The organism is Paraflavitalea devenefica (assembly GCF_011759375.1).
Taxonomy (GTDB): Bacteria; Bacteroidota; Bacteroidia; order Chitinophagales; family Chitinophagaceae; genus Paraflavitalea; species Paraflavitalea devenefica.
The window spans coordinates 1,903,157-1,960,827 of record NZ_JAARML010000001.1 but is presented as its reverse complement, the minus strand read 5'-3'; the positions used below and the strand labels follow the sequence as shown (position 1 = coordinate 1,960,827).

Sequence of the window (57,671 nt, the reverse complement as noted above, 5' to 3'; positions counted from 1 at the left end):
TGGCATGCTAAAAATAATTATCTGTAAGATTTACAGCTTCACATTCAGGGCTATCATGAAATTGGTGCCCGCCATCGGGAAATAAAAGTTCTCCGTGATCAAGGTACTATACTGGTAGCTGTAAGTGTAACCATTGGAGTTGTACCTGCGGTTAAATACATTGTTCACCTGGCCTATCAGGGATATTTCCTTTGGAAGCAGGTTACGCAGGGTATAGATCACCCGGGCATCCTGTACATAATAATCACCCAGGCTGCGTTGCTTGTTGGAGGTATTGTCCAGGTACTGGCGGCCCACATATTTTGCAGGCAGGCTGATCTCCAGGTCTTTTGCAGGAATCAGGCTTACCGTACCACCGGCTATAATGGAAGGAGAAAAAGCAATGTCGGTGTTACCGTGAGGAGTGGCTTTCTGTCCACCATTATCGTAATCATCATAGAACTCTGTAAAATCCTTAATCTGGTTTTTACTCAAGGTCAGGTTGGCTGCCACCCGTAACCATTGCGTGGCCCTTACGCCTGCCTGTAATTCCACGCCCATCCGGTAACTATCTTTTACATTGGTACGGGTATAACCACCTACATCATTGATCTTACCTGTTTGCACCAGTTGGTTTTTATAGAGCATGTAATACAGGTTGCCGCTTACCTCATACCAGCTTCCTTTTTCCGAAACGCCTGCTTCAAAGTCATGCAGTTTCTCGGGTTTGGGCTGCTGCGTAAGACCGGCTTCAAAATCATCCCGGTTGGGCTCTTTATTACCTTGTGCATACGACAGGTAGGCCATGAAACTGCCATCGGTATAAGTAATCCCTGCCTTGGGATTGAAGAAATCAAAGGTATTACGCACCATGAGCGTAGGATTTTTGCGGAAACCGCCAATATTATACAATACACGGCGATACTGAAGATCAGCAAACACCTCCCAGTTGGTGGAGAGCTTATACTGATACTTGGCATAAGCGCTTACGTCTGTTTTATAGGCCTCCAGGTTGTACCAGCGGTAATTGTTGGGAATACCCGCCTGTGCCCAGATGATCTCGCCAAAGTGGTGGCCATCATACCGGTTCCAGCCACCGCCAACAGTAAACTGATCAGTTACACCCTTGTACTGCAGAGAATATACCACCCCGTAGTAATCATTGTCCAGCCACAGCCGCCTGATCAGATCAGTGGAGGTATAGGTATTGCCGCCAGCTTCAAAATCGGGCAGTCCATAATCAGCATAGGCCTCTCCGGGTTTATATTCTTCATAGTATCCCTTTCCTTTGGAAAGGAAGAAAGCGGCATTGGCAGTCAGCCTGGAAGAAAACTGGTGGTTGAGGAATAACTGGTAATGGTCCTGCTGATAATTGTCGGTTTGATTGGCGTAAGTAAAATAATTGTACTTACGTGGATCGGAAGAGAACAGGTTAATAGAGTCCTGTTGTGTGCGGTATAAGGTACCAAGGTTGTTGTAATAATGTTGCAGCAGTGCGTCTTTGTTATTACTCAGTTTGGCTTCCGGCACACCATTCCATGACTGGTATGTTTTCTCCTTGCCCGAAATAATATTGAACCGGACGGATGTTTTTGCCCCCAGGTAAGCGCCGCTGAGGTAGAATGAACGAAGGTCGCTGGAGCCGCGGTCAACAAAACCATCACTACCGATCTTTGACAAGCGGGCATCAATGGTAAAATGATCATTGATCAATCCACTTCCTGCTTTCACGGTATGCTTCCAGGTATTGAATGAGCCATAGCTGTTGTTGATCTCACCGTAAGCTGTGGTATTAGCTTCATTGGTGCTTAAATTAATAGTGGCCCCGAAAGCACCGGCCCCATTGGAAGAGGTGCCTACCCCACGCTGTACCTGTATATTGTTTACAGAAGAAGTAAAGTCGGGCAGGTCTACAAAAAAGCTCCCCTGCGACTCTGCATCGTTGTAGGGGATGCCATTCAGGGTAACATTGATGCGTGCGCCATCTGTACCACGAATACGGATACCGGTATAGCCTACGCCGTTCCCGGCATCTGAACTCACTACTACAGAGGGAGTTTGATTCAGCAGGAAAGGGAGGTCCTGTCCGGTATTCAGTTTTTCAATATCCTTTTTGGAGAGATCGGTTTTTGCAAAGGGGGCTTTTTCCCCGGCCCGGATGGCGCGTACTTCCACGGGCTGCATAAAGAGGTTGAGCCGGGTGAGCTTGATAGCCCGCTCGGCATTGTCGGGCGAAACAGTGGTTTCCACAGCCTGGTATCCAATACTGGTAATACGCAGCGTGTAATGTCCCTGTTTAACCTTTGAAAAAACAAACCGCCCTGCCTCGTTGGTGGTAAGGGTGGCGATGTTGGATAGTTCTACGGTAGCCGATGCTACGGGGCTGCCGGTAGATTCGTCGGTTACCTGGCCCGCAATCTGCTGAGCCGATAACCCATGGGAAATCAATAAGTAGCAAATCCCCAAAAACATTTTTTTCATCTTGCATGAAGATTTTTAGTGAAAAAATGATTTAAGAGAAAATGCTGCGAAAGCGAAGTGTAGACAATAAAGAGGAGCTACCTTCCCTGCGCAGGCATTACCCTGGTCAGGTTCTACGGGTATAATCTCAGCCTTTCACAGCCTTTGCAGGCAGATTGGGAAAAGCACCCCGGGAATCTGAAAAAATCTCTTTGGCCAAAGAGAACGCAAAGATACAGTCAAAAAAACTTTTTTAAAAGAATTGTAACATTCAGGAGCCTCCGGCCGTCACACTTTATATACAGTATACTTATGCACCGGCCTGCAGGCCGGATGCAACATTCAACAATTAACGTAGTCTATTTCTTAAAATGCTAATTATGAAAAAGATCGGATTATTCGTTGCAGGCATTCTTTTTTCCCTGGTGCTGGTAGCCCAAAAGCAGGTTAATGATCCCCTGGCCCAGGAGAGGAAAGTATCAGGCTTTCACGCCATCCGGGTATCAAACGGTATCAAAGTATATTTAAGTCAGGGCAGCTCTGAAGCGGTAGCGGTGAGCGCTTCCAAAGAAGAGTATCGCGACAAGATCGTTACCAAAGTAGAAGATGGTGTACTAAAGATCTATTATGAGCAGGAAACCCTGAAGTTCTGGAAAAATGGTGGTACAAGGGGTAAAAATCCTGTCGCTTATGTATCAGTGGATGATCTAGACGGACTGGATATTAATTCCGGCGCCAGTGTAAGCGTTGAAGGAGGGATCAAAGGAAGTAAACTGGACCTGGACGCTTCCAGCGGCGCTGTTTTCAAAGGAGCGGTAGATTATACTACCCTGGATATAGACCAGAGCAGTGGATCGGTCGTTAAAATTTCAGGTAATGCCAGTTCTTTGAAAATAGATGGCAGCAGTGGTAGTGTTTTCCAGGGGTATGAACTCAGTGTTCAAAACTGTGATGTAGATGTGAGCAGCGGCGCTGGTGCACAGGTCACTATGAACAAAGAAATGTCGGCCGAAGCCAGCAGTGGCGGCTATATTTCTTATAAAGGCTCCGGAGTGATCCGCAACGTTAAAACCAGCAGCGGCGGCTCAGTGTCAAAAAAAGGATAACTTGTGCTGGCATAACATTGAATAAACGAGCAACATGAAAAATATAGGCGTTTTTTTACTGATGCTGCTGCCATTGGCCATGATGGCGCAAAAGCAGGTGATCAATGATGAAAATGCACAACCCCGCAGTATCGGCAGTTTCCATGCCATCAGGGTAAGCAATGCCATTGACCTGTATCTTTCCCAGTCGGATGAAGAGGCCCTGGCAGTAAGCGCTATTAAACCCGAATTCCGGGACCGTATTAAAACAGTGGTGGAAGATGGCGTGTTGAAGATCTCGTATGATGATGATGGAAAATGGTGGAAGGGCAATAAGAAACTGAAGGTGTATGTTTCCTTCAAAACGCTCGACAGGCTTACCGCCACCGGCGCCAGTGATGTGATGGTGACCGGCACTATTAAAGCCAATGAACTGGCTATTTCCATGGGAGGCGCCAGTGATTTTAAAGGCAAGGTGGAAGCCAATTCGCTGGATGTAAACCTGAGCGGCGCCTCTGATGCTTCGATTGAAGGAAAGGTGACAGTATTGAAAGTAGATGCCAATGGCGCCAGTGATTTTAAGGGATATGATCTCCAGGCCGATAACTGTAGTGCAGAAGCCAGTGGTGCCTCGGATATCAAGGTTACGGTAAATAAAGAATTAAATGCCCGCGCTTCCGGCGCCAGCGGTATACATTATAAAGGAGATGGCGTTATCCGTGACCTGAGGAGCAGCGGCGCCAGTAATGTTTCCAAAAGAGGATAACTGACCTTTTTGGTTTTTCACCTATTAGGGTACATAAGCGTTAGGTTTTTTACCTGACGCTTTTTTATTTATATATGATATCTTATTCATAACCCTGAAAATATGATTTGTAAAAAAACTAAATCAATTTTGGCAGGAACCTGAAAAAGCGTACATTTGCAACCCACATCGCGAAGTAGAGCAGCGGTAGCTCGTCGGGCTCATAACCCGAAGGTCGGAGGTTCGATCCCTCCCTTCGCAACTACTGAGAATCAGGGATTAGCAAAACGCTGGTCCCTTTTTTATTGGCCGGGCACAACAATTGAGTCTCCTCGTTTACTCACTTTATACCACGGCTACCTTTCATTACCTTTGCATTCTTTATGAAATCAGGGTTTGTAAGCATATTTGGTCGCCCCAATGCGGGTAAAAGCACACTGTTGAACGCCTTAATGGGCGAAAAGTTGGCTATTGTATCACCTAAGGTGCAAACTACCCGCCACCGCATTAAAGGCATTTTAACCACACCTGAATACCAGATCATTTTTTCCGACACGCCTGGCATTATTGAACCTAAGTACAAACTGCAGGAGAAAATGATGCAGGCGGTACAACAGGCCCAGGAGGATACCGATGTGGCAGTACTGTTGTTGGATGTAAGAGAGAGCATGGAAGAAGTGAACAGTCTCTTTGAATCCATACGACTCAAAGCACCAGCTATTATAGCGATCAACAAATTAGATACAGTTGATGCCACGCAGAAGGAAGCCGTCTTTAATTTCTTCAGGTCCAAAACTTATGCAAAGGAAGTGGTGGGCATTTCCGCCCTGAAAGGATTGCAGGTAGACGAGCTGTTAAAAACGATCGTGAAATACCTGCCGGAAGGCGAGCCTTTCTTTGCAGAGGACGAAATGACGGATCTGCCCACACGGTTCTTTGTGGCAGAGATGATCCGGGAAAAAATATTCTACCTGTTCAAAGACGAAATACCCTATCATACCACCGTCATTGTGCGGGAATTCAAAGAAAAGACAACCCTGGTGAAAATCGTAGCCGATATAGTTGTACAGCGTGAATCACAAAAAGCAATCCTGCTGGGCGAGAGTGGTAAGATGATCAAACACCTGGGAACAGATGCCCGGAAAGATATTGAGGCATTTATAGGGCAAAAGGTATTCCTGGAACTGTTTGTAAAGGTGAAGCCCAAATGGCGGGACAACGATTTCATGCTGAAAGAATACGGTTATCATTAAAAAATAAGTAGCAGATATGGCTGGTTTTACGGTAGCAATTGTAGGTAGACCCAATGTAGGGAAAAGTACTTTTTTTAACCGCTTGCTGGAACAACGCAAAGCAATTGTAGATGACGTGAGTGGCGTAACCCGCGACCGCCAGTATGGTGTTGCTGACTGGAATGGTAAATCATTTAATGTTATTGATACCGGCGGATTTGTACCACAGAGTGAAGATGTTTTTGAGAAGGAGATCCGCAAGCAGGTAATGATTGCCCTGGAAGAAGCCAATGCCCTGATCTTTATGGGCGATGCAGCTACCGGCATTACCGACCTTGATGAAGCGATGGCCGATGTATTGCGCCGTACTTCCAAACCCGTGTTTTTAGCTGTGAATAAGGTAGACAACCCGGACCGGATGCTGGAAGCGACTGAATTTTACGGGTTGGGCTTTGACAATGTATTTTTTATTTCCTCTATGACCGGCAGTGGCAGCGGCGAATTGCTGGATGCTATCACTGCCCTGATACCCCAGGAGCCGGCTACAGAATCGGAAGAAGATCCGGGCGATGATGCAGTACCGAAACCTGAGGTTCCCGCCATCCCCAAGTTTGCCATTATCGGCCAGCCCAATGTTGGTAAATCATCACTACTGAATGCATTGATCGGGCAGGAACGTACGATAGTAAGTGATATTGCCGGCACTACCCGCGACACGATTCACACACACTACAACCTGTTCCAGAAAGAGTTTGTCCTGATTGATACAGCCGGCATACGCCGCAAAACCAAGGTGCATGAAGACCTGGAGTTTTATTCAGTGATCAGGGCTATCAAGGCCATGGATGAGGCCGACGTTTGTTTGTTGCTGCTGGATGCCGAGAAAGGGATTACTGCCCAGGACCTGAATATCTTCAGCCTGGCAGCCCGCAAAGGGAAAGGCATTGTTATCCTGGTGAATAAATGGGACCTGGTAGATAAAGTGACCAATACAGCCAGAGATTATGAAGAAGAACTGAAGAAACGGATAGCCCCTTTTAGTGACGTACCGGTGCTTTTTATTTCTGCCAAAGACAAGCTGCGCATACACAAGGCCATTGAAGTGGCACTGGATGTTTTTGAGAGCAAACAGCGCCGCATACCCACTTCCCAATTGAATGAGGTGATGCTGAAAGCCATAGAATCGTACCATCCCCCCGTAGTACGTGGCAATTCGATTAAGATCAAATTTGTGACCCAGTTGCCTACGCATGTTCCCTCTTTTGCCTTTTTCTGCAATTACCCGGATGAGGTAAAACAGCCTTATAAAAATTACCTGGAGAACCAGTTGAGGCAACATTTTAATTTTAAGGGGGTGCCCGTACGTCTGTTTTTCCGTAAAAAATAGCGCTCGGGGATGACCGATAACCCGAAGTATATCAAAAACTTAATGACAAAGGGCAAAATATTTGCATAATAATAAAAAGATATTACTTTTGCGCCCATCTCATCAAACTCAAAAAAGCAATTCCAAATGAAAAAGTTTTTCGCAATTTTAGCTGTTGCCGGTTTTTTAACTGCTTGTAACGATGGTGGTACTGCTGAAGAAGTAAAAGCTGACTCTACTGCAGCTCCTGCTCCTGCCACTACAACTGACAGCACTGCTACTGCTACTCCTGACTCTTCTGCTCATGCAGCTGACACCTCTAAAGTAGCTACTGATTCTACTAAAAAATAGTAGTCCCCGGCATATATTCACTTATTTGCAAGAAGCTGGCCTCCCTCAACAGGGAGGCTTTTTTATTGATGGCCCATTAGGCTTTTATTGACCTAAGTATATATTTTTTAATTATTTGAGAATCAGGGCGCTAAGAAGTTATGAAGAATTTAAATTATTGAGTATATTGTCCTCTCTTTTATACCCGATTCTACTAAACCTCTGGAATCCATCTTCCTGTGTACCATTTTCGGTAACATTTTTCAAAGCCTTGTAAACTATCAATTGTATGAAGCAACTTTACCTGCTGCTGGCAGTATGCCTGTACTGTTCACTTACCACAAATGCACAAACGAAATTTTGGATTGGGTCATCCGGAGATAACTGGAATGATGCTTCCAACTGGTCCAATACATCCGGGGGATTGCCAGGCGCCGATGTTCCCAATGGAGCTGGATACAACGTTGTTTTTGATCAGGCCACTACTGTAGCCGTAGACATCGCCAATATTACTTTAAACTCATTGTCTGTAACAGCAGCCGGCACTACCCTGCTTTATACAACTGCCGCCAGTACAATTGTACTGAACAGTACCAATGCAGGTGCTCCTGCCTTATTGATTGCAGGAGGCAGTACGTTAGTAGACAGTGCTGCTGCAGGCAGCGGCAATTTCATCGTCCGTTTCGCCAATGGAGCACAAGGAACAGTTAATGGTAACTGGTACTTTACCGGATTAGCCGGAGGAACAGCCTATGCTGATTTTCCTGCTACGTCCGGCCAAGGCAACCTGGTAGAAGTAGCCGGAACTATTAAGCTGGTCAGCAACTCGGGCCACGTTGAATGCAACCAGCCGGAATACCTGCATTTTGGCAATGGAGCTACTTATTGGGTTGCCAGAAATGCCGGTGTGATTCCCAGAGCTGGCTGGCATGCCAACTCCACGATATTGATAACCGGCTCCACTTCTGCTGTCCCCAGCATAGGATTGCCTCCTGCCGGCCAGGGCATTGGTCATTTAGTCATTAACTGTGCTGGCATGACAGTAGCCAATACTTTGCAGCTACCACAGAACCTGGTAATCAACGGAGATTTGCAGGCCATCAGTACCAATAATGTTAACCTAGGCCTGGGCGCCACTACAGGTGCTGTTCCCGTTAATATTACCGTGCAGGGAGACCTTGAAATAGGTGCTACTGCCAACGTAACCCTCGGCGGCGCCAGCCATAGCTACAATTATAATATGCAGGTAAATGGCAATTTTATTCAAACCGGCGGCAGCTTTTACCTGCGCAATAATACAGGAACGGGATTAACCCTGGCCAATACACTGAGCGTAGCCGGCAATATTACCCAAACAGCCGGCACCTTTGGTAGCCTGAACACTTCAGTAAGCACCGCTACCGATCTGTTTGTACTGGAACTGAACGGTACTGCCAATCAGAATATTTCTTTTTCTTCCAACACGATTGACAATGCCACCAACCAGGTAACATTACGACTTAACAATACAGCCGGTGCAACCCTGCTTACACCTTTATCTGTCGGTAAGATCAGTTGGAGCTCCGCCAATAAAGGCGTTCTCACCACTACTACCGCCAATGTATTAACGATCAACAATACTGACATCACCGATACACGGGTAGTAAACAGTCCTTCCAATACCGGTTATATCAATGGGCCCGTAAGAAGGAAGACAGCTACCAATACAGCGGTCAGCTTCCCTACCGGCAAAGGTGGTGTGTTGAGAGCCTGTGAGGTAACCCCTGCAGCCAATACCCTCTCCGAATATGAAAGCGAATATTTTGGCACTGCTTATTCTTCTCTTGCTGTACAGGCGCCACTGACCGGGGTATCTGGCCAGGAATATTGGAATATCGGCAAAATATCGGGCAGTGATGCCGTAATCCGTCTCACCCTCGCAGGCGCCGTTACAGGAGCCGCCGCTACGGATACGCTCGTTGTAGCACATCACAATGGAACTGTGTGGACCGATGTAAGGGGTACGAAGTTAACTCCAGGCAACTCAACCACAGGCAGCGTGGAATCTACCGTGATGACCACTTTCAGTCCGTTTACCTTTGCCTTTACTGCTCAGGCTACCCTGCCCATCCATCTCCTGAGCTTTACAGCCCGTAAAGATGGTGGTGCTGCAAAACTCAACTGGACTATCACAGATAACAGTACACCTAAGCGGTTTGAAGTACTCCGCTCCACCAATGGTACCAATTTCACCCAGATCGGCACCGTAACAGGTATTGAAAGAAAGCTGGTGTATGATTTTACAGACAATGCCTTACCCAACGGCACTGTTTATTACAGGTTGCGGATGATAGACATAGATGAAACTGCCGAACTTACAAAGATCATAGCGGTTATGAATGGTAGCAAAGGTATAGTGATCACTTCCATGATGCCTACATTGGTTATTAACCGCGCCCGCCTCAATATCAGCTCTTCAGAAAAAGGCAATATTCAACTGGTGGTGACTGATATTTATGGCCGCATCGTGAAACAACAGGTGAATGCCCTTACCACTGGCAACCAGGAGATTTGGCTCAACCTGGGCACCCTGCCGGCAGGCACCTACCAGGTTACTGGTTACACTTCAACAGGAGAAAAGACCAGCAGCATCCGGTTCATCAGGCAATAAAATACTGACAGCCATACACGAAAGTCCTTCTGCGCAATCGCAGAAGGATTTTTTTTCGTAGGTATGGGAAGGCTTTGCAGTAGCATAAAAAAACAGCTTATGCCACTAACCAAAGCCTGTCTGTTTATTGCATTTATTGTCAGCAACTTGTACACCATTGCCCAGGTACGTTGGAGTGGCCTTGGCGGAGACGGCCAATGGCTTACTGCCACTAACTGGGTAGGAAATACAGTTCCGGGGAATGGAGACGATGTACTACTTGATAATACAGTGGGCGCCGGCAATTATGTAGTTACCCTGCCTGCCGGCAATAGCACAACCACTGTTCAATCATTAACGATAAGCCCTGCAGCAGGTAATGCCATTGAAGTGGTACTACCTAATAATAACACAGCCTCTCCCGGCTTTACCTGTACAGGGTCAGGTAATGCGCTTGTCATTCATGAGGGAGGCATTTTCAGGAATGCTTCAGGAGCCGGATCAGGTGCTCCCTTAAGCATGGCAGGCGCTGTATGGATAGGGAATGGCGGGCGTTATATTCACAATACACCAAGACCACATGTAAGTATAGTGGCAGCCCTTGCCACCGCTTCCGGTACAGAAACCGGCATATTTGAATTTGACATCAGCAATGGAAGTCCCCTGATAGCATTCCCAGGGAGAACATTTGGCACCCTTGTCTTATCAGCTACCGCTGCCGGTGGCGCTAAAACCTACAATGCCAACGGCGTGAACCATACACTTATCCGTGGTGATTTTATTATAGGGGAAGGAGTTAGTTTTAACCTTGACCTTGATGATACGGTTTTTATTAAAGGCAATTATGAGCAGCAGGGAGGTGTATTTAACCTGGGAAGCAGTGACAATACTGTAGTACAGATCAATAACCACTTTATTCAATCAGGCGGTGTCATCACAGAAGACGATAATGGCCTGCCTGTTATTGAACTAAACGGCAGCAACTCCCAGTCTGTTACCGCTTCGGGCAGCATCAGCAATAGCGTTACTTTCAAAGTCAATAATCCCGCAGGCGTTATGCTGCAAACGCCCCTTTCTTTACCTTATAAACTGGAACTTACACAAGGGAAGGTAACTACTTCCGTCATTAACCTGTTAACGCTGGAAGCTGGTTGTACTATCCAGGCAGATTCCCTATCGTCACTTAGCTTTATCAATGGCCCCTTGCAAAAAAGAGGTTTAGTGGCCGCTGGTCAATTCCTGTTCCCGGTAGGCAAAGGCAACAGCCTTCGCTGGTTATCGCTGACCAATGTTACCGGCAATTATACGGTGGAGTTTTTCAGAGATAATCCCAAACTGATGAGCAATGCCTACCCTGCCATTATACACCATATCTCTTCTATTGAACACTGGGGTATTACTGCCGATGCCCTGCCAGCCCCGCAGGCGCAGGTAAAGCTATCCTTCAACGATCCTAACAGTGGTGGCGTTACAGACCTTTCTGCGCTACGGGTGGTTCAATTAACAGGCGGCGCCTGGACCAATGCCGGCAATACCGGTTATATGGGAACGCCAGGCTCTAATGGATTTGTTACCAGCGACCCGATCAGTTCATTTGGCCCTTCCATCCAATACTTCACCCTCGCCAGCACATCCGCCACTTTAAATCCCTTGCTGTTACGTCAGCGACCGTACACAATTTCCGGCCATACTACTCCAACAGCGTTGTTAGCGCCCTCCCTTACCACCGGCTTTACAAAACTAGTTATTACAGCCAGGAAAGAAGAGCACCTGCACCTGGTGATCACAGGCAATACAGGCAGGGTAATGATGACAATCCCTGTTTACCTGCAGAAAGGTGGCAATGCCATACCACTGAATGTAGCTATGTTGCCGGCAGGCATTTACTCCATCATGATACCTGGTATGAAAGAAATGGGCTTTCCGGTAAGGTTGATCAAGCTATAAAGCAAGAGCGGTGACACTTTTTGAAAAGGTATCACCGCTCTTGTTGGTTCTATTGATCAGTTACCTCTGATTATAATAGTTTAAAGGAATCCAGGAACTTGGTATTGAAGTTTCCTTTGCAGAAGTCTTCGTTCTTCATTAACTGAAGGTGGAAAGGAATGGTCGTTTTTACGCCTTCAATGACGTATTCGTTCAGTGCACGACTCATGGTATTGATGGCCTCCTCCCTGGTACGGGCTACAGCAATGATCTTGGCAATCATGGAATCGTAGTAAGGAGGTATCACATATCCTGCATACACATGTGAATCTATACGGATGCCATGCCCGCCCGGCTGGTTCAGCACGGTGATCTTTCCGGGACTTGGCCTGAAATCATTGTAAGGGTCTTCCGCATTGATACGGCATTCGATGGCATGCATTTGTGGTTCATAGTTCAGTCCGCTGATCGCTTCGCCGGAGGCTATTTTGATCTGCTCTTTGATGAGGTCAAAATTGGTTACCTCTTCTGTTACGCAATGTTCTACCTGGATACGTGTATTCATTTCCATGAAGTAGAAGTTGCGGTGCTTATCTACCAGGAACTCGATAGTGCCTACACTTTCATATCCGATGGCCGAAGCAGCTTTGATAGCAGCCTCACCCATACGCTGGCGCAGCTCAGGCGTCATGAAAGGGGAAGGCGACTCCTCCACCAGTTTCTGGTGACGACGCTGTATAGAGCAGTCCCTTTCGCTCAGGTGGCACACTTTACCGTAACGGTCGCCAGCTACCTGTATCTCGATGTGGCGGGGCTCCTCCACAAACTTCTCCATGTAAATACCGTCATTCTTGAAGGCGGCGCCGGCTTCGGCTTTGGCCGTATTGTAAGCCCGCTCTATTTCTTCTTCATTCCATACTACCCGCATGCCTTTACCACCACCGCCGGCAGTAGCTTTCAGGATGATGGGGTATCCTATTTCTTTGGCCAGGCTTTTGGCCTCATCCAGGCTTTCCAGTAATCCTTCACCGCCCGGCACTACCGGTACACCGGCTTTGATCATTGTTTCCTTGGCAGTGATCTTATCGCCCATAGAACGGATCTGCTCGGGTGTGGGGCCAATGAATTTAATATTATGTTCGCCGCAGATCTCTGCAAAGCGGGCATTTTCTGCCAGAAAACCATAACCCGGATGGATACCATCGGCATTGGTGATCTCGGCAGCAGCCATAATATGGGGAATGTTGAGGTAGGAATCGGAACTGGCTGCACGGCCAATGCAAACGGCTTCGTCTGCAAATTTTACGTGCAGGCTATCTTTATCAGCCGTGGAGTATACCGCCACTGTTTTGATACCCATCTCCCGACAGGTACGGATCACCCGCAGGGCAATCTCTCCACGATTGGCAATTAATATCTTTTTGAACATTGAGTTAATTTGAAATTAAGTATGGCATAACCTGAATTTGAAAATGGCATTCCATTTTCAAATTTTCAAATTGCCACATTCTCATATTAATTAGGTTCTACCAGAAATAACGGCTGATCGTACTCTACAGGCGAAGCATCTTCCACCAGCACTTTTACAATACGGCCTTTTACTTCGCTTTCAATTTCGTTGAAGAGTTTCATGGCTTCTATGATACATACCACTTTACCCGGTAATACTTCATCGCCCGGTTCTACAAAAACAGGCTTACCCGGAGACGGGCTGCGGTAGAAGGTACCGATCATGGGGCTTTTTATGGTTACCAGGTTATCAGCAGCAGGTTCCGCTGCCTTTGGTTTATCTGCAGCAGATTGTACAGCAGGAGAGGAGGCTACCTGAGATTGGGCAACCGCCGGCATACTTATAGGCGCGTGTACAGGGGCAGCAATTACGTGTTGAGCAGGTTCTTCTTTTTGTTTGATGGTTAATTTGAATCCCTTTTCTTCTATGGTCACTTCACCGATGTTGGACTTGTTGATCATTTTGATCAACTCCTGAATTTGTTTAAAATCCATCTGTTTAATTGTTTATGTTGACGGTTAGTTCGGGCAAAACAGGCGGCTAAGATAAGGATTACACATTAAATATACCCAAAACCCCCTTTTAAATGCTAATATCCAATGGAATAAAAAAATGGACAACAGAAACGAAACGTTCCGTTATCCATTTTATATATTTTACAAGGACCAGGCAGTAGCCATCGCCTATTCCTTTACGCGTTCTACATATTCCCCGGTCTTGGTGTTAACCCGGATCAGTTCTCCCTCATTCACGAACAGGGGTACGTTGACTGTAGCGCCGGTCTCTACGGTGGCAGGCTTCAGCGTACGGGTAGCCGTATCGCCTTTCACGCCGGGCTCGGAGTAAGTTACTTTCAATACGATCTTATCGGGCAATTCCACGCTCATGGGTTGCTCGGTCTCTGTATTGATCAGCATGGACACTTCCTGGCCGTCTTTCAGGAACTGCGGAGCATCAATCAATTCTTCGCTCAGCGCAATCTGCTCAAAAGTCTCGGTTTCCATGAAGTTATAACCACTGTCATCTTTGTACAGGAACTGATAATCTTTGCGCTCCACACGTACCGGGTGAATGCTATCGCCTGAGTTCCAGGTCTTTTCAATGCTGCGTTTATTGTCTACACCTTTTAATTTAGCCCAGACTTTAGCGGCCGCACGGGCAGTTTTGTTCTCTCCGAAATCTACGATGGAGTATAAACTGCCGTCCAGTTTGATGATCATGCCACGGCTGATATCTGAAGTAGTTGCCATAAAAAAGCTGATGTTTTTTCGATTACAAATTTACTACGCCTTCCCACAGGCCTCCGACCGGGGGAGCGGGGCAGCAAAACTACGGCAAAATTGTCAGCGGGCAAAAGGGAAGTAATTGATCAAAACAGGGGGCCGAAGCAGCCGCCGGCAGCCAGATCACCCAATAAAAATGCCGGCCTGAAAACAGAACCGGCACTTAAAAGGTTACGGGCGGCAGCCTCGTTAAAAAGGTTCATTTGATTCCTGCCTGGCGTCGATCTTTAATAGGAGTTTATCTGCCTGGGTGGGCGTTCCGGCAGGTATAGGCGCTGCGGTGATCTTGTTATCCCTCTTTTTGGTGGTGATCTTAATCACTCCGTATTTTGCTTTTGGTCCATATTGTTTTACATCCTCCGCGTTTTTTAATACATCCATCCTTTCAATATTTTCCGGTTTCAGTTCATGCAGGCGCACGCTGTCGTATATTTCCCCATCCACTACAAGGACCCCCAGAAATGGTCCGGAACATAGTTGAATATCTTTATTGTCCTTATTGGTATCTATTTTTAAGGTAATGATCTGGGGAGGGATGGTATCTTTTACCGGCGGCAATACAGGCTGTGGAGCAGGTGTTCCTTTTTTGGTAGTGATCAATATGACCCCGTCAGTCCCTTTTTCACCATACAGTGTTATTGCCGATTTCCCTTTCAGCACATCAACACGTTCTATATCGCCGGGGGCCAGGTTGTTTACAACATCCCCGCCTTTGGGTTGCTCAACTCCATCAATGAAATAAAGCACATTCGCCGGGAGCAACGCCCTGTAAGGATTACCGGGCCCATTCAGGCTGGCATCAATAAAATACCTGGCAGAATCGTACCTGGCAGTAATGATCACGGTACGCGCCGGATCTGCCTGAACATGTTCCACTTTTCCTTTGCGCGGTACCGTATCTGTAACCAGCGGCGTGGGCGCTTTCATATCTTCAGCCACCATGGTAATCGTTGTTGCCGGCATTATGGCTGCCAGGGCTTTATGATTAATAGCAGCATTCCTGAAAGCCAGCAACAGGATAGTCACCAGCGGCAGTACAAACAGGAATTTGATCAGGTGTATTTTGGCGCTGCGCATTTTATTCATCATGGCAATTCTTTTTTTAAGGGAAGAGAAATTGAACTGGCTGGCAATCGCAAAGGCAGGAGCCCCTACTACTTTTAATAGCAGGTATTGGTATTGTTTGCGGTCCAGCCCTGCTTCCAGCACTTTATGATCGGCAATAAACTCCAGGTTTTGCCGGATGGCTTTCCGGATAAGCCATACAAAAGGGTTGTACCAGTTTAACATGCAAAGCAGCTCACCCCACAGGATATCCACTGTATGCCGTTGCTTTACATGGATAAATTCATGCCGGATGATCTCTTTTAATTCCTCTTCATTGTGCTGATGCTGGTTAATAAAGATGGAACGGCCGAATGAAAAGGGAATGATGTTTTTATCAACCTGGTAGATCTTTACCGTATCACCCGATAACAACTGCGAAGACCGCCGGATATGCCGGAAGGAGAGGTACTGGACCAGGAGGCGTATCAGCATAATGACGATCCCTGCTATCAGCAGCAACAGGAACAGGGTCCAGCCATCCGGTTGGCCGGAAGGTGTGGCAGGCGCCCCCTGGTAGTTACTTACCAAAGGTATCAGTTGTACCACCTGGTTATTAGTCCAGTCACCCCGTTCCAGAAAGGGCGATATGTTTACAAAAGGGATAAAGAATGCCAGCAGGGAATAACCCAGTAAATACCAGCGGTTCCAGGTATAGAATGTCAGGCGCCTCAACACAAGGGCATAAAAAAGATATACCACAGCAAGGCTGATAGACAGTTTTAGTAAATACTGGGCAATGTATGGCATGACTACTATTTTGCTTGATTCAAGATCTTACTATTGAAAAGACACGCTTCCGCCGTATACGGTAATATAGAAATGGTTCGTATTGTTTTTACCGACGCGGACGGTTAATGTTTTAAAATGATCTCCCGAGAAATTACCTTTCGCTGTACCATTGCTAACGGAACCTTCCAGCGACACCAGCGCACCATCATTATATTTCACGTGACTCAATGTTAAAGTATATCCTTTCTCTTTCAATTCATGGGTGAGCTGCTCCAACTGTTCGCGGGTAGTAGTATTTTTTATTTCCAGCAATTCAGTTGTTTCTTCCACAGGATTGGCTACACCGGCCATGGCAGCAGGCCTGATCTCAATAACATCTGCAGTAGCTATAATTCTTTTAGGGGCAGTAGTGCCCCATGCTACTTCTGCCACGTCCACATTCGGCGCAGCCACCGCAACAGGTGCCCCCTCCCTTACCTCTGCAATAGATGCCCTGCCACTCGCCCTTACAGGAGCCGGCGATGCGGGTACTGAAGCAGGCGCAGCGGGTGATACAACCGGTGCTCCCGGTGCAGCAGGCACAGCCGTTGGCACTGCAACAGGCGCCGTTTCAGGTACAGGGGGCGCAGGAGGAACGGATACACGGCCCGGACGGGGAGCAAGTGGCGGTGGCGGAGGAGGCGCCAGCTCACCATATTCTTCTTCAAATGCTTCCTTTTCGTCGGGCTTATTGAGATCAAATACTTTTGTGGTGCCGTTATCAAATTTTATGTAAACCTTGTTTTCCTTTATCTTTTTAGTGATCTGCTCAATGCCTTTTTCTTTCAGGGTGTTGGGCACCTTAGACCGTTTGGGAGCTGATGCAGGTACTGTATCGGTTATCTTTTTTTCCGAAGCGATGTAATTATTCACAGCCACCTTCCGGAAAGCCAGCAGCACTACTACCAGTAAAGGCAGCATAAACAGGAAGCGCATGAGGTGTACGTTGGCGCTTTTATTTTTGTTCATCATGGCTATACGTTTTTTTAATGATGAGAAATTAAAATTGGATGCAATACTGAAAGGAGCAATCCCTGTTACTTTTAACAGCAGGTATTGATACTGCTTACGATCCAATCCGCTTTGCAATACCTGGTGATCGGCAATGAATTCCAGGTTTTGCCGGATGGCTTTCCGGATAAGCCATGCGAATGGATTGTACCAGTTGAGGACACAGAGTATTTCACCCCACCACAGATCAAATGAATGACGTTGCTTTACGTGAATGAATTCATGGCGTATGATCTCCTGCAGCTCCTGCTCATTGTGCAGGTTACGGTTCACATAAATGGCCGAGCTGGTGGAAAACGGGATGATCTTTTTGTCGATGTGATATAATTTGACGGGACCATCGAACAGCAACATAGCCGATGAGCGCAACCGCCTTAAAGAGAGGAATTGGACCAGCAAACGTCCCAGCATAAACAGGCAGCCCGCTGTAATAACAGCAACATATAGCATCCACCAATCAATCCCTGTATTTCCTGTTGCGGCTATGGCATTACCTTTTTCCATCACTGGTAATGCCGGTATGTAACTAATAACAGTGGCGTTCTGTAAGCCATGCTGCTGCAGCCAATCAAACACATTGATCAGCGGAATAAAGAAGCAAAGCATAGAATACCCCAGCAGGTACCACCGGTTCCAGTTGTAGAAGGTAAGCCTTCTCAACAGCAGCCAGTAAAACAGGTACACAACCGGCAAGGCAATGGATAGTTTGATGATATACTGCATAAGGCTAAGGCTTCTTTCCTTCAATCATATCAATGATCTCCTGCAGCTCTTTCGGGCTCAGTTTATTTTGCTCCACAAAGAAGTTCACCAGCTCTTTGTAGCTGTTATCAAAATAGTTCTTTACCACCCCGCTCATGAAACTTTTCTTATAATCCTCTTCCGACATAGCAGGGGTATACAGGTAAGCATTACCCACCAGCCGGCTGCGGAGCATGTTCTTACGTTCCAGGTTCTTAATAGTGGATGCCAGGGTAGTATACGGCGGCCTGGGCTCCTCCATATGATCAAGGAATACTTTTACATTGCCTTCACCAGCTTTCCACACAGCCATCATGGCTTCCTCTTCCTGGGGTGTTAACTTTTCCATCATTACGACATTTTCGTAAACCTACGACATTATCGTAGACATTCCAATTAATTTGTTCCCTTTTTTGTTAAAAGAAACTTATCATTGACCAGCAAAAGGGCTTAAAAACTATTTTTGCCTCCTATCCCAATCAATGAAAATTGTTGTTCTATGAAGAAATGGCTTCTTGCATTAGTACCGGTTTTATTTGCATTAGTAACTGTAGCCCAATCAGATACAGCTTTTCCCTATAAACGCTTCCCCACCGTTCCACCCATATCACTGTTACAGGCCGACAGCAGCATGCTCACCAAGGCCCAGTTAAAGAAGGACCCTGTGATCGTGATGTTCTTCAGCCCTTCCTGCGATCATTGCCAGCACCAGATCAAGGATATGCTTAAGAGGATGAATGAGTTTAAGCAAACCCAGTTTGTACTGGCCACCTACCAGCCTTTTGAAGAAATGGTCCAATTCATTAAAGAGTATGAGATTGACAAGTACCCCAATATAAAAGTAGGGCGCGACACTAAGTTCACCCTCCCTCCTTTTTACCATATACAAAGCCTCCCCTACCTGGCGCTATACAATAAGAAAGGGAATCTGGTTAACACCTGGCAGGGTAATGTAGCCGTAGATGTGCTGCTAAAAGCCTTACAGTAATTCCGGATTTAGATTGCATCTTCTGCTTCGTTCGCCTACCTTTGCCCCGCCTGCCCGATCCGTCTGGTACGGACAGACAGGATGTTAATCATTGATCAACTCTAAAAATTGTTTTCTGATGAAAGTAACCGTTGTGGGTGCAGGCGCTGTAGGTGCAACCTGTGCCGATAATATTGCCCGTAAAGAACTGGCTACAGAACTGGTATTACTGGATATTAAAGAAGGATTGGCCGAAGGTAAAGCCCAGGACATGATGCAGACCGCTACCCTGCTGGGCTTTGATACCCGTATTACCGGCAGCACCAATGATTATTCCAAAACCGCCGGTTCCGATGTAGTAGTGATCACATCTGGTCTGCCCCGCAAACCCGGTATGACCCGTGAAGAACTGATTGGCACCAATGCCGGCATTGTAAAAGGTGTTTGTGATAATATTCTGAAGTATTCCCCGGATACGATCATCATTGTGATCAGTAATCCTATGGATACCATGACCTACCTGGCGCAAACCGCTACCGGCCTGCCTAAAAACCGCATTATCGGTATGGGTGGCACACTGGACAGTGCCCGTTTCAAATATCAGTTGAGCCAGCACCTCGGTTGCAGCCCTGCCGACCTGAATGCAGTGGTAGTAGGCGGTCACGGCGATACTACCATGATCCCTCTTATCCGTTTTGCTACCTGGAACAGTGTTCCGGTAACCAAATTCCTGAGTGAAGAACAACAGAAACAAATTATAGCCGATACGATGGTGGGTGGCGCTACACTGACCAAACTCATCGGTACTTCTGCCTGGTATGCACCCGGCGCTGCCGGCGCTGCCCTGGTAGAAAGCATTGTACGTGATGAGAAAAAACTGTTCACCTGCTGCGTATCCTTAAATGGTGAATATGGCCAGAAGGATATCTGCCTCGGTGTTCCTGTAACCATTGGCCGCAATGGCTGGGAAAAGATCGTTGATTTCGGTCTTAATGCTGACGAGCAGGCTTTGTTCAATAAGAGCGCAGATGCTGTAAGGAATATGAATGATGTGCTGAAGACATTGTAATAATGCACTTATACATAAGTATACTAAAAAGGGCGCCTTACAGCGCCCTTTTTGATTTATACAAGCTATTTTATAAACCGTATATTCAGGGGATAACGGTACAGTTTGTTTTCACTGGCCCTGATGGTAGCGATTATAATTAATACGACCGCTAAAATGGCCAACACCCAAACCAGCAATATCCCTATGATCGTGATGACCAGCAGGATTACCACAAGGGTACAGGTAATCTGGAAATTCAGGGATTCCTTGGCATGGGCTGCTATAAATTTTGATTCATCTTTCTTGATCAGGTAAATGATCAATGGCGCCCAAAAACCAACTACGAGGCACAATACGTGGCTTAGTATAGCCATCGTACGCTCATCAGACGTTGGTGGAGCTAAGGGCTGCTCTTCGCTGCCCAGGAATGAGTTGGTTTGCTGACTCATGATTGTTGTTTTAAAGTATATAGTATAAGTATGTCTTTCCCTGATTTTATTACAGGTACGGAAATATTATGCTATTAAGTTACTGATAATCTTCGCCATTAAATAAAAATAATTTCGCATGTTTCGAGGGCCGGGCAAAAAGAAAGGGCAACACCATTCATGCTGCCCTTTCCCGTAAGGTCAAAAAACAGGTTATCGTTTTAATAACTTTTGCTGGTACAGGTCCTCTGCCCCCGCCATCAGTTCTATCACATAAGTACCGGCGGCAAGTCCGGAAGGCGCTTGCACAGTAAGGGACTGCGTCCCTTTACTCAATTGCTCAGCAGCGTTGTATACTACCCTGCCATACATATCTGTCAGCCGCATCTGCACCCGCGCTGCCCGCTTCAGGTGAAGCTGGACCACAATCATTTTGTCGAATGGATTGGGGTGTATCCGAGTTACCTGCAGGCTCTTAAGGTTGAGCGGCAGTATCAGGGAATAAGTATACGCTCCCGTTATACTCACTATTTTTAGCCGGTAATACCGGTTGGCTGCAGCCGTATTCACTTCATCAGTAAACTGGTAATTGTTGACACCCGTATTATTGCCTTTGCTGTTTACCTTTCCCAACGCAATAAACCGGCTGCCATCTGTTGAATATTCAATTTCGTAATGGCTTATATTATGTTCATCATTGACACTCCATTGAAGTAAAGATTTTTCATCAATAAGGCTCGCTTTAAATTTTAAATTATTGGCAGGTAATATACCGTGGGCATAAAAGCAGGTAGGGTGCAGGCCACCGCCGCCCTGTGTGGGGTCATTGGTATTGATAAAGATGGTATTGCCATTTATATCAAAGAGCATGACCTTTGACTGGTTACAAACGTAACTATTGGGCTCTGTTTTGACCCGGAAGGTCATTACTACCTTGTGGGTAGCTCCTGGCCTGATAATACCATTAGGCTGTCCCAATGAACTGATCAACCGGCCTCCTGTCACAGCAAAAGGCATTACCCCACCTGCATCCGATACAGGTACTCCGTTAAGCGTTGTTGAGTTAGGAATATAATCCGTAGTGGCCGGAATACCATCATACAGTTTCACGCCGGCAGCATTGAGATTACCGGTATTCATCACTTCAATAATATATTCTACGGTGTCACCGCCTACTACATCAGTACGGCCATTAATATTACGGTAGGTTTTATTAGCGATCAGGGCGGGGGCCAATACCGGGAAACCACAACTTGTGTAGTCACCACTGTTCCATACATTGTTCAGCGAGTCGGTAACAATGGAAGAACCCGACATGGATGCCAGGTTAACATTAAATACATTCCTGTAAGCACCTCCTATGTAAACATTACCGGCCGGATCAACGGCCATTGAATTGGAAGTACCCGGAAAAGGATTGACTGCACCCAGGAAAGTAGCTATCCGGTTATTGGGATTAATTTTATACAATTTACTGGAATTGGCAATCAGGTACAGGTTACCCGATCCATCACCAAAAACGTCCCCACCGCTTTCCGTCAGGATATCATTGAACCCATTATTGGCATCGTTGATCAGGGCACCCAGCCGCACAATCACCGGCACGCCGGTAGCGGGATTAATAGAGAACCGGATGATATCCCTACCATTCTGGGTAATGGCGTATCCAAACCCATCAGAACAGAACGACATCCGGTTAATATTCCATCCACTGGAAAGATTGGTCTCCAACGGATAACCAACAAATCGCCGTGCACACACCGGCGATGCATTCAGGTCAATATAGCTAAGGTCCTGCGGTGCATTGGTATAGTTGTTTACAAAGTAAATGCGATTACTATTCTTATCATAGGCGATCGCCGACGCATAGGTCAACACGGTGCCATTCGTCAGGGCAGCGCCGGTCAGCGCATCAAAGCAAAGTCCGTTGGCCCCATCGTATAGCATAGGACCTGCCGTTCCATTAGTCGTATTCACTGTTTTAATATAGCGGTAAGGCTTATTGGAGGGACTTTGTGGTACACCATTGGTTGTCTCGGCTGTTGATTGATATACTATAGAGCAAAACGGGTCGGGCGTGAGATTGGTAAATACGGTATTGGAACTCTGCGTCATACTGGTACCCTGGCTATTGCATTCCAACATGGCAAAGTTGGAAACGTTTCCTCCATTGGCAGTAACCCTTACCCTGAACTTAATGGTGGCCGGGGCGCCGGGTATTAAGGTACCAGCACCGGCTGCCGGAGATCTGATAAGACCTCCTGTATTGGCATACGGCATACTATCATTTGCATCCGCAACAGCAGCGCCATTAAGTGTAGTGGTCCCTGCTATGTAAGCACAACCTGCCGGTATATGATCATACAGGGTGGCATTGGTAAAATTCCAGGTAGATAAGTTATTTACGATAATCGTATACTCCAGCACATCTCCTTCAGACGCACTGTTACCGTTGCTACTGGTAGTTATATTGGCTACTGATTTACTGAGGTCAACGCTCTGAGCTTCCGATTTTACCATCATGCCCAACACGAGCAGGATTAGTATCAGTACACTCAGAATGATCTTTTTAGTTTTCATTGGGATTGGATTTGCAGTTAAATTATCGAACATCAGATCCGCTACCCCCTTACCGGGAGCAGCGGGTTTTGGAATTATTTCTTTATCATCTTGAACACGGATTCTTCCCCTGTTTGCAGGTTCCTGATCTTTACCAGGTACAACTGTGCAGGCCACTGGCTTACATTGATCTGCCGGTCGGTGATACCTTTATCCGGGTTTACAGGCTGCCGGTATTGTATGCGGCCTGCTATATCAGTGATCGTTAGTAATACCCTGGTTTTGGCGGTTTGATTAAATCTTACATGCAGCATCCGTTCAACAGGATTAGGAAATACATTGACAGTATAAGCGTCGATGCTTTCCAGGGTCACAATCCTGCTATAATCACTCCTGCCCCGTATGTCAACCGCTCTCACCCGGTAGAAATTAACAGCGCCGGGCGCAGGGTCAATAAACCGGTAAGGTGCATTTCCCTTTACTGTACCAATGGTGCTAAAATGCTCCCCATCATCTGAACGTTCTATTTCAAAGCGGTCGTGATCATTATCGGCTACGACCTCCCAGGTGATCCGGGCGCCTTCAGGTACACGCACAGCAGTAATGCTGATGAACTTTACGGCCAGCAATTGCTGGGTAGCTTTCACTACCTCTATGTTATCTATGTAAAAACCATCTTCTGCATTGGAACCATTGGACATGAAGCGGAATCGGAAATTCACGACCGGGTTGCCGAGATAATCGCGGAGATCAATGATCTCCCTGGTCCAGGCTTCCCGTATCCCCGTCAGCGCAGGCTGACTACCCAACGTACCTACCTCTTCTGATACTGTATTGTTACCGCATACAGGCAGGTAACCTGCGCCGGAAGACACCTGTATCTGTAACTTGTCGTAAGCATTCTCTGCCCGGTGCCGCACCCAAAAAGATAAATAGGCGGCTGTGGCATCAGCCAGGTTGAGGCTGGTATTGCAGGTAGCCATAGTAGTAGCAGCCGAAGCGTAATTACCCGAAGGCGATTCACTCAGTGATCTTGTTCCCTGGTAAGCAGCAGTAGTACTGGTGCCCCAGGTGCCGGAGAACGTCCAGTTGGCAGTGGAAGACCACTCCATATTATCAGTAAATAAAGATTGCGGCTGGTATATTTTAGTGACCGTATCGTACAGGTTAATACCTGCAGAACTGATCTGGTACACAAAGCGGACCCTTGTACCGGCCGGCAGCCCGGACGGTAATTCGTAGGTAATGCTTCTTTGTACGGAATCGAAATAGTTAGCTATACTATTGATCGTAACAGACGCCCCAACAGACTGAACATGTTCCAGCGGAAGAAGGGAAACTGTTACAGGAGCATTCGTAAGACCAATACGGCGCAGGCTGAATGTGAAGCTGGCACTTGTGCTGTTAACAGCCATGGTATTCATATCCTGCAGCTCAAAATAAGGACCTGCCATGTAGGCCATCTGGAGGTTGGCAAAAAGCATACTTTTGGCAATGGGAATAATATTTTCAGGATTGGGCCAGAAGCCGAAACCCACATTGCCCGACCCTACTTCCACCGTATAGCCATACGTTTTTTGCTTCGTACCAGTTCCTATATCACCGGTAATATGCCAGTCGCGTGAGTTGCCCACCGCATAATAGCCAACAGTGGCCATGCCATCGCCGGCGAAATAGCCATTGTAGCGGGCCATCAATGCAGAAGCATATTTGTAAAAGTTCACATCGGCTGTGGTAAAGGGGTGGTTAGCCGGCCTTCCATACGGCGTTACATAATAATTGCCATAGGCATGGTGATCTATGGCAATGGTAAAATAACGCGTTTCACTAAAGGCCCTGATAGCCTGTGTTTCGGCTTCAGAAAACTCATTAGGCCCCACGTACGCATCATTGGAAGGGCTGTGCGAGGTACTAATATTCGTACCCGTAACGCCCCAGTCTACATTATAATTCCTGTTAAGATCTACGCCGTATACACCACCGCCATTCACCCGCCGGTTCTTGCGCCACATACCGCCTCCCGAAGGAGCGCTGGTTTCATTGTAGCGATAACCATCCGGGTTAACGCAGGGCATAAAGTAAAGCTCCCGGCTGTCGACCAGTTCTTTTATACGGTTGTCGGCAGCATAATTTTCCACGAGGTATTGCATGAAGAACATAAGGTTCATCATGCTCATGCCTTCGCGGGCGTGGTGAAGACCGGTATAGAACGCTTCAGGCTCCGCTTCATCAAGCGTAACGTTATCCGATATTTTAACAACAATTAATGGTCGTCCTTCCAGCGTAGCAGTGGGCAAAATGATCTTCTGCACAAGGCCGGGATAATGATTCACTAATGAATCAATGCGTTGCTGTATTTCCTGGAAAGTGTAATACCCGCTGTAGGAACCGGGTATAAAACCTGCAGGCACAGTTATATTGGTGAGGTGTGAACCGCAAGGGTTCTCATAATGAAGTTTTCCATTCAGCATAATGGCATCGGCCTGCATATAGAAGTTTTCTTTTTTGGCATTCTTTTGAAAGAAGGCCACTTCATCATCAACCAGCACGGAATAACGTACCCCTGTTTTCTTCAGGCTCGCCAGCGATTCGTGGCTGAGGGTGGTAATGAAAATATTTTGTTCTTTATCCAGTTCGCCATGATCAAATTCAACTCCCTGCGATTCCAGCCAGGCCAATCCTTTTTCAGGGATTGTCAGTTGCACCCTGCTGTAAATTGGCTGGGCGCACAGGGAAGCGGATAAACCAATTAATGGTAAGCTAATCAGGTAGCGAAATGGTTTCATAGGGCTCAGTTTTAGGCAATAGAAGGTCTTTCGCCTGTTACCATGCCTGTAAGGCAGGTATCAGACGGATATACCGCGTTGATGAGCACACTACCGCGTGCTACAACTTATCTGGTATGTAAGGCAAAAAAGACAGCCGGTAAATGGGGTGACTACTGCTGCGGAAACGTTCAGCATGTTTGAGGCGCCCTGGTGGAGAATGTCCATTTGTTTTGGATACAGCGTACATGTGTTTCATAGCACAGGATTTTGTACTGGATTAAATTGATTACAATGGTTAAGCCTTCTCGGCTTTTCAGCGGGGTCATCTGCAGGCTTTACCTGCACTTATAAGTAACATATTCTACCGCGAGGCTCTAGGGTTAGTGGGTATTATCGCGGTTTTTTCTACGGAAGAAGGGTCAGTACAAGAGTAAATAATCTTTTCTGTTTATGCAAGGTAAAAACCCTACCGGAAAGCCCGGTTGTGGATAACTAGGGTTTTATGCATGCCGGGAAATCCTCCTTTTCAATTTTTTTAATTTTCTCTAAATATCTGTAAAACTGCTATTTAGGTATTATACCGGGTGCCGTACCGGCCAGATACTTTACAATATCATTTGGTTTATGTTATAAACTACTTTAGTTTTGGTATACAAAATAGCCATAGATGTTAAAACTTATACCTTTAATCCTGCTGGCACTCACCTGGATCGCGAGTAACGCCCAGACCACCATTACCGGGAAAGTAAAAGATACCAAAGGCCGCCTTATCAACGGCGCCAGTATAGCCATAAAAGACTCTTACGATGGCGGTACTGCCGATTCCACCGGCACTTATAGATTTAAGACCACTGAAAAGGGAGAGCAGACCCTGTTGGTAACCTCTATTGGCTATAAGTTATATGAGCAAAAAGTAAATCTTTCCGGCAGTACGCTTACGGTAAACATTGTATTGAAAGAAGAGCCCAATGAATTAACAGCTGTAGTGATCACTGCCGGAACTTTTGAAGCCAGCGACACGAAAAGGACCACCGTACTGAACCCCATAGATATTGTGACCACCGCCAGCGCCAATGCCGATATTACCAGCGCTATCAGGACCCTTCCCGGCGCCCAGCAGGTGGGTGAAAATGAAGGTTTGTTTGTGCGGGGCGGTACTGCCCAGGAAACCAAGGTGTTTATTGACGGCACCATGGTCAACAATTTTTTCTTCAGCAGCGTACCGGATATCGCCCAGCGTGGCCGCTTCTCCCCTTTTATTTTTAAGGGTACTGTTTTCAGTGCCGGCGGCTATTCTGCCTTATATGGACAAGCCCTGTCCTCTGCCCTGATCCTGGAATCTATTGACCTGCCCGAACAAAGCTCAGCCAGTGTAGGTATTTCCACCGTAGGGCTCAATGCAGGTTACCAGCAACTGGCCAAAAAGAAAAATGCCTCCTGGGGCATTAATTATAATTATGTGAACCTGTTTGCTTACTTCGCTGTCATTAATCAACGGGTAGATAATTTCCAAAACCCTGAATTCCACAATGGCGAATTCAACTTCCGGGTAAAAACTTCCAAAACCGGGATGCTCAAGTTCTATGGCTATTTCAATTATAGCCAGTTGGGGGTGCGCAGACCAGATATTGATTCTGCAGGTCTCAAGAACGCGTTTGGATTGACCAATTTTAATGTATATGCCAACCTTTCGTGGAAAGAGAAGCTGGGTAAGAAATGGCATTTATATATGGGCACTTCCTACAGTGATAACACTGACAAGATCAACAATGAATTACAAAACCTGGCCAATGAGCCCCAGCAAATAGAAGATGATCCTTTCGGTGGCAAGAGTTTCAGGGTTAAAGCGTATGGAAGCCTGGCGCAGATCAAAGCAGTACTGGAAAGAAGGTTGTATGGCCTCAGCGCGATCCGTTTTGGCGGAGAATACCTGTATTTCAAAGACCGGAACGATTTCACGAACCAGTTTGTTCCCAAATCGCTGATCACAACAGATGATCATTTTAAAGCGGCTTTTGCCGAAGCAGACCTGTATATCACAAATGACCTGGCAGCTAAAGTGGGTAGCCGCATAGAGCACTCCTCCCTGCTGGACAAAGCCAATATTGCTCCCCGTGTATCGCTGGCGTATAAAGTAGGCCCTAAATCACAGGCATCGTTGGCCTATGGCGTATTTTACCAAAAGCCCGAAAAGGATTATTACCTGCGGGGCTATACGTACAATGACCTGGTCTATACAAAAGCTACCCATTATATCGCTAACTTCCAGAAGGTAAGCCGGGATTATACGTTGCGTGTAGAAGCATTTTATAAGAAGTATGACGAACTGACCAAAACATTCGCCAGCAAAGGCAGTAATATCATTGACAGCGTGGGTGGCGGTGGTTATGGTGATGCAAAGGGAATTGAGCTTTTCTGGAGAGACCGCAAAACGTTGAAGAATGTTGATTACTGGATCTCTTATTCCTGGCTCGATACGAAAAGGGATTACCTGAATTATCCCCATGCTATTCAGCCCAATTTCGCTGCCAATCATACCGTAAACCTCGTCGTGAAGAAGTTTGTGACCAAACTGAAAACACAGTTCAATGGCTCCTATACTTTCGCTACCGGCAGGCCCTATTACAATATCCGCTACGACAATGGCAGCGCCAAGTTCATCATTGCTGATCAGGGAAAGACGATTCCCTACCACAGCATGAGCTTTAGTGTGAACTACCTGCCGAAGATCGGCAATACGAAGACCAAGAATTTTATCGTGTGGGTATTCTCTGTAAACAATGTGATTGGCAACAACCAAATCTTTGGCTATAATTATTCAGCCAATGGGGCCCGCAAAGAAGCTATTGTGCCTACTGCCAAACGCTTCTTTTTCCTGGGCTGCTTCATGAGCTTTGGTGTTGACAGAACAGAAGATATTATCAACAGTAATTTATAAAACCAATCAGTATAAACAAATCAGTATGAAAAAGACTTTAGCCTCACTAATGTTCTTATTAACTGTGGCAGTAACTGCCCATGCGCAAAGCGAGAAGTATACCAAAGCAATGGAACCCAATGTAGCCGGTATTGATTCCCTGCACACGGCACAGGGCTGGACAGATATGGCCAATACTTTCCAACGTATAGCAGATGCCGAAAAAACTCAATGGCTACCTTATTATTATGCAGCATTGGGCAATGTAATGACCGGTTATATGCAGGGAGAACCCGGCGCACCCGCCGCTGCCGATAAGATTGACCCGCTGGCCAATAAAGCAGAAGAACTACTCAATAAGGCGGAAGCATTGAACAAGGATAACTCAGACATTTACTGCGTAAAAAAGATGATCGCTACCCTCCGCATGATGGCCGACCCCATGAACCGCTACATGACCTACGGACCGCTGGCAGCCGAGGCATTACAAAAGGCCAAATCACTGAACCCGGAAAACCCGCGGGTGTACCTGCTGGAAGGGCAGGATAAATTCTATACGCCTGAGCAGTTTGGCGGCAGCAAAACAGAAGCCAAAACCCTGTTTGAGACATCTATGAAAAAGTATGAAAGCTATAAGCCAGAATCAAGCATTCATCCGCAATGGGGCAAATCCCAGGTGGCTTATTTCCTGGGGCAATTAAAATAGTGCATATCATGTGCATTGTCCACGGCCTGCCTGCAGCAGATTTGCCGTGGACAATTTTATATTTGACTACCATTGGCAGTCATCATTGCCTCGATCATACCAGGATATATGCTCAGGGCACGATACAAAAAAGAAAATGCATAGTTATGGAGGAAAAAAAACTATCCGGAGAAGAGAGCCTGCAATTAATTCAACAAATGATACAGGTAGCCAAAGACGAGCACCGGGAAAAAGGTGATGGCTGGCTTATCTGGGGATGGTTGCTGTTTGTAGCATCTGTGTCGTCTGCTGTATTGAGCTATGCCAAACTGGGCAGGTATATTGGCTGGGTTTGGCTGGGCATGCTGGCCATTGGCCTGATCGTTTACACGATAGGGCACCTGCAAAAGCAGGACAGGAAAAAGGTACAAACGTATGTGCAGGAATTACTCAATAAAATAGAGTCCGGTTTTTTTATCAGCCTGTTTGCCATTGTAGCTGCCGCCTATATTTCTGAAAGCCGTTTTTCCTTCGGCTACTTCTTTATACTGTATGCCTTCTGGATGTTCATTCATGGCAGCGCTATCCGTTTCCGTCCATTGATCATTGGCGCCTGGGTAAACTGGGCGGCGGCGATTGCCATTTTTATGATCCGCGATTATACTTACATCATGATGGTCTCTGCATTGGCAGTGCTGGTAGGTTACCTGATACCAGGTTATATGCTCAGAGCGGGTTACCGGAAAAAGATGCAGTCATCAGACCGAATTGTTGCGTAATGGAATTCAAAGAATTAGATCCTATATTACATTCACAGCTACGGCTGGCCGTTGTTTCACTCCTTATCAGCGTGAAAGAGGCGGAGTTTACGTTTATTAAAGAGAAGACCAATGCCACCGCCGGCAACCTCAGTGTGCAGATCAATAAGCTAAAAGAGGCCGGCTATATAGAAGTGGCCAAACAATTTAAAGACAACTACCCGCAAACTACCTGTAAAATAACCCCCCTCGGCATAAAAGCCTTTGAAGAATACGTCAACAACCTGCAATCCTATCTTGGGGTAAATAAGTCTTGAAAGTATATACAAAAAAAGTCCCCCCATATCCTATAAGGACAGGGGGGATGCTTTCTTACCTCTGTTGAAACCTAACCAATTATTCTTTTATCAGCTTAACGATCATGCGTTCCTTGCTGTTGATAGTCACTTCCAATACATACATACCAGGTTTCAAACCACTGCTGCCATCCATGAGGTAGCTGTTAGAACCTGCTCCTGCCTTTGCCGACTTCCTCATTACTTCTGCACCATTGGCATTCAATACCTTCATCACGATATAAGATTCTTCATTCAGTTGAACATTCACTGCAATATCATTCTTGGCAGGATTGGGGCTCACGCTTACTGTTTTCAGTGCGCGTGTGTTGTATACCCGTACAATCAGCATCTTGGTCACTGACTGTTTTCCATTCAGGTCAAACTGCCTCAGGCGATAGTACAGGTCTTTCTTGCTCACTACATTACGGCCTACTGCATCAATGAACGTGTAGTATTTTTTCACAAAAGAATTGCCTTGTGATTTAAGAGTGCCTACTACTTCCCATTTCTCACCATCCAGGCTTCTTTCTACTTCAAAGCGGTCGTTGCTTTGTTCAAAAGTGGTAACCCAACTAAGCTCTACATCACCACCATCCTTGTACAGGCCTTTGAAGTCAACCAGGCTTACGGGTAAAGTGCTTGAAGTAGCAAAGTTCAGTGTCACCGTTGCTTCTTCAGAACACTGGGGATCATAACCAAAATCGCAGATCCTGTATTTGAAGGTTGTAGAATTACCTGTCCAGCCGGGATTGGGCGTGAAAGTAAAGGAGCCATCTGTATTGAGCACCACATTTCCGTTGACAGAGTTCTGGGTCAGGTAAGCATCAAATGATTCGAAGTTGGGATCGGTGTCATTCATTGTTACCTGACCTGAAGCTGTGCGGTTGACAGCACCGTCGTAGCTGTCATTCACAGCAACGGGGGCTTCATTACAACCACCTGGATAATAAAGCGGAGCATCAATTGTAAGTTTGTCAATAGCCACTCTGGTATCTCCGCCGGAACCCTGAATGTTGAGGTAAACCCTGTAAGGTCCTGAACCCAGGCCATCGAAGTGTTGACTGAAAGAATATGTTTGACCAGCCACGGCAGTGCTGGGAATCTCTATTTTAGCCATATAAGGACCGGCAATGATCAGGTCGGGCGTAGTTAAGTAAATGCTGATCCACCTGCTGGCGCCGGCTGGTAATGCATCACTGATCTTATAATCAAAAGTAATTGTTACAGCACCGGGAATGTCTACTACCTGTGAATAGATACCAGTGTTTTGTGTAGCGGTGGCACTGGTGCTGGAAGTTACCATAGCACCATCACCTTCAATAGCAGGTGTCCAGCCATCATTTACATCTACATTTTTAAAGATCCAGCATTCGCCTTGTAAATGACCTTTTACCTGTGCAGTGGTGATTCCCGGGCGGGAGTTGAAGTTTTCGTTAACCTGAGCTTGCGCCCCAATAGAAGTCAATAGACATGCAGCAACGAGAAGCGTAAAGTTCCGTTTCATTGTGTAAGTTTCAGAGTTTAGAAATTGGTGACACTGATGAAGAGCATTCATCGGGGCATTCAAAGGAAGGAGAATACAGTGATCAAAGTGGTAACGAGTGAGGGCAATAGTATCCCCTCCGAGCTCACATAGCTATTGGAAGAATAATATACTGATAACCGATTACAGGTTATGAATACGCTAACTTGAATGTTGGAAATTGGTGCAAGAGTTGAGTTCGTGGTATCTTGCTGGTAACGGAATTGTCAGAGGATGGGAGGAACGATGAGCAAAAATATAACCGCCTGTTTAATTCTGCAAGTATTTGTAATATTTTTTTTCAATTTTAATGTTACCGGCTACGTTAGATCGTTCAGCCTGCTTTTTTTGTTAATTGCTAACAATATCAGTTGTAATTTGTAGGTAATTAGTATATGTCTGTCATTATACAGGTCAAACACCTCAGCAAGCATTATAAAGAGCTCAAAGCGGTCAATGACATCTCATTCACTGTAAACCAGGGAGATGTATATGGTTTCCTGGGACAGAACGGCGCCGGAAAATCCACCACCATCCGCATGTTGCTCACACTGATAGAGCCCACTGCCGGCAGTATTGAACTGTTTGGTATGGACCTTAAAAAACACCGCCGGGAGATCCTGCAGCAGGTAGGCGCTGTTATTGAACGGCCTGACCTGTATAAATACCTCTCCGCTTATGAGAACCTTTCCCTCTTTGCCAGGATGAGCGGCATCAAAGCGAACAGGAAAAAGCTGATGGACCAACTGCAACGGGTAGGCCTGCACCAACGGGCGGACAGTAAAGTAAAAACATTTTCACAGGGTATGAAGCAGCGGCTGGGCATTGCAGTGGCCTTAGTACACGATCCGCAGCTCATTATTCTCGATGAGCCTACAAATGGACTTGACCCGCAAGGGATAGCAGATATACGCCAGTTAATTATACAACTTAGTAAAGAGCAGGGTAAAACAGTCCTTGTATCATCGCACCTGCTTTATGAAATAGAAATGACTGCCAACCGGATGATCATAATTGACAAAGGAGAGAAGATAGCAGAAGGCAGTGTAAAGGAGTTATTCGATCCCTCCCGGATGTTGATACAGGTGAGTGTTACCAATATTGAACCTGTATTGGCGCAACTGGACAACAGCGCCTGGAAATCCTATATTAAAAGCCAGGAGAAGAATAATATACTCTTTCAGATGGATGAACAGCAGGTACCCTTATTAACAGCCGACCTGGTACGCATGGGAGCAGCCATTACCTCATTAGAACCTCAACATTCCCTGGAAGCCTACTTCCTGGCCTTAACAACCGCCAATCATCGTCATGTGGACACTTTTACAAATTGAGCTATTCAAGATATTCAAGCGGCCGCGCACTTATATTTCCTTTGCAGCCATTGCCGCTATTGTATTACTGATACAACTGGCGCTGTATGTGGATGCCGACACGTATATTGACCTGCTGCTGCAATCCATCCGGTCTGATTTCACGATTGATGGCAAGATTGCCAACGGTTACTTCGTTTGCTACTTCATTTTACAAACCCTGCTGATCCATGTACCCTTACTGATTGCCCTCATCGGCGGGGATATGATAGCGGGTGAAGCCAATATGGGTACCCTGCGCCTGCTGGCCAGTAAGCCCATCAGCCGCAGCTCCTTACTGTTGTCTAAGTTCATAGCCACTACTGCCTATACGTTATTATTGCTTGTGTGGATGGCTTTTCTTTCCCTGCTGTTATCTATATTCATTTTTGGCGTGGGCGATCTGATGGTATTTAAAAGCGCAGAAATTATACAGCATAAACAGGTTGATGTGTTGTGGCGCTATTTTGCTGCTTTTGGGTTCGCAGCGATTGCTATGACTACTGTGGCGGCCTTGTCTTTCTTCCTGTCTTTATTCGCGGAAAATTCTATCGGCCCCATTGTGGCTACGATGAGCATTGTGATCGTTTTCACGATCCTCACCACGATGGACCTTCCTTTGTTCAATCTCCTGAAACCCTACCTGTTCACCTCCCACATGCTGGGCTGGAAAGGGTTCTTTGATAATCCCGTCAATTATGGCAGTGTATTTAAATCGGCGGGCATCCTGCTGCTGCATATCGTGGGCTTTGTAGGCGCCACGATCTTCCTGTTCAGGAAGAAAGATGTGTTATCATAATGTATTAAGCCGTAGCCAGTTTCCTCCGCCTGCTTACTCCCAACTCTTTGAGGCTGATCATGCGGCTCTGGTCCTGGTCCCATACTTTCAGACGCAGGCAGGCAAAGATCTCTTTGGGATGCAGGGAAGTTGTTTTGGCGGCTTGTAGTTCCGGGAAATGCGCCATTACTTCGGGCAGGCGATAGAAAGGTATTTTGGCATTGAGGTGGTGAATGTGGTGGTAACCAATATTGGCCGTAAACCAGGCCATCACCGGGTTCATGACCATATAACTGGAGGATTCAAGCGCTGCTTTATCATAGGCCCAATCCTGGTTGCTGCAGAAAGTAACGCCGGGGAAGTTGTGCTGCGCATAGAACAGGTAAGAACCCAGGGCAAAGGCGATCAGGAAAGGCAGGAAGAACAATAAGAACCAGGCTTGCCAGCCAACAAAGATGAAAATACATACGGCAGCAGCAATATGCAGTACCAACGCGATCAACGCATCAAAGTGTTTGCGCGGGCTGCTTAAAAAAGAACTTACACACATACCCAGCAGGAACATGGTAAAGTAGCCCAGCCCGATGGTCAATGGATGCCGGATAGCGAGGTAACCTACGCGCTCCCCTGCCGACATACTCAGGTATTTCTGCCTGGTGGCAATGGGGAATGAACCTATGCTCGCGCTGAATAGTTTGGAGTTATGCTTATGGTGATGATCATGTGAGCGTTTCCAGATGCTGGTAGGCGCCAGCATGTAAATACCAAACACTGTCATAATAGCATCGGCTGCCACCGATTTGTGCAGGATGGTATGATGCTGATGATCGTGGTAAATCACAAACATACGTACCAGCAACAGGCCGGCCACTACACTGCAAACAATGTTTACCGCCAGCCAGGGCAACAATACCGTTCCTGCCAGCGCCAGCACAACCAGGGCAAGCGTGGTTAATGTATGGAACCAGCTTTTACTCCTCACCTCTTTAGCAAAAGGTTTAGTGGCTAAAATGAGCTCTTTACCACAGCGCATAGGCATATTTTGATTTACTTTACGAATATTACTAATTGTTTGAACGCTTATGTTTCCACCGGCGATGCGTCCATAGCCAGGTGTCGGGTTGTTCGATAATAGCTGCTTCCAGTCTTTTCGTGTGAGCCTCCGTAATTTCACCTTCGCGGAGGGAAGTATAAGGCGGCATCTTCAATAGGTCTGCGCTTAACGTATAATAGCCTCTCTTTATTTTTTGCACCGATACATATACAATAGGATAATTCATCTTCTGCGCGATCTTCTCCGTGCCGGGAAACACAGGAGTGTCCTGGTTAAGAAAACTCATCCAATAAGCTTTATCAGGAGCAGGTGTTTGATCGGCAATAAAAGCGGTAGCTGTTAAATGACTTCTGTTTTGCACCATATCCCTGAAGGTATCCTTCATGGCTATCAGCTTAGTACCAAAACGTGTGCGCATTTTAATGATCAACTTGTTAAAGTATGGATTGCCCAGGGGGTGATAGATCACGTACAACTGGTGCTTACACCTCATACTGAAGGTGTTGCCTGCCCATTCCCAATTGCCTTTATGCCCCATGACAATGATGATAGATTTATTTTCCGCTGCCAAACCATTAAAGAGGGCTTCGGCAGCAGGGTCCATACTACAATGTTTTAACATCTTTGCAGGACTTATTGTCAGTGTCTTGAATGTTTCGAGAAACAGGTCGCAGAAATAGCGGTAAAACCGTTTTTGGATAGCTTTAAGCTCCGTTTCGGCTTTGTCAGGGAAAGAGTTACGCAGGTTGGTAAATACTACTTTTTTACGGTAGCCAATTACATAGTATAAAAGCAGGTAGAATCCATCCGACAGGAGGTACAGGCCGCGAAAGGGCAACAGTGAGAGGAGGTAAATAAAGGGTAGGGCTATATAATAGCTCAATCTGGCCAAGGTCGTTGGTTATTGTTTTAAAGGTTTGCGCTAAAGATAACTGATTAATTCGCTCAAAAGCAGGAAAATGGTATTAAAATGCTGTGATTGGTGCCATTACGGCCCCGATAAGTGTAATATATACCCTCATAAACAAAAAAATCCTGCTGATGTCAGCAGGATTTATCCATTAAGTGTAACTAATTAAAACCCATATTTGGTTACCCCTGGCGTGGCTATGGGGTAATAACCATCGGCATCGGGCAATACAGGCGGCGCAGCGCTCCAGTCATATTGTTTTGGCTGCAGGTTAATGCCTGAATTAATGGCCTTATCCCATTCTATCACCTGCCCGGTATAGGTAGCCATACGGCCAAGTATGGAAGTCATGGTACTCTTGGCGCCATTCTCTCCGTCAGCAAATTTGAATTCACCTTTTGAGATGGCTTCAAACAGCTCATCGTGCTCGGTTTGATAAGGATTATTCTCCTTTTGCTGGTCAAACTGATACAGCACTTTTCCCTTGGCTCCTACAATATTTGCGGCGCCTGCCCGGATGATCCCTTTTGTACCGATCAGTAATTCATCTACTTTACTCATGGTGCCCGGAATATGGCGGCATTGGCTGTTGAGGATAGAGCCATCAGCATAATGGAACTCTACATAATGGTGGTCAAATATCTCCCCATTGTCTTTTCCTTTACGCACCTGGCGGCCGCCCATACCCTGCGCTTTTACAGGGTAGGACCCTTTAAACCAGTTAATCACGTCAATATTATGGATATGCTGTTCTGCAATATGATCGCCGCAGAGCCATACGAAGTAGTACCAGTTACGCATCTGGTATTCCATTTCGGTTTGACCGGGCTGGCGTTTCTTTACCCATACACCGTCATTATTCCACCAGGCCTGGGCTGAAGTAATGTCGCCGATCAGGTCTTTCCTTTTAAACAGTTCGCGGTAGCTGTTTTGGTAGTGACGTTGCAGGCCCACCACCACATTCAGCTTTTTAGCTTTCGCCTGCTCAGCCGCGGCCAGTACTTTTTGCACGCCTGCCGGATCGGTAGCTACCGGCTTTTCCATGAAAACGTGCTTACCCTGCTTAATGGCTTCTTCAAAGTGAATGGGCCTGAAGCCGGGAGGGGTGGTCAATATCACCACATCAGCCAGGGGAATGGCTTTGAGGTATGCATCGAAGCCTACAAACTTCCTTTCTGCAGGCACGTCAACACGGTCCTTTACTAATTTTTCGCCTGATTTAGAATCAGCGGTCAGTGATCTATAACTTTTTTCTATGCGGTCGCTAAAAGCATCGGCCATCGCTACCAGCTTTACATTTTGTTTGGTGAGCAGGGCCTGCATAGCAGCACCGGTACCGCGGTCACCACAACCTATCAGGGCTACTTTAATTACATCATCGGCGCCGGAAAAATAATTGGCTTTGGAAAAAAGGGGCGCGGCGATCAATCCGCCGGCAATCAGCGAGGACTGTTTCACAAAATCGCGCCGGGAAGGCTGGTTGGGTGCATCTTTACGCATGGTTGTTAATTTTATAATTGGAGCAATCAGTTACCAAGATATTTACTATAAAATGCTTCTGCCTCTTCTGCAGTAGGCGCTTTCAGCGGCCTTACCAGGCGGAAGCCTACCGACATGGCGTCTGTAAGCCACCACTTGCTTTTCGGTATCTGCGGGTCGCGCTTATTCCAGGAGGGGTCCGATTTACCACGGCTGGCGCAACGCAATGCTTCCGGCTTGTCTACATAGCCACCGCCACGCACTGTTTTAGGGTACACATTCTCTGAAGTGGGGGCAGGACCTGCGGCCCCATCGGCCAGGTTTGCAAAGTATTTTTCATCATAGGCGTCCAGCGTCCATTCGGCCACATTGCCCAGCATATCATACAATCCCCAGGCATTGGGCTTCTTCTGCCCTACTTTCTGGTACTTGTTCTTACTATTGACGTTAAACCAGGCATAATCCTTCAGTTGTTTCGCATCATTTCCAAAATAATAGGCCGTATTGCTGCCCGCCCGGCAGGCATATTCCCACTCCGCTTCTGTAGGCAGGCGGTAGAATACACCGGTCTTTTTATACAGCCAGCGGCAATACATGAGGGCCGTACGCTGCGACATGCTGTTGACCGGGAAGCCACCCTGCTTGCCCATGCCCCAGCTCAGGTCAATGTACTGCGGGGTAGGCCTTGTTACCGCATCCACTTCCGAATTACGGCTGGTATTTTCATCATTAAAGAACAACAGGAATTCATCATAGGTCACCTCATACCGCCCCATCCAGAAAGCAGCCAGTTTAACATTTTTTTGTGGTCCTTCATCCGCCTGGCGACCCGGTTCTTTATCGGTACTACCCATGGCAAACTGTCCTTCCGGCACAGGCATCATCTTAAAAGTGATGGCAGTACCGGGAATGGTTGTTTCATAAGGTTCAAAACTGTTCGACTGTTGAGCTACTACTACTGAACTTGCCATAGAGGCCGGAAAAAGAAATAACACCACTCGTTTCACGCGTATATGTTTAGATGCTCGAAAGATAAGAAAATAATTCGTACGCTCCCCCTCCAAACCATACTGATCAGGTAGGGGAAACCGATTGCATAAAAATAATTTCTCCGCAACAATATATTGAGCTTAAATTTATCCAAACACTCAGAACATGAAACGGAGACAATTTATGCGCAATTCCCTGCTCACCGGGGCCTCCCTGGCAGCATCTGCTACCCTATTGGGTAAGTCGGATGAAAAGCAGGAAACCCTAACTACTGCTGAAAAAACATTTAACCTTGATTATGCTTTTCATGACGGCATGTTTAAGAACCACGGCGGCAACGATTTTATTGAACAGATAAAGTTTGCACACAGCATGGGCTTCCGGAGCATTGAAGATAATGGTATGATGAGCCGGCCCGCAGAACAACAAAAGAAGATAGGCGAAACGCTTGCATCACTCGGCATGCGCATGGGCGTTTTTGTTATTACCTCCGATAGCTGGCACTGGAAGATGTCACTGACCACCGGCAAACAGGAATGGATAGATAAGATGATCAAGGATTGTAAGGAGGCCATTGAGGTAGCCAAGCGCTGTGGCGCCAAATGGATGACCGTGGTGCCGGGCAATTATGACCGAAGCCTTTCCTTCGAATACCAGACCGCCAATGTGATCAACGCCTTGCGCAAAGCGAGCGCCATCCTGGAACCCCATGGCCTGGTGATGGTACTGGAAGCATTAAGCGATAATCCCGATCTGTTCCTGCGCCACTCCGATCAAACGTATATGATCTGCCAGGCAGTGAACAGCCCCAGTTGTAAATTCCTCTTTGACATGTACCACATGCAGCGCAACGAGGGGGATATTATCAATAATCTCAATAGGTCATGGAGTGAGATCGGCTATTTACAAATAGGCGATAACCCCGGCCGCAAGGAACCTACCACCGGCGAAATGAATTACAAGAATATCTTCAAGCATATTCATGCCAAAGGCTTTACAGGCATCCTCGGTATGGAACATGGCAACGCCAAACCCGGTAAAGAAGGAGAAGTGGCGTTGATTAAGGCGTACAGGGAATCGGATAGTTTTCTTTAATCCGCAGAGTCCCCTACGGGAGACTCCGCGGAGAAACTCAAAGGTGTGTTTTGTTGAAATCGTTAAAGTCTGTACAGATGGGTGGTTTCAGCAGGGCACACCTTAATTTTGCAGTCTATGCAGGCAATTATAAAAACACTAATCGGGATCAGCATTTGTATCCTTTCCGCGCTGCACACTACCGCGCAGGAAGCAGATGCTGTTATTAAGAAGGTAAAAGACAAGCTGGCCACCGTGAAAGATTACCAGGCCGATGGCGTGATGAAGACAGATGTGTCGTTCATGAAGATACCGGAATCGAAGGTGGTTATTTATTATAAGAACCCCGATAAGTTCCGGATCAAAAAGCAGGATGGTATTGCCATTGTACCCAAAGGCGGCGCCAATGTAAACCTAGGCAACCTGTTCACCAATGATAATTACACGGCTGTACCGGCCGGCAAAGGAACTGTAGCCGGCATCGCCGTCAGCATTATCAAGCTCCTGCCCCTCGATGAAAAGAGTGATATCGTGGTAGCTACTTTATATATTGATGAAAAGCAATCCCTGATCCGCAAGGCCATTATGACCACCCGGAGCAATGGCACGTATGAAATGGAGATGAGCTATGGCAAGTTTGCCAACTGGGGACTGCCCGATAAGGTGGTATTCAGTTTCAGCACGAAAGATTATAAGCTTCCCAAAGGGCTGGCCTTTGACTACGATACCGGCGAAAAGCCCCAGGCGGCCGCGGCTTCCGATAAAGACCAGAAAGGAAAGCTGGAGATTACGTATTCCAATTACACCGTGAATAAGGGGATAGCGGATAGTTTTTTTAAGTAGGCGGTTACTCGTCTGTTTCTTCCATCTCAATCTTTTCATCCACGGCATTGGCCAGGATAACAGAGGTCATTTTCTTCAGCGGGTTCTTACGGTATTCCGCATATCCCATCCGTTGATTGATGATATCAATACATTCATAGATCGCCGTGAGGAATGAGGCATGATCTGCTTTGTTCTTACCGGCAATATCAAACGCTGTACCGTGGTCGGGAGAAGTCCTGATGCCCGGTAAGCCGGCTGTATAGTTCACCCCTTCGCCCAGCGCCAGTGATTTAAAAGGTATCAGTCCCTGATCATGGTACATGGCCAGCACCGCATCAAAGCGGGTATAATGCCGGCGCGCAAAGAAAGCATCTGCACTATAGGGGCCCATCACCAGCATGGAACGTTTTGCTTCCTTGACAGCGGGCTTAATGATCTCGTCTTCTTCCTTACCAATCAGCCCTTCATCACCGGCATGGGGGTTCAATCCCAGTACCGCGATCTTTGGCTTGTCAATGCCAAAATCCTTGATCAGCGACTGGTTGAGGATATTAAGCTTTGATAAGATGCGTTCGCGGGTTACCAATTGGGCGGCTTCTTTCAGGGGTACATGTTCTGTGAGCAGTCCCACCCGGAAGTCACCAGCCACCATGAGCATCACCACGTCCTGCACACCAAACATGTGCTTCAGGTAAGGAGTATGACCGGTAAAGTTGAACTCGGCCGACTGGGTATTCTTTTTATGTATGGGGGCTGTTACCAGTCCCTGTATCTTATTTTCTTTTAATGCCTGTACCGCAGTGGTCAATGAACGTATGGCATATTTACCGGCGGTATCGGTAAGCTGACCAGGGGTGATGCCCACCTCTTCCTCCCAGCAGTTGAAGATGTTCACCTGCTTGGGCGTAATGCGGCTCAACTCCTTAATACTTTGGTAGTTGAAGTTGAGATCGGGTATGCCCTTGCGGTAAAAGTTAATGATCTTGTTGGAAGCAAAAATAACAGGGGTGCACATTTCGAGGATACGGTGATCGGAAAAAGTCTTAATAATCAATTCCGTACCGATGCCATTCAAATCGCCGATAGTGATACCGATAACCGGTTTTTGTTGCGGTGCATTCATATTTCCTGGTTCTGGCGGCTAAAGTACGAAGAATAAGTGAGTGGTGAATGGTGAGTAGTGAATGGGGCTTTTGCCCGGCAACTTACCCTTTCAGGCTTCCTGCCTTTCCCACTTGCTACTCGCCACTTACCACTAGCCATTTACACTCCTCCCCACTTCCCACTTCCCATTCCCCATTTCCCACCTAACTTTGTCCCATGTACACACTCAAGAAATCACTGGGCCAGCATTTTTTAAAAGATGAGAACATCAGCCGCAAGATCGTGGAGGCTGTACAGGAACATCCCTTCCGGCAATTGCTGGAAGTAGGGCCGGGTGGCGGGGCGCTCACCAAATACCTGGTTGCCCTGCCGGATATTGATTTCAAGTGTGTGGAGCTGGATGATGAAAAGGTAGCCTGGCTCCTGCAGCAATACCCCACCCTGCAGGGAAAGATCATTCACCAAAGCATCCTGGATATTGACGCTCCTTTTGAAGGCCCGTTTACCGTGGTGGGCAATTTTCCCTATAATATATCTTCCCAGATCCTGTTCAAGCTGCTGGAATGGAAGGAAAACCTGGAATCCATGACGGGCATGTTCCAGAAGGAAGTAGCCCAGCGGGTGGCGGCCCGGGAGGGCAGTAAAGTGTATGGGGTAACGAGCGTGCTGGTGCAGGCCTTTTTTAAAGTGGAATACCTGTTTGAGGTAGACGAAAAAGCATTTAATCCACCACCCAAGGTTAAAAGTGCGGTCATCCGCCTGTTGCCACTGACCACGCCGGTAACTATGAAAAGTGAGCGGGCGTTGTTTGTATTGGTCAAAACGGCTTTCAACCAGCGCCGGAAAACATTGCGCAATGCGGTGAAAAGCCTGTTCAGCGCGGAGGTGCTGCAGGATGATATTTTTAATAAGCGGGCGGAACAGTTGTCGGTGCAGGACTTTGCGGCGCTTACATTCCGGATGAACTAACAGGTGCGTCCCCTAACGGGTCCGCGGGTTACGACATACAATTCTTCTACAAAGCTTTTGCTCCTATGGAGCAAGAGAGACGGAAGCCCTTCGACAGCGTGACAAACTTTTTTAGACCAGGGTGAGCCGCCCTTTGACAAGCTGACAATCAGAGTACCTTCTCCATTATATAATGAGGGATGGAAACTTCTTCAAACTGGTCGCCGTTGATGGCATAGCCCAGTTTTTCATAGAACCCGGTGGCCGTTTGCCGGGCATGCATGGTGATCTTACGGAAGCCGCGGTCGCGGGCAATGTTTTCGGCAAACTGCATAAGGGCCCGGCCAATACCTTTCCCCTGCACATTGTTTAATACCGCCATCTGGCGTAACCGAACGGTAGCGGGATCTATGGTGATGAGCATGCAGCAGCCCAGCATTTTTTCCTCTTCGAAGGCGCCGATCAGTATCTCATCCTTCTCTTTTTCCAGTTCTTCGGGGGTAAAGCTAAGACCCAATGGTTTGCGCAGAATATCATTCCGCAACTGAACCATTTGCTGGTATTCTTTGGTGCCGTGATCAATGATTTTAAGAGCCATGCAAGCGTATTTGGGTGGTGTTTCGGTCGCTGCAATATAAGGATTTACCCTTTAACAGCAGACTACATATATTAAAAAATAAACTGATAACAGGTTTTAAGGGGGCCGCGGGGCATTGAGTTTACGGGAACTCATGCCGGATAGTACTACAAATCATTGAAACTAAAAAATATCTGCAGCATAATTAAAAACCAGTGATTTATTGTCATTATGCCAAAATCTATATTTTTGCAGCCGTAACTAAACTTTACAAAAATGTCAGACATTGCAACCAGAGTAAAAAAGATCATAGTTGATAAGTTAGGTGTTGAAGAAGCAGAGGTTACCAATGAGGCTTCTTTCACTAATGATTTAGGTGCCGATTCACTGGACACCGTAGAACTGATCATGGAGTTTGAAAAAGAATTCAATATTTCCATTCCTGATGAGCAAGCTGAAACCATCACTACTGTTGGTCAGGCTATCGCTTATTTAGAAGAGCATGCTAAGTAATCTGGACCCTGGTTCAGGTGTAATAAATTAAATCCGCCCTTCGATAGCTGGTGAACGCCCGAAAGGCGGATTTGTTACTTAAAAAACTTCCGGACAAGAATCCTATGCAATTAAAACGTGTTGTTGTAACTGGTATTGGCGCATTGACTCCCTTGGGAAATAGTTTACAAGAGTATTGGAATGGCCTTATTAACGGTGTATCCGGTGCGGATTTTATTACCTTGTTTGATGCGTCAAAATTCAAAACCCGCTTTGCCTGTGAGTTAAAGGGGTTTGATCCATTACAATACCTCGATAGAAAGGAAGCCCGGAAGCTTGACCGTTTTACGCAGATAGCCATCGCCTCCAGCGATCAGGCTGTAGCTGATGCCGGCATCAGCAAAGAAACAGTCAATCCCGACCGTGTCGGGGTTGTCTTCGCCAGTGGTATCGGTGGTCTCATCACCTTTCAGGAAGAAGTGATCAACTTCGCTAAAGGAGATGGCACCCCCCGGTACAATCCCTTCTTCATCCCCAAAATGATCCTGGATATCGCTGCCGGACATATTTCGATGCGCCATGGATTCAGGGGTCCCAACTTCGCCGTTGTAAGCGCCTGCGCTTCTTCTACCAATGCTATTATGGAAGCGTTTAACCTCATACGCCTCAATAAGGCTGATATTATCCTGGCCGGCGGTTCGGAAGCGGTAATCAGCGAAGCTGGTGTAGGTGGTTTCAACGCCATGAAAGCCATGAGCGAGCGGAATGATGATCCCAAAACAGCCAGCCGCCCTTATGATAAGGACCGGGATGGCTTCATCATGGGTGAAGCTGCCGGCGTACTGATACTGGAAGAACTGGAGCACGCCCTTGCCCGCGGCGCCAAGATCTACGCTGAAATTGCCGGCGCCGGCGCTACTGCCGATGCCCACCACGTAACGGCCCCCCACCCCGAAGGTCTGGGCGCCAAAAACGTGATGCTTTCAGCCCTGGATGATGCCGGCATGAAGCCCAGCGACATTGATTATATCAATACCCATGGCACTTCTACGCCGCTTGGCGATATTGCAGAAGTAAAGGCCATTACCGATGTTTTTGGTGAACATGCTTATAATATCAATATCAGTTCCACGAAATCCATGACTGGTCACTGCCTTGGGGCAGCCGGTGTAGTAGAAGCGATCGCTTGCGTTATGAGCGTTCAGCATGATATAGTACCTCCTACGATTAACCACTTCACAGACGACCCGGAACTGGATTCACGTCTGAATTTCACCTTTGAAAAACCCCAGAAAAGAATTGTGCGGGCGGCCTTGAGTAATACCTTTGGCTTTGGTGGTCACAATGCCTGTGTCATCGTTAAAAAGTACTAACCGGAGTACGCTGCATAATTTTTCACTAACCTTGTTCGTTGTTTGGTATCTTAGTACCAACGCGTAAGCCCTTTATCCGTATTGATTTTTTGGCTTAACTGAAAAAAATTGTAGCTTAACTATTGTGGGAATCCTGGACCGCTTTATTGGTAAGGAAAGCAATCTTGCTTTCAAGAAAAATCTTCGGAATGTGCTGGGTTTCACACCCGGCAAGACTGCTTTGTACCAGGCCGCACTCACACACCGCTCGGTAAGGGACAGCGCTGATGAAAATAATGAACGCCTCGAATACCTGGGAGATGCCATCCTGAGCGGCATTGTAGCCGATTTCCTCTTCAAAAAATATCCCTATAAGGAAGAAGGTTTCCTCACTGAGATGCGGAGCAAGATGGTGAACCGCAATAAGCTGAATGAGATCGCCATTAAGATGGGACTGAAGAAGATCACCTTCTATAATAAGTTTGACAACTCCCTTAAAATGAGCCAGATCTTTGGCAATACCCTCGAAGCGGTGGTAGGCGCCATTTACCTGGACAAGGGTTTTGTAAAGACCAAGAAATGGGTGCTGGAATGCATCATCATCCCCCACCTGTATATGGAAGACCTGGAAGCGCTGGAGATCAACCACAAGAATAAACTGTACGGCTGGGCCAATAAGAATGGCAAAAACCTGGAGTTTGAAACCCTCGACGAACGCATTGAAGGCGGCCGCCGCCTTTTCACCATCGGCGCTGTAGTTGACGGCGCCCTGCTGGCCGAAGGCAAAGCCTATAATAAGAAGGACGCCAGCCAGATCGCCGCTGCTATTGCTATTGACAAGCTGGGATTGAACAAGGTAGAAGGTGAAGAAGAATAACCGCTAATCCTTCCTTTTCAATCTATTAACTATCCCCCGCGCTGTTTTTAATGTCCATTTAATAAAATACTTTCATTTTCCTAATCCCTTGATAATGTGGTTTTCGTAAGTAGGGAGGTTAGGGATCCTTATTACACACCACTCAACCGGAAACTATGGACACCACAGCATCAGAAATCAAAGGGTATGATTATGGAAAAACGGCCGTTTCGCCCGTTAGCCTGCAGGAATTGGAACTGCTTAAAGCCACGGTACTTTTTACCGCGGCCGATGAAGAAAACCTGCGCAAGGCCGGCGATGTACTCACCGAACAGGCAGAGGCTGTAATAGATATCTGGTATGAGCTGGTAGGCAGCCATCCGCACCTGTTATTTTATTTTAGTAAGAATAATATGGCAAATCTGGAATATCTTACAGCCGTTCGGAAACGCTTCGTTCAATGGGTGAAGGATATTTGCCATCGTCCGTTTGATCAAACCTGGCTGAACTACCAGTACGAGATCGCCCTGCGGCACCATAAGATCAAAAAGAATAAGACAGACGAAATAGAAGCCGCCCCTTTTGTCCACTATCGCTATATCATCACATTCATATATCCTATTACGGCAACCATCAAACCCCTGCTGGCAAAAAAAGGACATACGCCGGAAGAGGTGGAAGCTATGCACCAGGCATGGTTCAAAGCGGTTGTACTTACAGCAACATTAATGACGTATCCTTATGTCCGTGCCGGAGAATTTTAAGGAGGGTACGGATACAAACCCGGTCCAAAGGACCCCTTTGGAGATACCTAAACAGCTATGTCATCATTTAATCCCGAACAACACCTGATCAACATTAACAGTAAGATCATTGCTTCCCTCGAAAAGATCTCGGAAGTATTCCGGGTATTGCTGCAGGCGCAGGCACAGGGGCATGGTCTCAGTTCTACCCAGTTACAATTACTGCTCTTTATAAAATACCATCCGGCCCCGCACCAGCGGAAAGCGGCCTTCATGGCGAAGGAGTTCAATGTAACCAAGGCCACCATCTCCGATTCGGTGAAAGCCCTGGAACAAAAGCAACTGATCCAGCGGATCACTGACCCGCAGGACTCGCGCAGCTTTATTCTTTCGCTCACCGGCAAAGGACAGGAACTGGCCGCGGCCACAGAGAATTTTACCATGCCGCTCGATCATGCGGTAGACAGTTTATCTGTAGACCAGAAAGAGTATTTGCTCTACTCCGTTTTCGATCTCATTTACCGGCTGAACCAAACTGGTATTATTTCCACCCAACGCATGTGTTATAACTGTCACTATTATAACGGCAACAGGAGAGACGACCATTATTGTAACCTGGTGAAGCAGCCTTTGACAATAGGTGATCTGAGGCTGGAATGCCCGGAGTTTACGAAACCCTAGCTCTTCCTCCTGCCCTTCATGGCGTCTAATACACCTTGCTGGCGGGTGAGCTCTTCTGATTGTTTTTGCTGATCGATCTTATTCTGCTCCAGTTTTTGCTGCAGGTTCTTTATCTTCTCTTCCAGTTCCTTCTGCTCATCAATTAACCCCAGTTGTTTTCTGGAAGCTTTTTTCATGACTTCTTCCTGGTCCCCGATCTGTTTTTCGAGGTGATGGGACTCAACGGAAGGGGTTAACTGGCTTAAGAATTGTTTTGCCTCGTCAATTTTATGCCGGTCTACTGAAGAACGGAGACCCACATTTTCACTGGGTCTTCCTACCAGCAGGTATACGATGGAAATATCCTTTTCCTTACGGCTTTTGCGTTCTACTTTGAAATGGAGGTCATTCAGCTCTACATCTTCATCCCTTAGTTTCATGCTGCGGAAGATCTGGAAGCCCTTGCTTTTATCGCTTTTGCCGCCTTTTTTGGAAAAATGCTCTGCAATGGCGGCTTCTACTTCTTCTACGGGGTAAGGCAGTTCAATGGTAGCGGCTACTTTGTCTCCTTTTGTGTGTTCTACTTTGCCTTCTGTGGCAATGACCTGGGCATTCGTACGGCTGCTGCCTACTATCAATGCAAGCACGAGCAGCAAGGGTAAAGTTCTCTTCATAGTTTGATTATTTGATATAATAAAGATACATTAAAGCATAAACGCTTAAACCCGGCGTTATACTAAGTATATGTCGCACATAGGTTGTAAAAATTACTGTTTTCCGGTTTAACGACCACTTTGCGATGCTAACCCTTAATTTTGAACCCGAAATCTAAAATTCTTCGATAGTTGAGCATTAAGAAATTAGCAGGTCAGACAGTCTGGTATGGCATTCCCCGCATTGTCAGCAGGTTCCTCAACTTCGGCGTCAGCCTGCTGGGTTTTCAGTTATTTGACCCCAATGGCTCCTATCCCTATACGCAGATCTATGCCGTTATACCGTTTCTGACCGTTGTCTATACATATGGACTCGAAACGAGCTTCTTTCGTTTCGCGCAAACCCACGACCGGCAAAAATTATTTAATACCCTTAACATTTCCATCTGGATCAGCACTATCCTGTTGACCGTCTTATTGCTTGCTTTTAAAGGCCCGCTGACCGACTTCATAGAAATGAAGAAGTACCCGGAGTTTGTGACCTGGATGATCTGGATCGTGTTTTTTGACACCCTATATACCATACCGCTGGCCAAACTGCGGCTGGAAGAACGCCCGCGCAAGTATGCTTTTGTGAATGTGTTCTCCGTATTGCTGAATATTGCCATTGTATTGTTCTTTTTCTATGTGGCCCGGCCGGCGCATGAGGCGGGGGAAAATTCCTTGCTGGCCTTACTATACAATCCGCGCATTGGCATTGGCTATTTTATCATCGCCAACCTGATCGCCAGCGGCGTTACCTTACTATTGCTGTATAAGGAATTTACCTCCTTCAAGTTTGAGTTTGATACCAGGCTTTGGAAAGAAGTGCTGCACTATTCCTACCCGCTGATCATCGTGGGTTTTGGTGGTATGATCAATGAGATGCTGAGCCGGGTGATTTACCGCAAGGTGCTGACGGAAAGCGCTACCCAGGCCGAGTTTGAACTGGGGGTATTTGGCGCCAATTATAAGCTGGCCGTACTGATCACGATATTTATACAGATCTTCCGTATGGCGGCAGAGCCTTTCTTTTTTAACCAATCCCGGAGCGAGGGGGCGCAGAAAATGTACGCCCGGGTCACGAAGCTGTTTACCATTGCCTGCTGTTTCATGTTCCTGGTGATATCCCTGTTCCTGGAGTCCTGGAAGGGACTGATCGCTTCCAAACACCCGGAGTACGCAAAAGGCATCCATATTGTGCCCATCCTGGCCATGGGCAGTATTTTCCTGGGTATTTATTATAACCTGTCTATCTGGTATAAGCTCACCAACAAGAATATGATGGGGGCCTATGTAACCATTGGCGGGGCTATTATTACCATTGTCCTGAACATTGCGCTGATACCCGAGTTTCACTATACCGGTGCGGCCTGGGCTACTTTCGTGTGTTATGCTTTCATGATGGTGGTGAGCTATGTGCAGGGGCAAAAGCATTATCCCATCCCCTATGCGAAGAAAAAGCTGATCACTTACCTGGTCATTGTAACCCTCCTGTATGTGATCCATGAGTTCCTGATCACCCGGAACATCCCCGCCAAAGCGGCTTACTTTCCCTATGTTTATTATGGCAGTTCCCTGCTTTTCCTGGGCCTTTTTACCTTGCTGATCGTGAAAGTGGAGAAAAGGGAGATGCAGAAGATGCCTTTTATCGGGAAGTATTTTGCGTAAACTGGTTCGTGGGGACACGAACCAAGGCGGCAGAATAGGGCAGTGAACAGGTAGCCAACCCTACCAGAAATGAACTTGCGCAAGTGTATAACCGGGTGCTATATACATGCCCGAAGGGTCGGGTAACCCGTAGATAATCCCCGGATAATCCCTACATGATCCCAGGATGGCATTCTCCTTATGTTCTCTGAAGGTTCTCTGAATATTCTCTGTAAGTTCTCTGTAGCTATTGACATATTTTATTATTACAAATATGTATAGCTCCATTTTTTACGCTTTTACGAACGGATTATCCCTCTTTTCGGCTCCAATGGTTGTTTCGGGGCCGTGGCCGCAGTACACCACCGTTTCATCGGGCAGGGTATATAACTGGTTCCGGATGCTGGCGGCCAGGGTATCAAAATCGCCGCCCGGCAGGTCGGTACGGCCAATGCTGCGGTGGAACAGAACGTCCCCGCTCACCACGAAATGTTGCTCCGGGCAGTAGAAGCTGATATGCCCCGGAGAATGGCCCGGTGTAAAAAGCACCACGAACTGGTCGTCACCCAACCGGATGACATCGTTTTCACGTAAATAGATGAGGTCGCCCTGGTAATTGTCAAAGGGCAACCCCCAGTTCTGTCCGAACGTAGGGCCATAATCCAGTATCACTTTTTCTTTTTCGTGCAGGTGTAAGGTTAATCCCCAGGTATCATGGACGAACTTATTACCAAAAACATGATCGAGGTGACAGTGTGTATTTAACAAATATTTAGGGGTAAGGTGCGTTTCCCAGATGAATTCTTTTAATTCATTGCGTTCATTACCAAAGTAACAGCCGGGATCAACGATGCAACAGACGCCCTGTTCATTATAAATTACATAGGTGTTTTCCTGGAGAGGGCTGAAGGCAAACTCTTTTACTGTTAGCATATACGGCTGCGATTGAATTTTTTTGTCCCGGTAACAGGGTTTGTTTTAACTTTAAAACATTAATGACAGGCTATGCAATTTCAACAGATTAAGCCATCCGCAAAAGTATTTTTTAGTGTTTTAGTTTCCGCATTGCTTTTGCAAATGGATGTGAGTGCTCAGGTGAATACAGTAGAGTTTGGTAAGAACCGGGTCCAGTTCCGTAAGTTCAAATGGCAATATTATCAGTCCACCAATTTCAACACCTACTTTTATGAAAATGGCCAAACGATCGCCAATTATGTGCTCCAGATTGCCGAAGAAGAGCTGCCCGGCATAGAACAGTTTGTGGAATATGGCCTCCAGCGCCGGGCCAATATTGTTATTTATAACAATTTTAATGAGCTGGAACAATCCAATATCGGCCTCAACCTCGATTGGCAAACTACCGGCGGCATCACCAAGCTGGTGAATAATAAGATGATCATTTTTTTCAATGGCGATCATGCCGACCTTCGCCGGCAGGTGCGCCAGGGTATTGCCCGCATTTTGGTGGACAATATTTTGTTTGGTGACGACCTGGGCGAGTTTGCCGCCAACCAGGCCCTGCTGGACCTTCCCAAATGGCTGGTAGACGGCTATGTGGATTATGTGGCAGAAGACTGGAATACCGAACTGGACGACCAGTTGAAATCGGCCCTGTTATCGGCTGAGTATAAGAATTTTTACCAGTTTGCTTTTGAAAAGCCCCTGCTGGCGGGCCATGCCTTCTGGTATTATATTGCCGAAAAGTATAAAAGGGAAAATGTTACTTATTTTCTCTACCTCGCCCGTGTATACCGCAACCTCAATAGCGCCTCCCAACGCATTTGTAAAAAGAAGTTTAAGGATGTGCTGCGTGATTTCATGGAGCAAACTGCTGAAAAATATTATAAGGATATTACCGGCCGGCGCAATGCCCCCAAAGGCAATATGATATTGACCGAAGAGGTAAAACACAACCGTAATTTCATCCGTTTCACCCCCAATCCTGCGCCCCGCAGCCAAACCTACGCTGTGGTGGAGTTTGTAAAAGGACAAAACCAGGTGGTGTTGTATGAGAATTTTGTAGACCGGCGGGTATTGCTGAAGAATGGCGTACGTTCTGCAGAAAATGAGATCAACCCCAATTATCCCCTGTTGTTCTGGGATGGCAAGGGCACACGCCTGGGCGTGATCTATTGGGAAGCGGGCAAAACCAAACTGTTTGTGTATGATCTGGTCAAACATTATAAACCGGTAAAACAAGACCTTACCCATTTTGAACAGATCCAGAACGCCGGCTTCATGCTGGATGCTAATAGGATCCTGATGAGTGCTGTACGCAAAGGGCAGTCAGACATTTTTATTTATAAGATTGATAATGACAGTTATGAGCAGGTGACCAATGATTCCTATGCCGACCTGGATGCCTCTTTCGTAGCTTTCCCCAATAAAACAGGGATCATTTTTGCCTCCAACCGCCCCAATGCCACCGCGCTTGGACGCGATACAGGCGTAGCCACCAACCGCTATAATATTTTCCTGACTGATATTTATAATAAGAGTGAGTTCCGGCAAATTACCCAACTCAGCAAAATGAAGTATGGTAATGCGCGCTACCCGGTACAATACAATACTTCCCACTTTACTTTCGTGAGTGATGAAACAGGTATTGCCAACCGCTTTGCCGGTTTCTTTACCACCCGGAGGGCTGGTCTTGACAGTGTTTATATTGTCGGTGACCAGGTATTGCGCAACCCCAGTGATGAGGAACTGGACTCTACCCTGAAAAGCTGGGGTAAGCCGGCGCCGGATTCTGTGTTTGCCTATTCCGTTACCAACGACTCTTCCTTTGTATTCCCCATTACCAATTACCAGAGTGGTTTGGTGGAAACCAAAGCGGCCGGCGATCAGGGGCAGGTGAGTGAGGTAAGGCAGGAAGGCAATCTGAAGATGGTGTACCGCCTGCGGGTAGACCAAAATGCATTACAGCGCCGGAATGTGAATCCCAAACCTACGGATTACCGGCGCAGGACCATTGCCGCCGATAAGCTGTCTACCGGTCGTGATATGCAAACGATCATTCCCGGAGATACGACTACCAAAAAGAAAGCAGATGCTTTTGAAACCGGGTTTGAGCCCGAAAAGCCCGATACTACCAAGGCGGCAGCCGCTATTATTGATCCATTCCAGCAGCCGGTAGTACAAAAAGAGGGCGCACTGCAAAAAGCCAGGATGTTCCCCTACCGGTTGAAATTCTCGATGGATAATTTCTCCGGCGGTTTTAATAATGATGTACTGATCACCCGTTATCAGCCTTATACCGGCGCCCTGCCTATCCAGTTACAGAGTGGCGGCGCCTTCAATGGCATGCTGAAAGCTTCCGTATTTGATCTGTTTGAAGATATCCGGTTTACAGGCGCTATCCGCCTGCCGCTCATCAGTGGCGGTGGCAGTGGTGTAAGCGTGGGTAACGGAGGCACTTCTATTTTCACGCCTGTTAACCAATCACTCTTTGATGGCGGCGGCGAGTGGTTTGCCCGGGTTGATTACCTGAAACACCGCATGGATTATTCACTGGTTTATTACCGTAAAACGGAGATCGGCGGGGTGCAATATCAATCCGGCACTGTCGATCAGGTGTATGAGGCTAAATCATACAGCAACCTCTACCAGGGTATTATCAAATACCCCCTGGATAAGGTGCGCAGCATCCGTATTTCTGCCGGTATCCGCCTGGACCGTGTAACGGTGCGTGGTACCCAGTTTGATACGATCACCCTCAAGGCGCCAGACCTCAATAAGCAAACCTGGGCTGTAACCCGTATAGAGTGGGTGCATGACAATGTTGTTTCCAAGGCCATGAATATCTGGAATGGCCTGCGTTATAAGATATATGCCGATATCAATGCGCAGATCAGCAAGCCCAATCCCGGTTTGGTAAAACCCGGCCGCATGATGTTCAATGTAGGTTTTGATGGCCGTTACTACCATTCTATTTTCCGCAATTTCATCTGGGCCGGCCGTGCAGCGGGTGATTTCTCCTGGGGCAACCAGAAAGTGATCTATTACCTGGGTGGTGTGGATGGCTGGATGTTCCCCAAATACAACCAGGAGCCGAAGCCCGATCCTTCCAATGATTATGCTTACCAGTCACTGGCAGTGAATTTGCGTGGCTTCCGGCAGAACCTTTCCAATGGCAACAATGCTGTTATCCTTAATAGTGAATTCCGGTTCCCGATCTTCAGTACACTTATTAACCGGCCTATCAATAATGCCTTCATACGCAACTTCCAGTTGGTACAGTTCTTTGACCTGGGTAGCGTATGGAATGGCGAGGTGAAGAATATTGAACGCCCGCAACAGATGTATGTTCCCCGTGACGCCAATGGAGACCCTGTTCCTGACCCAGTTATTACGGTAAGGATCAAAGCCGGCGGTATTGGTCCCTTTGCCGGTGGTTATGGATTTGGCGTTCGCAGCATGCTGCTCGGCTATTTCCTCCGCCTGGATTCCGGCTGGGAAATGAATGGCTTCTTTAAAGGCAAGCCGGTATTGCATTTTGCGATGGGTGTGGATTTCTAATTTATCTTATTCCTGATACACAAGGCGGGTCTCTTTCCAGGAGATCCGCTTTTTTATTGGATTAAAAAAGGCATCGCAGGAATGCGACGCCTTTATCCAACTTAAACCAACCGTTATTGATGGAAGGGTATAACGGGCATATTTGAAGAAACCGTCCTTACCAGATCATTCTACTCACTTTTCTTAGCGTGGTATATACCAGGATCATCAAGGCAGAAAAGCAGATGACCATGGCCCAGGCCTCCCTGTATTGCAGGGGATGCGCTACCAGTTGGGCAATATCTGTTATAAGGCCAAAAGGATTGGTGATCACGTCCCAGCTATTGAACCGCAGGTAACGCCCGATGTATACACCGAGCGCATTGAGCATCATCACGGGATAGAGGAATAACCAGGCTGTTTTACCCGGCAGGTAGAGCTGTACTATTTTTTCCATCTGCCGCACGGAAAGAATGCCCAGCAATAAGCCATTCCAGGCAAAGGAAATGATCAGCGCCAGGTCGTACCACAGCGGTACACCGTAATGCCAACCCAGGTGAAACAGATCAGTGAGGATATAAAAACTGTTGGGAATAAACAGTATCCATACGATGGAAGCAAGGCCAAATTTCAACCGGTATCCGGCCCAGGAAGGCGTACGCTGCAACCATCCCGATATGCAATAAGGAATGTAAGCCAGGAAGAGGTTCCAGATCATAAAAAGGAAATCGCGCTCACCGGTATACAGGAACCTCACCAATACCATCCCGGCACTGAATAACATGGATAAGGTCATAATGCGGTCTACCTCGCTGCGCAGAAAGACCATCCGATACTGCCATAAAGGCTTCACAATATTTTTCATGCGAAAAGTTTAGGAATGAATATGATGCAACCGGTAACCAAAGCGGTAATAGCGGCGATCAATACAGCGGCTGCCGACAGGTCTTTGATAAATTTGATGTCCGGATGCTTTTCGGCAGACACAAAGTCCATGATGTGTTCAATACAGGTATTGAACATTTCGGCTACCCATACAAAGCCGATGGCAAATACCAGGGCCAGCAATTCTGTTTTGTCAAGTCCTGTGAGGCTGGCCAGTGTGATCACACACACCGTAGCCATAAAATGCAGCCAGGCATTGTGCTCCCGTTGCAGGAAAGCAACGATACCCTGCCAGGCAAAGCGAAAGCTTCTGGCCCTTGCGCGAATAGAAAAAGATCCTGGTTTCATATCAATGGTTTTATTGGTCAGTAGTAATGCTGCAATTGTTGTTCCAGTCAATGCTATGTGACATACCCTTACAGATTAATGACTAACAGGATGGTTACGGAAATACTGCGCAGTATACGCATCGGCATAGTTCCAGGAAAGCCAGGTACGGTGAGATTGCTGCTGCAGGAAGCGATCTTTCCGTGCCCGTATTTGCTCCACAAAACAGGTGTCGCAGGTATTGTCCCGGCTCCAGGAATCAGATCCGCTGCGGGAGTCGGATAGTTCCTTCGGTATTTCAGCCTGCCGCTTTTTAAAGGCTTCGAGGTTGGCTTCCAGCAAGGGCAGGGTTTTATCGGATAAGGTGAGTAAAAACTCTGCATCCAGTGGCACCCGGTCCTTCCGTTGCAGGTTGTAGCCGGCAATGAATTCATCCCAGTGAATGGTGGAAGCTAATACCAGCAATATTACCCCAGCCCAGGCATTCACCCGGAACAGGAAATAGGAGGTTCTCCGCTGCCATATTTTAATGAATACTGTAGTGAGACCGATGAGCACCATGAGCAGGAAGAACAATACACCAATCCTTTTATAGGCCAGTCCATAGCGGGCTATGTAATAATAGTCGCGCAGCAATACGGAGATGACCAGTATGCAGTTCTGCCATATCCAGGCATAGGCGCCATATTTCAGCCATTTATTCCTGCGGTAGAAGTTAAGGTTACCCTTGAAGAAGAACAATACCACCAGCATGGCCAGTACAATAGATACGATGAGCAGTTCCGTGCCCTCATGCACCATTTTGTACAGGAATACATCGCCCATGTAATCAAAGTTGATCCAGAGGTAGCTCACATCAATGATATTGATGGCCAGTAACAATGTATTTAGTAATAACAGGCTGATGATGCCGGTGGTATTTTCATTTTTCAGGGCCATCATGCCGCGGGCCAAACGGCCCATGATGGTTTCAGTAAACTGCCAGCCGGGCATTTGGATCCGTTGCTTCCAGGATATACGGGAACGTTGCAGCTCATCCTGGCAGGCGCTTTCTTTATGGGTAAAGTAATTTACGCGGCTGCGCATGAGCAGGCTACCCGTGACATACACCCCAAAGAACAGGAACAACAACCGTTGCGGCGAGAATACATTAAAGAAGGAGAAGAAGAAGCGGCCTATATACAGCTCAAAGCGGGCTGCCATTGCCTGGAAAACACTGTTGGCAGAAAGGTAAATGATAAAAAACAAGGCCAGCAGCAATACCGGGAAGATGGCAAAACGGATGAACTTTGACAGGCCGGTGCGCTTCCGCTTTGTGCCCGGCTTCCGTTTGAACTGATCGGCAAAGGAAGCCACGCAGAAGATGATATTGAGTAATACAGAACCGCCGGCAAACCAGGCCGACCGGTGCGTATACTCTGCAAAGCCTGCTATCAGCAATAGGGTAATGGAAAAGGCGATCTTGCTCAGCAGCGTGTTGTGCAGTACGATCATAACCAGGCAGGTGAGATGGCCAATCACGAGCCACCTCACCACAGCGTTTTGCCTGGCATTGGCGTATAAGTAGAAAAGGGCTGCCAGTATAAATGCATCAAACAATACGGTGTTGATGCCCAGTTTTTCCTGCCAGAAAACGAGGCTGAATAAAATGCCTCCGGCAATGACCAATATTCCTTGTGAAATTTTTTTGTTCATACGGTTGATTTTTGTTGGAGGGAGATCAGGCAATGGCCGGGAAAGGCGTCATGGGTTGATCCTGTTTTTTGTTAACCTTTGATAAAATACTTTCCAGCAACGGCAGCATCTTGTTCAGTCCTTTTGTTTTAATGATGAAGTTCCACAGGGGTTCAAACTTTTTCCATCCGCCGGCATACGCAAAGTGTTTGATGATGTGGCGCAGGTTATCATGTTGCACGCTTGCCTTAAAGATGTTACTCCAGGAATAAAAGGAACGGTAGGCCCAGTCATAACCCTCCTTCAGTTCTTCTGCTGAAAGGCCCACCGTTTTGTACACGACCTGCCTGGTATCATAGAGGTCCCAGTTGTGGTGCAATATGCGACCGGCCTGCTGCATATCTTTGAATAAACGGGTACCGGGATAAGGGGTAAGCACATGGAAAGTGGCTGTGGTAAGGCCACTGGATACAGCCCAGTCTACTGTTTTCTTAAAAACATCTTTCCTGTCCTCATCCAGGCCGAATACAAAGCTTCCGTTGATCATGATCCCCAGGTCGTGCAGGCGCTGGATGGCCTGCCGGTAA

General features: G+C 46.9%; 48 protein-coding genes, 1 tRNA gene and 1 riboswitch (1 of these 50 cut by a window edge). Of the genes, 26 read left to right on the top strand and 23 right to left on the bottom strand.

What is annotated here, in order from left to right; all coding sequences use genetic code 11:
• Positions 1 to 30: 30 nt before the first annotated feature.
• Positions 31 to 2,460 (bottom strand): TonB-dependent receptor, encoded by a 2,430-nt coding sequence (locus HB364_RS08030; protein WP_167287343.1) that lies wholly within the window; start codon positions 2,458 to 2,460, stop codon positions 31 to 33.
• A 65-nt stretch (positions 2,461 to 2,525) separates the two neighbouring features.
• A riboswitch (TPP riboswitch) is annotated at positions 2,526 to 2,642 on the bottom strand.
• Between the two features lie 177 nt (positions 2,643 to 2,819).
• Between HB364_RS08030 and HB364_RS08025 the strand changes: the two genes are divergently transcribed.
• From HB364_RS08025 to HB364_RS07990, 8 genes are all read left to right on the top strand, one after another.
• Positions 2,820 to 3,545 carry a head GIN domain-containing protein gene (locus tag HB364_RS08025; RefSeq protein ID WP_167287341.1) on the top strand — a complete coding sequence of 242 codons (726 nt, stop codon included), beginning with the start codon at positions 2,820 to 2,822 and terminating at the stop codon, positions 3,543 to 3,545.
• A 34-nt stretch (positions 3,546 to 3,579) separates the two neighbouring features.
• Positions 3,580 to 4,290 (top strand): head GIN domain-containing protein, encoded by a 711-nt coding sequence (locus tag HB364_RS08020; protein WP_167287340.1) that lies wholly within the window; start codon positions 3,580 to 3,582, stop codon positions 4,288 to 4,290.
• 169 nt (positions 4,291 to 4,459) lie between these two features.
• Positions 4,460 to 4,531: transfer RNA gene (locus HB364_RS08015), tRNA-Met, on the top strand.
• Positions 4,532 to 4,652: 121 nt separating this feature from the next.
• Entirely contained in the window at positions 4,653 to 5,522 is an 870-nt protein-coding gene (era, locus tag HB364_RS08010) for a GTPase Era (protein ID WP_167287339.1), read from the top strand.
• A 16-nt stretch (positions 5,523 to 5,538) separates the two neighbouring features.
• Positions 5,539 to 6,888 (top strand): ribosome biogenesis GTPase Der, encoded by a 1,350-nt coding sequence (gene der, locus HB364_RS08005; protein WP_167287337.1) that lies wholly within the window; start codon positions 5,539 to 5,541, stop codon positions 6,886 to 6,888.
• Positions 6,889 to 7,014: 126 nt separating this feature from the next.
• Positions 7,015 to 7,218, top strand: coding sequence for a hypothetical protein (locus HB364_RS08000; protein ID WP_167287335.1), 204 nt, complete (start codon positions 7,015 to 7,017; stop codon positions 7,216 to 7,218).
• A gap of 268 nt (positions 7,219 to 7,486) precedes the next feature.
• The gene (locus HB364_RS07995; protein WP_167287334.1) at positions 7,487 to 9,847 is read left to right on the top strand and encodes an autotransporter outer membrane beta-barrel domain-containing protein; all 2,361 of its coding nucleotides are present in this window, start codon (positions 7,487 to 7,489) and stop codon (positions 9,845 to 9,847) included.
• Between the two features lie 99 nt (positions 9,848 to 9,946).
• Positions 9,947 to 11,773 (top strand): autotransporter outer membrane beta-barrel domain-containing protein, encoded by a 1,827-nt coding sequence (locus tag HB364_RS07990; protein ID WP_167287332.1) that lies wholly within the window; start codon positions 9,947 to 9,949, stop codon positions 11,771 to 11,773.
• A 70-nt stretch (positions 11,774 to 11,843) separates the two neighbouring features.
• On the opposite strand, the gene accC is transcribed toward HB364_RS07990, so the two are convergent.
• The 6 genes from accC to HB364_RS07960 form a co-directional block, all read right to left on the bottom strand.
• Positions 11,844 to 13,181: an acetyl-CoA carboxylase biotin carboxylase subunit gene (accC, locus tag HB364_RS07985; protein WP_167287331.1), complete on the bottom strand. Its 1,338-nt coding sequence runs from the start codon at positions 13,179 to 13,181 to the stop codon at positions 11,844 to 11,846.
• An 86-nt stretch (positions 13,182 to 13,267) separates the two neighbouring features.
• On the bottom strand, positions 13,268 to 13,756 hold the full coding sequence (accB, locus tag HB364_RS07980) for an acetyl-CoA carboxylase biotin carboxyl carrier protein (RefSeq protein WP_167287330.1): 489 nt from the start codon (positions 13,754 to 13,756) through the stop codon (positions 13,268 to 13,270).
• 189 nt (positions 13,757 to 13,945) lie between these two features.
• Positions 13,946 to 14,512 carry an elongation factor P gene (gene efp / locus HB364_RS07975; protein ID WP_167287328.1) on the bottom strand — a complete coding sequence of 189 codons (567 nt, stop codon included), beginning with the start codon at positions 14,510 to 14,512 and terminating at the stop codon, positions 13,946 to 13,948.
• Between the two features lie 222 nt (positions 14,513 to 14,734).
• Positions 14,735 to 16,399: a M56 family metallopeptidase gene (locus HB364_RS07970; protein ID WP_167287327.1), complete on the bottom strand. Its 1,665-nt coding sequence runs from the start codon at positions 16,397 to 16,399 to the stop codon at positions 14,735 to 14,737.
• 30 nt (positions 16,400 to 16,429) lie between these two features.
• Entirely contained in the window at positions 16,430 to 18,154 is a 1,725-nt protein-coding gene (locus tag HB364_RS07965; protein WP_167287326.1) for a M56 family metallopeptidase, read from the bottom strand.
• Positions 18,155 to 18,158: 4 nt separating this feature from the next.
• Entirely contained in the window at positions 18,159 to 18,521 is a 363-nt protein-coding gene (locus HB364_RS07960; RefSeq protein WP_167287325.1) for a BlaI/MecI/CopY family transcriptional regulator, read from the bottom strand.
• A gap of 150 nt (positions 18,522 to 18,671) precedes the next feature.
• On the opposite strand from HB364_RS07960, the gene HB364_RS07955 reads away from it, so the two are divergent.
• Together HB364_RS07955 and mdh are read left to right on the top strand one after the other, a co-directional pair.
• Positions 18,672 to 19,160 carry a TlpA family protein disulfide reductase gene (locus tag HB364_RS07955; protein WP_167287324.1) on the top strand — a complete coding sequence of 163 codons (489 nt, stop codon included), beginning with the start codon at positions 18,672 to 18,674 and terminating at the stop codon, positions 19,158 to 19,160.
• Between the two features lie 118 nt (positions 19,161 to 19,278).
• The gene (mdh, locus tag HB364_RS07950) at positions 19,279 to 20,208 is read left to right on the top strand and encodes a malate dehydrogenase (RefSeq protein ID WP_167287323.1); all 930 of its coding nucleotides are present in this window, start codon (positions 19,279 to 19,281) and stop codon (positions 20,206 to 20,208) included.
• Positions 20,209 to 20,273: 65 nt separating this feature from the next.
• Here the strand turns inward: mdh and HB364_RS07945 are convergent, their stop codons facing one another.
• The 3 genes from HB364_RS07945 to HB364_RS07935 all read right to left on the bottom strand — a co-directional run bounded on the left by HB364_RS07945 (position 20,274) and on the right by HB364_RS07935 (position 25,963).
• A complete protein-coding gene (locus HB364_RS07945) occupies positions 20,274 to 20,639 on the bottom strand; it encodes a DUF4870 domain-containing protein (RefSeq protein WP_167287322.1) in 366 nt (121 codons plus the stop codon).
• 192 nt (positions 20,640 to 20,831) lie between these two features.
• Complete coding sequence (locus HB364_RS07940; protein WP_167287321.1) at positions 20,832 to 23,198, bottom strand: T9SS type A sorting domain-containing protein; 2,367 nt, start codon at positions 23,196 to 23,198, stop codon at positions 20,832 to 20,834.
• A 74-nt stretch (positions 23,199 to 23,272) separates the two neighbouring features.
• Positions 23,273 to 25,963, bottom strand: coding sequence for a M14 family zinc carboxypeptidase (locus HB364_RS07935; protein ID WP_167287320.1), 2,691 nt, complete (start codon positions 25,961 to 25,963; stop codon positions 23,273 to 23,275).
• Between the two features lie 649 nt (positions 25,964 to 26,612).
• On the opposite strand from HB364_RS07935, the gene HB364_RS07930 reads away from it, so the two are divergent.
• The 4 genes from HB364_RS07930 to HB364_RS07915 all read left to right on the top strand — a co-directional run bounded on the left by HB364_RS07930 (position 26,613) and on the right by HB364_RS07915 (position 30,622).
• Positions 26,613 to 28,883 (top strand): TonB-dependent receptor, encoded by a 2,271-nt coding sequence (locus HB364_RS07930; RefSeq protein WP_167287319.1) that lies wholly within the window; start codon positions 26,613 to 26,615, stop codon positions 28,881 to 28,883.
• A gap of 25 nt (positions 28,884 to 28,908) precedes the next feature.
• On the top strand, positions 28,909 to 29,568 hold the full coding sequence (locus HB364_RS07925; protein WP_167287318.1) for a hypothetical protein: 660 nt from the start codon (positions 28,909 to 28,911) through the stop codon (positions 29,566 to 29,568).
• Positions 29,569 to 29,714: 146 nt separating this feature from the next.
• Complete coding sequence (locus HB364_RS07920) at positions 29,715 to 30,326, top strand: hypothetical protein (RefSeq protein WP_167287317.1); 612 nt, start codon at positions 29,715 to 29,717, stop codon at positions 30,324 to 30,326.
• Positions 30,326 to 30,622, top strand: a complete 297-nt coding sequence (locus HB364_RS07915; RefSeq protein ID WP_167287316.1) for a winged helix-turn-helix domain-containing protein — start codon at positions 30,326 to 30,328, stop codon at positions 30,620 to 30,622. Before HB364_RS07920 ends, HB364_RS07915 begins: the two co-directional genes overlap by 1 nt.
• 79 nt (positions 30,623 to 30,701) lie before the next feature.
• On the opposite strand, the gene HB364_RS07910 is transcribed toward HB364_RS07915, so the two are convergent.
• Positions 30,702 to 32,147, bottom strand: a complete 1,446-nt coding sequence (locus HB364_RS07910) for an Ig-like domain-containing protein (protein ID WP_167287315.1) — start codon at positions 32,145 to 32,147, stop codon at positions 30,702 to 30,704.
• Between the two features lie 413 nt (positions 32,148 to 32,560).
• On the opposite strand from HB364_RS07910, the gene HB364_RS07905 reads away from it, so the two are divergent.
• Positions 32,561 to 33,499 carry an ABC transporter ATP-binding protein gene (locus HB364_RS07905; RefSeq protein ID WP_167287314.1) on the top strand — a complete coding sequence of 313 codons (939 nt, stop codon included), beginning with the start codon at positions 32,561 to 32,563 and terminating at the stop codon, positions 33,497 to 33,499.
• Positions 33,477 to 34,316 (top strand): ABC transporter permease, encoded by an 840-nt coding sequence (locus HB364_RS07900; protein WP_167287313.1) that lies wholly within the window; start codon positions 33,477 to 33,479, stop codon positions 34,314 to 34,316. Before HB364_RS07905 ends, HB364_RS07900 begins: the two co-directional genes overlap by 23 nt.
• A 4-nt stretch (positions 34,317 to 34,320) precedes the next feature.
• Here the strand turns inward: HB364_RS07900 and HB364_RS07895 are convergent, their stop codons facing one another.
• From HB364_RS07895 to HB364_RS07880, 4 genes are all read right to left on the bottom strand, one after another.
• Positions 34,321 to 35,334, bottom strand: a complete 1,014-nt coding sequence (locus tag HB364_RS07895) for a fatty acid desaturase family protein (protein ID WP_208419871.1) — start codon at positions 35,332 to 35,334, stop codon at positions 34,321 to 34,323.
• A gap of 25 nt (positions 35,335 to 35,359) precedes the next feature.
• Positions 35,360 to 36,241, bottom strand: coding sequence for a lysophospholipid acyltransferase family protein (locus HB364_RS07890; RefSeq protein WP_167287312.1), 882 nt, complete (start codon positions 36,239 to 36,241; stop codon positions 35,360 to 35,362).
• Positions 36,242 to 36,424: 183 nt separating this feature from the next.
• Entirely contained in the window at positions 36,425 to 37,759 is a 1,335-nt protein-coding gene (locus HB364_RS07885) for a Gfo/Idh/MocA family protein (RefSeq protein ID WP_167287311.1), read from the bottom strand.
• A 26-nt stretch (positions 37,760 to 37,785) separates the two neighbouring features.
• A complete protein-coding gene (locus HB364_RS07880; protein ID WP_167287310.1) occupies positions 37,786 to 38,709 on the bottom strand; it encodes a formylglycine-generating enzyme family protein in 924 nt (307 codons plus the stop codon).
• A gap of 184 nt (positions 38,710 to 38,893) precedes the next feature.
• Between HB364_RS07880 and HB364_RS07875 the strand changes: the two genes are divergently transcribed.
• Positions 38,894 to 39,823, top strand: coding sequence for a hydroxypyruvate isomerase family protein (locus tag HB364_RS07875; protein ID WP_167287309.1), 930 nt, complete (start codon positions 38,894 to 38,896; stop codon positions 39,821 to 39,823).
• Between the two features lie 117 nt (positions 39,824 to 39,940).
• Complete coding sequence (locus HB364_RS07870; protein WP_167287308.1) at positions 39,941 to 40,645, top strand: LolA family protein; 705 nt, start codon at positions 39,941 to 39,943, stop codon at positions 40,643 to 40,645.
• Positions 40,646 to 40,649: 4 nt separating this feature from the next.
• Here the strand turns inward: HB364_RS07870 and pdxA are convergent, their stop codons facing one another.
• The gene (gene pdxA / locus HB364_RS07865; protein WP_167287307.1) at positions 40,650 to 41,750 is read right to left on the bottom strand and encodes a 4-hydroxythreonine-4-phosphate dehydrogenase PdxA; all 1,101 of its coding nucleotides are present in this window, start codon (positions 41,748 to 41,750) and stop codon (positions 40,650 to 40,652) included.
• 197 nt (positions 41,751 to 41,947) lie between these two features.
• On the opposite strand from pdxA, the gene rsmA reads away from it, so the two are divergent.
• The gene (gene rsmA, locus HB364_RS07860) at positions 41,948 to 42,700 is read left to right on the top strand and encodes a 16S rRNA (adenine(1518)-N(6)/adenine(1519)-N(6))-dimethyltransferase RsmA (RefSeq protein WP_167287306.1); all 753 of its coding nucleotides are present in this window, start codon (positions 41,948 to 41,950) and stop codon (positions 42,698 to 42,700) included.
• Between the two features lie 148 nt (positions 42,701 to 42,848).
• On the opposite strand, the gene HB364_RS07855 is transcribed toward rsmA, so the two are convergent.
• Positions 42,849 to 43,277, bottom strand: a complete 429-nt coding sequence (locus HB364_RS07855; RefSeq protein WP_167287305.1) for a GNAT family N-acetyltransferase — start codon at positions 43,275 to 43,277, stop codon at positions 42,849 to 42,851.
• A gap of 255 nt (positions 43,278 to 43,532) precedes the next feature.
• Here HB364_RS07855 and HB364_RS07850 point away from each other — a divergent pair, with 255 nt between their 5' ends.
• The 5 genes from HB364_RS07850 (at position 43,533) to HB364_RS07830 (ending at position 47,380) form a co-directional block, all read left to right on the top strand.
• Positions 43,533 to 43,769 carry an acyl carrier protein gene (locus HB364_RS07850; RefSeq protein ID WP_038103191.1) on the top strand — a complete coding sequence of 79 codons (237 nt, stop codon included), beginning with the start codon at positions 43,533 to 43,535 and terminating at the stop codon, positions 43,767 to 43,769.
• 104 nt (positions 43,770 to 43,873) lie between these two features.
• Entirely contained in the window at positions 43,874 to 45,121 is a 1,248-nt protein-coding gene (fabF, locus tag HB364_RS07845) for a beta-ketoacyl-ACP synthase II (RefSeq protein ID WP_167287304.1), read from the top strand.
• A gap of 124 nt (positions 45,122 to 45,245) precedes the next feature.
• On the top strand, positions 45,246 to 45,977 hold the full coding sequence (locus tag HB364_RS07840; RefSeq protein ID WP_167287303.1) for a ribonuclease III family protein: 732 nt from the start codon (positions 45,246 to 45,248) through the stop codon (positions 45,975 to 45,977).
• Between the two features lie 155 nt (positions 45,978 to 46,132).
• Positions 46,133 to 46,720, top strand: coding sequence for a protoglobin domain-containing protein (locus HB364_RS07835; protein WP_167287302.1), 588 nt, complete (start codon positions 46,133 to 46,135; stop codon positions 46,718 to 46,720).
• Between the two features lie 57 nt (positions 46,721 to 46,777).
• Positions 46,778 to 47,380, top strand: coding sequence for a MarR family winged helix-turn-helix transcriptional regulator (locus HB364_RS07830; protein ID WP_167287301.1), 603 nt, complete (start codon positions 46,778 to 46,780; stop codon positions 47,378 to 47,380).
• Here the strand turns inward: HB364_RS07830 and HB364_RS07825 are convergent.
• Positions 47,377 to 48,033, bottom strand: a complete 657-nt coding sequence (locus tag HB364_RS07825) for a hypothetical protein (protein ID WP_167287300.1) — start codon at positions 48,031 to 48,033, stop codon at positions 47,377 to 47,379. The two genes, HB364_RS07830 and HB364_RS07825, sit on opposite strands and share 4 nt — an antisense overlap.
• A 171-nt stretch (positions 48,034 to 48,204) precedes the next feature.
• On the opposite strand from HB364_RS07825, the gene HB364_RS07820 reads away from it, so the two are divergent.
• Entirely contained in the window at positions 48,205 to 49,722 is a 1,518-nt protein-coding gene (locus HB364_RS07820) for a lipopolysaccharide biosynthesis protein (protein WP_167287299.1), read from the top strand.
• A gap of 270 nt (positions 49,723 to 49,992) precedes the next feature.
• Here HB364_RS07820 and HB364_RS07815 read toward each other — a convergent pair whose 3' ends face one another.
• Positions 49,993 to 50,634 carry an MBL fold metallo-hydrolase gene (locus HB364_RS07815; RefSeq protein ID WP_167287298.1) on the bottom strand — a complete coding sequence of 214 codons (642 nt, stop codon included), beginning with the start codon at positions 50,632 to 50,634 and terminating at the stop codon, positions 49,993 to 49,995.
• Positions 50,635 to 50,778: 144 nt separating this feature from the next.
• Here HB364_RS07815 and HB364_RS07810 point away from each other — a divergent pair, with 144 nt between their 5' ends.
• Positions 50,779 to 54,219, top strand: a complete 3,441-nt coding sequence (locus HB364_RS07810) for a hypothetical protein (RefSeq protein WP_246228356.1) — start codon at positions 50,779 to 50,781, stop codon at positions 54,217 to 54,219.
• Positions 54,220 to 54,376: 157 nt separating this feature from the next.
• On the opposite strand, the gene HB364_RS07805 is transcribed toward HB364_RS07810, so the two are convergent.
• The 4 genes from HB364_RS07805 to HB364_RS07790 all read right to left on the bottom strand — a co-directional run.
• Positions 54,377 to 55,063: a DUF1361 domain-containing protein gene (locus tag HB364_RS07805; RefSeq protein ID WP_167287296.1), complete on the bottom strand. Its 687-nt coding sequence runs from the start codon at positions 55,061 to 55,063 to the stop codon at positions 54,377 to 54,379.
• Positions 55,060 to 55,431 carry a diacylglycerol kinase family protein gene (locus HB364_RS07800; protein WP_167287295.1) on the bottom strand — a complete coding sequence of 124 codons (372 nt, stop codon included), beginning with the start codon at positions 55,429 to 55,431 and terminating at the stop codon, positions 55,060 to 55,062. Before HB364_RS07800 ends, HB364_RS07805 begins: the two co-directional genes overlap by 4 nt.
• Before the next feature lie 75 nt (positions 55,432 to 55,506).
• Positions 55,507 to 57,105 (bottom strand): DUF4153 domain-containing protein, encoded by a 1,599-nt coding sequence (locus HB364_RS07795; RefSeq protein WP_167287294.1) that lies wholly within the window; start codon positions 57,103 to 57,105, stop codon positions 55,507 to 55,509.
• Between the two features lie 25 nt (positions 57,106 to 57,130).
• Positions 57,131 to 57,671 carry the end of a B12-binding domain-containing radical SAM protein gene (locus HB364_RS07790; protein ID WP_167287293.1) on the bottom strand. 860 nt of this gene lie beyond the right edge of the window, so 541 of the gene's 1,401 nt are visible here — the last part of the coding sequence; its start codon lies beyond the right edge, outside the window; it ends in the stop codon at positions 57,131 to 57,133.

Coding starts and splice junctions, on each gene's coding strand:
- HB364_RS08030 (WP_167287343.1), bottom strand. CDS start 2,460: ATGAAAAAAATGTTTTTGGGGATTTGCTACTTATTGATTTCCCATGGG.
- HB364_RS08025 (WP_167287341.1), top strand. CDS start 2,820: ATGAAAAAGATCGGATTATTCGTTGCAGGCATTCTTTTTTCCCTGGTG.
- HB364_RS08020 (WP_167287340.1), top strand. CDS start 3,580: ATGAAAAATATAGGCGTTTTTTTACTGATGCTGCTGCCATTGGCCATG.
- era (WP_167287339.1), top strand. CDS start 4,653: ATGAAATCAGGGTTTGTAAGCATATTTGGTCGCCCCAATGCGGGTAAA.
- der (WP_167287337.1), top strand. CDS start 5,539: ATGGCTGGTTTTACGGTAGCAATTGTAGGTAGACCCAATGTAGGGAAA.
- HB364_RS08000 (WP_167287335.1), top strand. CDS start 7,015: ATGAAAAAGTTTTTCGCAATTTTAGCTGTTGCCGGTTTTTTAACTGCT.
- HB364_RS07995 (WP_167287334.1), top strand. CDS start 7,487: ATGAAGCAACTTTACCTGCTGCTGGCAGTATGCCTGTACTGTTCACTT.
- HB364_RS07990 (WP_167287332.1), top strand. CDS start 9,947: ATGCCACTAACCAAAGCCTGTCTGTTTATTGCATTTATTGTCAGCAAC.
- accC (WP_167287331.1), bottom strand. CDS start 13,181: ATGTTCAAAAAGATATTAATTGCCAATCGTGGAGAGATTGCCCTGCGG.
- accB (WP_167287330.1), bottom strand. CDS start 13,756: ATGGATTTTAAACAAATTCAGGAGTTGATCAAAATGATCAACAAGTCC.
- efp (WP_167287328.1), bottom strand. CDS start 14,512: ATGGCAACTACTTCAGATATCAGCCGTGGCATGATCATCAAACTGGAC.
- HB364_RS07970 (WP_167287327.1), bottom strand. CDS start 16,399: ATGCCATACATTGCCCAGTATTTACTAAAACTGTCTATCAGCCTTGCT.
- HB364_RS07965 (WP_167287326.1), bottom strand. CDS start 18,154: ATGCAGTATATCATCAAACTATCCATTGCCTTGCCGGTTGTGTACCTG.
- HB364_RS07960 (WP_167287325.1), bottom strand. CDS start 18,521: ATGGAAAAGTTAACACCCCAGGAAGAGGAAGCCATGATGGCTGTGTGG.
- HB364_RS07955 (WP_167287324.1), top strand. CDS start 18,672: ATGAAGAAATGGCTTCTTGCATTAGTACCGGTTTTATTTGCATTAGTA.
- mdh (WP_167287323.1), top strand. CDS start 19,279: ATGAAAGTAACCGTTGTGGGTGCAGGCGCTGTAGGTGCAACCTGTGCC.
- HB364_RS07945 (WP_167287322.1), bottom strand. CDS start 20,639: ATGAGTCAGCAAACCAACTCATTCCTGGGCAGCGAAGAGCAGCCCTTA.
- HB364_RS07940 (WP_167287321.1), bottom strand. CDS start 23,198: ATGAAAACTAAAAAGATCATTCTGAGTGTACTGATACTAATCCTGCTC.
- HB364_RS07935 (WP_167287320.1), bottom strand. CDS start 25,963: ATGAAACCATTTCGCTACCTGATTAGCTTACCATTAATTGGTTTATCC.
- HB364_RS07930 (WP_167287319.1), top strand. CDS start 26,613: ATGTTAAAACTTATACCTTTAATCCTGCTGGCACTCACCTGGATCGCG.
- HB364_RS07925 (WP_167287318.1), top strand. CDS start 28,909: ATGAAAAAGACTTTAGCCTCACTAATGTTCTTATTAACTGTGGCAGTA.
- HB364_RS07920 (WP_167287317.1), top strand. CDS start 29,715: ATGGAGGAAAAAAAACTATCCGGAGAAGAGAGCCTGCAATTAATTCAA.
- HB364_RS07915 (WP_167287316.1), top strand. CDS start 30,326: ATGGAATTCAAAGAATTAGATCCTATATTACATTCACAGCTACGGCTG.
- HB364_RS07910 (WP_167287315.1), bottom strand. CDS start 32,147: ATGAAACGGAACTTTACGCTTCTCGTTGCTGCATGTCTATTGACTTCT.
- HB364_RS07905 (WP_167287314.1), top strand. CDS start 32,561: ATGTCTGTCATTATACAGGTCAAACACCTCAGCAAGCATTATAAAGAG.
- HB364_RS07900 (WP_167287313.1), top strand. CDS start 33,477: ATGTGGACACTTTTACAAATTGAGCTATTCAAGATATTCAAGCGGCCG.
- HB364_RS07895 (WP_208419871.1), bottom strand. CDS start 35,334: ATGCCTATGCGCTGTGGTAAAGAGCTCATTTTAGCCACTAAACCTTTT.
- HB364_RS07885 (WP_167287311.1), bottom strand. CDS start 37,759: ATGCGTAAAGATGCACCCAACCAGCCTTCCCGGCGCGATTTTGTGAAA.
- HB364_RS07880 (WP_167287310.1), bottom strand. CDS start 38,709: ATGGCAAGTTCAGTAGTAGTAGCTCAACAGTCGAACAGTTTTGAACCT.
- HB364_RS07875 (WP_167287309.1), top strand. CDS start 38,894: ATGAAACGGAGACAATTTATGCGCAATTCCCTGCTCACCGGGGCCTCC.
- HB364_RS07870 (WP_167287308.1), top strand. CDS start 39,941: ATGCAGGCAATTATAAAAACACTAATCGGGATCAGCATTTGTATCCTT.
- pdxA (WP_167287307.1), bottom strand. CDS start 41,750: ATGAATGCACCGCAACAAAAACCGGTTATCGGTATCACTATCGGCGAT.
- rsmA (WP_167287306.1), top strand. CDS start 41,948: ATGTACACACTCAAGAAATCACTGGGCCAGCATTTTTTAAAAGATGAG.
- HB364_RS07855 (WP_167287305.1), bottom strand. CDS start 43,277: ATGGCTCTTAAAATCATTGATCACGGCACCAAAGAATACCAGCAAATG.
- HB364_RS07850 (WP_038103191.1), top strand. CDS start 43,533: ATGTCAGACATTGCAACCAGAGTAAAAAAGATCATAGTTGATAAGTTA.
- fabF (WP_167287304.1), top strand. CDS start 43,874: ATGCAATTAAAACGTGTTGTTGTAACTGGTATTGGCGCATTGACTCCC.
- HB364_RS07835 (WP_167287302.1), top strand. CDS start 46,133: ATGGACACCACAGCATCAGAAATCAAAGGGTATGATTATGGAAAAACG.
- HB364_RS07830 (WP_167287301.1), top strand. CDS start 46,778: ATGTCATCATTTAATCCCGAACAACACCTGATCAACATTAACAGTAAG.
- HB364_RS07825 (WP_167287300.1), bottom strand. CDS start 48,033: ATGAAGAGAACTTTACCCTTGCTGCTCGTGCTTGCATTGATAGTAGGC.
- HB364_RS07815 (WP_167287298.1), bottom strand. CDS start 50,634: ATGCTAACAGTAAAAGAGTTTGCCTTCAGCCCTCTCCAGGAAAACACC.
- HB364_RS07810 (WP_246228356.1), top strand. CDS start 50,779: ATGGATGTGAGTGCTCAGGTGAATACAGTAGAGTTTGGTAAGAACCGG.
- HB364_RS07805 (WP_167287296.1), bottom strand. CDS start 55,063: ATGAAAAATATTGTGAAGCCTTTATGGCAGTATCGGATGGTCTTTCTG.
- HB364_RS07800 (WP_167287295.1), bottom strand. CDS start 55,431: ATGAAACCAGGATCTTTTTCTATTCGCGCAAGGGCCAGAAGCTTTCGC.
- HB364_RS07795 (WP_167287294.1), bottom strand. CDS start 57,105: ATGAACAAAAAAATTTCACAAGGAATATTGGTCATTGCCGGAGGCATT.